Source organism: Variovorax durovernensis, assembly GCF_977011995.1.
Map to the genome: position 1 here is coordinate 956,832 of NZ_CDRNCW010000002.1, position 56,927 is coordinate 1,013,758.

General features: G+C 64.6%; 50 protein-coding genes and 5 pseudogenes (2 of these 55 cut by a window edge). 26 read left to right on the forward strand and 29 right to left on the reverse strand.

The window, feature by feature from the left end:
• The 5 genes from ACWV14_RS36350 to ACWV14_RS36370 all read right to left on the reverse strand — a co-directional run.
• A protein-coding gene (locus tag ACWV14_RS36350) for an ABC transporter substrate-binding protein (RefSeq protein ID WP_454908675.1) crosses the window boundary here: on the reverse strand, positions 1–68 show its 5' portion. It extends 1,135 nt beyond the left edge of the window; 68 of the gene's 1,203 nt are visible here — the first part of the coding sequence; the start codon lies at positions 66–68; its stop codon lies off the left edge, out of view.
• A gap of 17 nt (positions 69–85) precedes the next feature.
• Entirely contained in the window at positions 86–868 is a 783-nt protein-coding gene (locus ACWV14_RS36355; protein WP_454908676.1) for a GntR family transcriptional regulator, read from the reverse strand.
• 91 nt (positions 869–959) lie between these two features.
• On the reverse strand, positions 960–2,321 hold the full coding sequence (locus ACWV14_RS36360) for a sigma-54-dependent transcriptional regulator (RefSeq protein ID WP_454908677.1): 1,362 nt from the start codon (positions 2,319–2,321) through the stop codon (positions 960–962).
• Positions 2,322–2,328: 7 nt separating this feature from the next.
• Positions 2,329–4,191: a sensor histidine kinase gene (locus ACWV14_RS36365; protein ID WP_454908678.1), complete on the reverse strand. Its 1,863-nt coding sequence runs from the start codon at positions 4,189–4,191 to the stop codon at positions 2,329–2,331.
• A 175-nt stretch (positions 4,192–4,366) separates the two neighbouring features.
• On the reverse strand, positions 4,367–5,722 hold the full coding sequence (locus ACWV14_RS36370; protein WP_454908679.1) for a dicarboxylate/amino acid:cation symporter: 1,356 nt from the start codon (positions 5,720–5,722) through the stop codon (positions 4,367–4,369).
• Between the two features lie 780 nt (positions 5,723–6,502).
• On the opposite strand from ACWV14_RS36370, the gene ACWV14_RS36375 reads away from it, so the two are divergent.
• Positions 6,503–7,486, forward strand: a complete 984-nt coding sequence (locus tag ACWV14_RS36375) for a tyrosine-type recombinase/integrase (protein WP_454908680.1) — start codon at positions 6,503–6,505, stop codon at positions 7,484–7,486.
• Between the two features lie 249 nt (positions 7,487–7,735).
• On the opposite strand, the pseudogene ACWV14_RS36380 reads toward ACWV14_RS36375, so the two are convergent.
• A pseudogene (locus ACWV14_RS36380) lies at positions 7,736–8,839 on the reverse strand (IS3 family transposase).
• Between ACWV14_RS36380 and ACWV14_RS36385 the strand changes: the two are divergent.
• Both ACWV14_RS36385 and ACWV14_RS36390 read left to right on the forward strand, forming a co-directional pair.
• Positions 8,801–8,965 (forward strand): annotated as a pseudogene (locus ACWV14_RS36385) (ABC transporter ATP-binding protein); the annotation flags it as partial. The pseudogenes ACWV14_RS36380 and ACWV14_RS36385 sit on opposite strands and share 39 nt — an antisense overlap.
• A gap of 42 nt (positions 8,966–9,007) precedes the next feature.
• Positions 9,008–10,192: a benzoate/H(+) symporter BenE family transporter gene (locus ACWV14_RS36390; RefSeq protein ID WP_454908681.1), complete on the forward strand. Its 1,185-nt coding sequence runs from the start codon at positions 9,008–9,010 to the stop codon at positions 10,190–10,192.
• A gap of 203 nt (positions 10,193–10,395) precedes the next feature.
• Here the strand turns inward: ACWV14_RS36390 and ACWV14_RS36395 are convergent, their stop codons facing one another.
• Both ACWV14_RS36395 and ACWV14_RS36400 read right to left on the reverse strand, forming a co-directional pair.
• Positions 10,396–11,073: a hypothetical protein gene (locus tag ACWV14_RS36395; protein ID WP_454908682.1), complete on the reverse strand. Its 678-nt coding sequence runs from the start codon at positions 11,071–11,073 to the stop codon at positions 10,396–10,398.
• A gap of 69 nt (positions 11,074–11,142) precedes the next feature.
• A pseudogene (locus ACWV14_RS36400) lies at positions 11,143–11,462 on the reverse strand (transposase domain-containing protein); the annotation flags it as partial.
• A gap of 107 nt (positions 11,463–11,569) precedes the next feature.
• Between ACWV14_RS36400 and ACWV14_RS36405 the strand changes: the two are divergent.
• From ACWV14_RS36405 to ACWV14_RS36420, 4 genes are all read left to right on the forward strand, one after another.
• Positions 11,570–11,824, forward strand: coding sequence for a hypothetical protein (locus ACWV14_RS36405; protein WP_454908683.1), 255 nt, complete (start codon positions 11,570–11,572; stop codon positions 11,822–11,824).
• Between the two features lie 215 nt (positions 11,825–12,039).
• A complete protein-coding gene (locus ACWV14_RS36410) occupies positions 12,040–12,306 on the forward strand; it encodes a hypothetical protein (RefSeq protein ID WP_454908684.1) in 267 nt (88 codons plus the stop codon).
• 75 nt (positions 12,307–12,381) lie between these two features.
• On the forward strand, positions 12,382–12,759 hold the full coding sequence (locus ACWV14_RS36415) for a hypothetical protein (protein WP_454908685.1): 378 nt from the start codon (positions 12,382–12,384) through the stop codon (positions 12,757–12,759).
• A gap of 56 nt (positions 12,760–12,815) precedes the next feature.
• Positions 12,816–13,298, forward strand: coding sequence for a hypothetical protein (locus ACWV14_RS36420; protein ID WP_454908686.1), 483 nt, complete (start codon positions 12,816–12,818; stop codon positions 13,296–13,298).
• 128 nt (positions 13,299–13,426) lie between these two features.
• Here the strand turns inward: ACWV14_RS36420 and ACWV14_RS36425 are convergent, their stop codons facing one another.
• On the reverse strand, positions 13,427–15,673 hold the full coding sequence (locus ACWV14_RS36425) for a DUF6351 family protein (protein ID WP_454908687.1): 2,247 nt from the start codon (positions 15,671–15,673) through the stop codon (positions 13,427–13,429).
• Between the two features lie 142 nt (positions 15,674–15,815).
• Here ACWV14_RS36425 and ACWV14_RS36430 point away from each other — a divergent pair, with 142 nt between their 5' ends.
• Both ACWV14_RS36430 and ACWV14_RS36435 read left to right on the forward strand, forming a co-directional pair.
• Positions 15,816–16,499 (forward strand): Crp/Fnr family transcriptional regulator, encoded by a 684-nt coding sequence (locus ACWV14_RS36430; RefSeq protein ID WP_454908688.1) that lies wholly within the window; start codon positions 15,816–15,818, stop codon positions 16,497–16,499.
• 95 nt (positions 16,500–16,594) lie between these two features.
• Positions 16,595–17,008, forward strand: coding sequence for a BLUF domain-containing protein (locus ACWV14_RS36435; RefSeq protein ID WP_454908689.1), 414 nt, complete (start codon positions 16,595–16,597; stop codon positions 17,006–17,008).
• Positions 17,009–17,127: 119 nt separating this feature from the next.
• Here the strand turns inward: ACWV14_RS36435 and ACWV14_RS36440 are convergent.
• A pseudogene (locus ACWV14_RS36440) lies at positions 17,128–17,298 on the reverse strand (LacI family transcriptional regulator); the annotation flags it as partial.
• A 130-nt stretch (positions 17,299–17,428) separates the two neighbouring features.
• On the opposite strand from ACWV14_RS36440, the pseudogene ACWV14_RS36445 reads away from it, so the two are divergent.
• A pseudogene (locus tag ACWV14_RS36445) lies at positions 17,429–17,527 on the forward strand (AraC family transcriptional regulator); the annotation flags it as partial.
• A 65-nt stretch (positions 17,528–17,592) separates the two neighbouring features.
• Here ACWV14_RS36445 and ACWV14_RS36450 read toward each other — a convergent pair.
• The 3 genes from ACWV14_RS36450 to ACWV14_RS36460 all read right to left on the reverse strand — a co-directional run bounded on the left by ACWV14_RS36450 (position 17,593) and on the right by ACWV14_RS36460 (position 19,399).
• The gene (locus ACWV14_RS36450; RefSeq protein ID WP_454908690.1) at positions 17,593–17,961 is read right to left on the reverse strand and encodes a VOC family protein; all 369 of its coding nucleotides are present in this window, start codon (positions 17,959–17,961) and stop codon (positions 17,593–17,595) included.
• 118 nt (positions 17,962–18,079) lie between these two features.
• Positions 18,080–18,505, reverse strand: a complete 426-nt coding sequence (locus tag ACWV14_RS36455) for a molybdopterin dinucleotide binding domain-containing protein (protein WP_454908691.1) — start codon at positions 18,503–18,505, stop codon at positions 18,080–18,082.
• Between the two features lie 303 nt (positions 18,506–18,808).
• The gene (locus ACWV14_RS36460; RefSeq protein WP_454908692.1) at positions 18,809–19,399 is read right to left on the reverse strand and encodes an NADPH-dependent FMN reductase; all 591 of its coding nucleotides are present in this window, start codon (positions 19,397–19,399) and stop codon (positions 18,809–18,811) included.
• 34 nt (positions 19,400–19,433) lie between these two features.
• Between ACWV14_RS36460 and ACWV14_RS36465 the strand changes: the two genes are divergently transcribed.
• From ACWV14_RS36465 to ACWV14_RS36490, 6 genes are all read left to right on the forward strand, one after another.
• A complete protein-coding gene (locus ACWV14_RS36465; RefSeq protein ID WP_454908693.1) occupies positions 19,434–20,159 on the forward strand; it encodes a GntR family transcriptional regulator in 726 nt (241 codons plus the stop codon).
• A 406-nt stretch (positions 20,160–20,565) separates the two neighbouring features.
• A complete protein-coding gene (locus tag ACWV14_RS36470; RefSeq protein ID WP_454908694.1) occupies positions 20,566–21,426 on the forward strand; it encodes a fumarylacetoacetate hydrolase family protein in 861 nt (286 codons plus the stop codon).
• A gap of 75 nt (positions 21,427–21,501) precedes the next feature.
• The gene (locus tag ACWV14_RS36475; RefSeq protein WP_454908695.1) at positions 21,502–22,473 is read left to right on the forward strand and encodes a tripartite tricarboxylate transporter substrate binding protein; all 972 of its coding nucleotides are present in this window, start codon (positions 21,502–21,504) and stop codon (positions 22,471–22,473) included.
• 44 nt (positions 22,474–22,517) lie between these two features.
• Positions 22,518–23,096: an amino acid synthesis family protein gene (locus ACWV14_RS36480; RefSeq protein ID WP_454908696.1), complete on the forward strand. Its 579-nt coding sequence runs from the start codon at positions 22,518–22,520 to the stop codon at positions 23,094–23,096.
• 2 nt (positions 23,097–23,098) lie between these two features.
• On the forward strand, positions 23,099–24,103 hold the full coding sequence (locus ACWV14_RS36485) for a zinc-dependent alcohol dehydrogenase family protein (RefSeq protein WP_454908697.1): 1,005 nt from the start codon (positions 23,099–23,101) through the stop codon (positions 24,101–24,103).
• Between the two features lie 37 nt (positions 24,104–24,140).
• A complete protein-coding gene (locus tag ACWV14_RS36490) occupies positions 24,141–24,701 on the forward strand; it encodes a VOC family protein (RefSeq protein WP_454908698.1) in 561 nt (186 codons plus the stop codon).
• Positions 24,702–24,888: 187 nt separating this feature from the next.
• On the opposite strand, the gene ACWV14_RS36495 is transcribed toward ACWV14_RS36490, so the two are convergent.
• The 7 genes from ACWV14_RS36495 to ACWV14_RS36525 all read right to left on the reverse strand — a co-directional run bounded on the left by ACWV14_RS36495 (position 24,889) and on the right by ACWV14_RS36525 (position 30,871).
• The gene (locus ACWV14_RS36495; RefSeq protein WP_454908699.1) at positions 24,889–25,575 is read right to left on the reverse strand and encodes a GntR family transcriptional regulator; all 687 of its coding nucleotides are present in this window, start codon (positions 25,573–25,575) and stop codon (positions 24,889–24,891) included.
• Positions 25,576–25,617: 42 nt separating this feature from the next.
• Positions 25,618–26,283: an amino acid ABC transporter permease gene (locus ACWV14_RS36500; protein WP_454908700.1), complete on the reverse strand. Its 666-nt coding sequence runs from the start codon at positions 26,281–26,283 to the stop codon at positions 25,618–25,620.
• A gap of 6 nt (positions 26,284–26,289) precedes the next feature.
• A complete protein-coding gene (locus ACWV14_RS36505; RefSeq protein ID WP_454908701.1) occupies positions 26,290–26,970 on the reverse strand; it encodes an amino acid ABC transporter permease in 681 nt (226 codons plus the stop codon).
• 24 nt (positions 26,971–26,994) lie between these two features.
• Positions 26,995–27,846 carry a transporter substrate-binding domain-containing protein gene (locus ACWV14_RS36510; RefSeq protein ID WP_454908702.1) on the reverse strand — a complete coding sequence of 284 codons (852 nt, stop codon included), beginning with the start codon at positions 27,844–27,846 and terminating at the stop codon, positions 26,995–26,997.
• A 49-nt stretch (positions 27,847–27,895) separates the two neighbouring features.
• Positions 27,896–28,828: an aminotransferase class IV gene (locus ACWV14_RS36515; protein WP_454908703.1), complete on the reverse strand. Its 933-nt coding sequence runs from the start codon at positions 28,826–28,828 to the stop codon at positions 27,896–27,898.
• 29 nt (positions 28,829–28,857) lie between these two features.
• The gene (locus ACWV14_RS36520) at positions 28,858–29,646 is read right to left on the reverse strand and encodes an amino acid ABC transporter ATP-binding protein (protein WP_454908704.1); all 789 of its coding nucleotides are present in this window, start codon (positions 29,644–29,646) and stop codon (positions 28,858–28,860) included.
• Between the two features lie 832 nt (positions 29,647–30,478).
• Positions 30,479–30,871: a winged helix-turn-helix transcriptional regulator gene (locus ACWV14_RS36525; RefSeq protein WP_454908705.1), complete on the reverse strand. Its 393-nt coding sequence runs from the start codon at positions 30,869–30,871 to the stop codon at positions 30,479–30,481.
• 93 nt (positions 30,872–30,964) lie between these two features.
• Between ACWV14_RS36525 and ACWV14_RS36530 the strand changes: the two genes are divergently transcribed.
• The 3 genes from ACWV14_RS36530 to ACWV14_RS36540 are packed head-to-tail and all read left to right on the forward strand — an operon-like array spanning position 30,965 to position 33,055.
• Positions 30,965–31,390 (forward strand): DoxX family protein, encoded by a 426-nt coding sequence (locus tag ACWV14_RS36530; RefSeq protein WP_454908706.1) that lies wholly within the window; start codon positions 30,965–30,967, stop codon positions 31,388–31,390.
• Entirely contained in the window at positions 31,387–32,124 is a 738-nt protein-coding gene (locus ACWV14_RS36535; protein ID WP_454908707.1) for an SDR family NAD(P)-dependent oxidoreductase, read from the forward strand. Before ACWV14_RS36530 ends, ACWV14_RS36535 begins: the two co-directional genes overlap by 4 nt.
• Before the next feature lie 40 nt (positions 32,125–32,164).
• Complete coding sequence (locus ACWV14_RS36540) at positions 32,165–33,055, forward strand: haloalkane dehalogenase (protein WP_454908708.1); 891 nt, start codon at positions 32,165–32,167, stop codon at positions 33,053–33,055.
• Between the two features lie 108 nt (positions 33,056–33,163).
• On the opposite strand, the gene ACWV14_RS36545 is transcribed toward ACWV14_RS36540, so the two are convergent.
• Positions 33,164–34,378: an MFS transporter gene (locus tag ACWV14_RS36545; protein ID WP_454908709.1), complete on the reverse strand. Its 1,215-nt coding sequence runs from the start codon at positions 34,376–34,378 to the stop codon at positions 33,164–33,166.
• Positions 34,378–35,484: an alpha/beta hydrolase gene (locus ACWV14_RS36550; protein ID WP_454908710.1), complete on the reverse strand. Its 1,107-nt coding sequence runs from the start codon at positions 35,482–35,484 to the stop codon at positions 34,378–34,380. Before ACWV14_RS36550 ends, ACWV14_RS36545 begins: the two co-directional genes overlap by 1 nt.
• A gap of 136 nt (positions 35,485–35,620) precedes the next feature.
• Here ACWV14_RS36550 and ACWV14_RS36555 point away from each other — a divergent pair, with 136 nt between their 5' ends.
• Positions 35,621–36,517, forward strand: coding sequence for a LysR family transcriptional regulator (locus ACWV14_RS36555; RefSeq protein WP_454908711.1), 897 nt, complete (start codon positions 35,621–35,623; stop codon positions 36,515–36,517).
• A gap of 468 nt (positions 36,518–36,985) precedes the next feature.
• Here ACWV14_RS36555 and ACWV14_RS36560 read toward each other — a convergent pair whose 3' ends face one another.
• Positions 36,986–41,485, reverse strand: coding sequence for a hypothetical protein (locus ACWV14_RS36560; RefSeq protein ID WP_454908712.1), 4,500 nt, complete (start codon positions 41,483–41,485; stop codon positions 36,986–36,988).
• Positions 41,486–41,693: 208 nt separating this feature from the next.
• Positions 41,694–47,747 (reverse strand): ATP-binding protein, encoded by a 6,054-nt coding sequence (locus ACWV14_RS36565; RefSeq protein ID WP_454908713.1) that lies wholly within the window; start codon positions 47,745–47,747, stop codon positions 41,694–41,696.
• A 116-nt stretch (positions 47,748–47,863) separates the two neighbouring features.
• On the opposite strand from ACWV14_RS36565, the gene ACWV14_RS36570 reads away from it, so the two are divergent.
• The gene (locus tag ACWV14_RS36570; protein WP_454908837.1) at positions 47,864–48,103 is read left to right on the forward strand and encodes a hypothetical protein; all 240 of its coding nucleotides are present in this window, start codon (positions 47,864–47,866) and stop codon (positions 48,101–48,103) included.
• A 648-nt stretch (positions 48,104–48,751) separates the two neighbouring features.
• Positions 48,752–48,937: a hypothetical protein gene (locus ACWV14_RS36575; RefSeq protein WP_454908714.1), complete on the forward strand. Its 186-nt coding sequence runs from the start codon at positions 48,752–48,754 to the stop codon at positions 48,935–48,937.
• Here ACWV14_RS36575 and ACWV14_RS36580 read toward each other — a convergent pair.
• Entirely contained in the window at positions 48,910–49,131 is a 222-nt protein-coding gene (locus ACWV14_RS36580) for a hypothetical protein (protein WP_454908715.1), read from the reverse strand. The two genes, ACWV14_RS36575 and ACWV14_RS36580, sit on opposite strands and share 28 nt — an antisense overlap.
• A gap of 316 nt (positions 49,132–49,447) precedes the next feature.
• Here ACWV14_RS36580 and ACWV14_RS36585 point away from each other — a divergent pair, with 316 nt between their 5' ends.
• Complete coding sequence (locus tag ACWV14_RS36585) at positions 49,448–50,146, forward strand: HAD-IA family hydrolase (protein WP_454908716.1); 699 nt, start codon at positions 49,448–49,450, stop codon at positions 50,144–50,146.
• A gap of 36 nt (positions 50,147–50,182) precedes the next feature.
• Here the strand turns inward: ACWV14_RS36585 and ACWV14_RS36590 are convergent, their stop codons facing one another.
• The 4 genes from ACWV14_RS36590 to ACWV14_RS36605 form a co-directional block, all read right to left on the reverse strand.
• Positions 50,183–50,677: an Lrp/AsnC family transcriptional regulator gene (locus ACWV14_RS36590; protein WP_007828485.1), complete on the reverse strand. Its 495-nt coding sequence runs from the start codon at positions 50,675–50,677 to the stop codon at positions 50,183–50,185.
• Positions 50,678–50,752: 75 nt separating this feature from the next.
• Positions 50,753–52,156, reverse strand: a complete 1,404-nt coding sequence (locus ACWV14_RS36595) for an aminotransferase class III-fold pyridoxal phosphate-dependent enzyme (RefSeq protein ID WP_454908717.1) — start codon at positions 52,154–52,156, stop codon at positions 50,753–50,755.
• 157 nt (positions 52,157–52,313) lie between these two features.
• Positions 52,314–53,246, reverse strand: a complete 933-nt coding sequence (locus tag ACWV14_RS36600) for a 2-hydroxyacid dehydrogenase (protein WP_454908718.1) — start codon at positions 53,244–53,246, stop codon at positions 52,314–52,316.
• A 59-nt stretch (positions 53,247–53,305) separates the two neighbouring features.
• On the reverse strand, positions 53,306–54,184 hold the full coding sequence (locus ACWV14_RS36605; RefSeq protein WP_454908719.1) for a GNAT family N-acetyltransferase: 879 nt from the start codon (positions 54,182–54,184) through the stop codon (positions 53,306–53,308).
• Positions 54,185–54,707: 523 nt separating this feature from the next.
• Between ACWV14_RS36605 and ACWV14_RS36610 the strand changes: the two genes are divergently transcribed.
• From ACWV14_RS36610 to ACWV14_RS36620, 3 genes are all read left to right on the forward strand, one after another.
• The gene (locus ACWV14_RS36610; protein ID WP_454908720.1) at positions 54,708–55,373 is read left to right on the forward strand and encodes a haloacid dehalogenase type II; all 666 of its coding nucleotides are present in this window, start codon (positions 54,708–54,710) and stop codon (positions 55,371–55,373) included.
• A 31-nt stretch (positions 55,374–55,404) separates the two neighbouring features.
• Complete coding sequence (locus tag ACWV14_RS36615; protein ID WP_454908721.1) at positions 55,405–56,697, forward strand: NAD(P)/FAD-dependent oxidoreductase; 1,293 nt, start codon at positions 55,405–55,407, stop codon at positions 56,695–56,697.
• Between the two features lie 75 nt (positions 56,698–56,772).
• Positions 56,773–56,927 carry the 5' portion of an ABC transporter substrate-binding protein gene (locus ACWV14_RS36620; RefSeq protein WP_454908722.1) on the forward strand. The gene runs 1,468 nt beyond the window's last position, so the window shows 155 of its 1,623 coding nt (coding positions 1–155); its start codon is at positions 56,773–56,775; the stop codon falls past the right edge of the window.

The window sequence follows — 56,927 nt, forward strand, 5'->3', positions numbered from 1 at the left end:
ACGAGCGGGAAGGCAACGGCAGTGGCCAGGGCGGCGGACTGCGAAACGAAACTGCGGCGGTTCTGCATGGGGCTTTCCTTCTTCTTCAGTTGAACTGGGCTGACACGTCTTTGCTGACCCACACCTTCGCGTCGATGCTGCCCACGCGGGAGAGCTGCATTTCGTAGGTGTAGCGGTCGGGGCGGTAGAGGCCGTGCAGCCACTGCACGGGCCGCTCGTCTTCGTCGTAGATCAGGCGGCGAACCGCGAGCAGGGCGGAGCCGACGGACACATCGAGGTGCTGCGCGAGCACGTTGTCCGCCAGCCGCGCCGAAATGGTCTGGTGCGCGCGCCCCACCTTGACGCCGGACTCTTCCAGCAGCACGAGAATGGGCTTCTTCGACAGCTCGCGGCGGCCGAAGCGGCGCGCGATGGAGTCGGGCACGTAGGTCGTGATATGCGAGAGCGGCCCTTCCTTGGTAGACCGCACGCGCACAGCCTTCTGTACCGGGTCGCCGAGCTGCAACTGCAGCGCCTGGGCCACCTGCGTGGACGCGGTGATGGTGGCCACCTCGATCACCTTGACGGAGGTGTGCAGGCCCATGGTCACCAGGTTCTCGAGCAGGCCTCGCAGATTGGCACGCTCCATGCTCTTGCCAGCAGGCCCCTCGCCGGCGATGGGCGGCGACAGCGCGCGCGTGCGGCGCCCCGGGTTGCGCGCGATCAGTCCTTCGGAGGCCAACTGCTCCAGCGCGCGCCGGACCGTGACACGGGCGACATTGAACTGAGCCATCAGCGCGAGCTCGCCGGGAAGACCTTCCGCGAAACGCCCTTCGTGCAACTGCTCACGCAGGACCAGATAGATCTGGTGGTATTTCGGCAAAGGCATTTGCGACATGCCTTTGATGTTTTTGCAGTTTCAATGTTCTGTCAATGGGACATTTAAAGCCTGCATCGGCCGTGTCCGGCCGCCGACGCTGTTACTTGAAATCGTCCGCCAGGATGTCGAACTTGCGCAGCTTGTCGTGCAGCGTCTGCCGTGCGATGGCAAGCGCGGCCGCCGTGGCGGGCTGGTCACCCTTGTGCTTGCGCAGCGCCTCGACGATCACCGCGCGCTCGAAGGCCTCGACCTGCTGCGGCAGCGCGCGTGGCAACGCCGGCAGGCCGTCGCCGGTGCCGCGCGTCTGCGTGAGGCGCTCGCCGAGCAGGCCCAGCACGAAGCGGTCCGCCACGTTGCGCAGTTCGCGTACGTTGCCGGGCCATGCGTAGGCCATCAGGTCGGCCAACTGCGCGTTGGTCAGAGGCGGCGCCGGGCGCTCGTAGCGGTTCGCGGCCAGCAGCGTGAAGTGCTCGAACAGCAGCGGGATGTCTTCGCGCCTCTCGCGCAACGGCGGCAGTTCGATGAAGGCCACGCCGAGCCGGTAGTACAGGTCAGCCCTGAACTTGTGCCGGTCGCTCATTTCCTTCAGGTCTTCCTTGCTCGCAGCCACCACGCGGCAGTCGAAGGGAATGGCCTTGTTGGAGCCGATGCGCTCGATGTTGCGCTCCTGCAGTGCGCGCAGCAGCTTGATCTGTACCGGCATCGGCATGCTTTCGATCTCGTCGAGGAACAGCGTGCCGCCGTTGGCATACTCGAACTTGCCCACCCGCGCGCGGTTGGCGCTGGTGAAGGCGCCGGCCTCGTGGCCGAAAAGCTCGCTCTCGGCCAGTGCCTCGGGCAGGCCGCCGCAATTGAGGGGCACGAAATGCTGGCGGCGGCGCTCGCTGTGAGCATGCAGGCATTGGGCGACGAGCTCCTTGCCGGTGCCGGTCTCGCCGTAGACCAGCACGTCGGCCGAGGTCTCGGCCAGCGTCATCACGGTGCGGCGCACCTGCTGCATCTGGGCCGATCGGCCGAGCAGCACCGACTGGATGCCGTTCCAGTTCTCCAGCGCGTCGCGCAGCTTGCGCACCTGCAGCGTGAGCTGGCGGCGCTCGATCGCGTGGCGCACGATGGCCACCAGTCGCTCGGAGCTGAAGGGTTTCTCGATGAAGTCGTAGGCACCTTCGCGCATGGCCTGAACGGCCATCGCGATGTGGCCGTGGCCCGTGACCAGGATGACCGGAAGCTCGGCGTCGGCCGTGTGCAGCTCGCCCAGCCACTCGGTGCCGCTCATGCCGGGCAGGCGCACGTCGCTGATCACGATCGCCGGCACGCCGAAACTGATGTGCGCCCGCGCGCGCTCGGCGCTGGCGAAGGCTTCGACCTCGAAGCCGGCCAGGGTCAGCACCTGGGCCGTGCTGAGGCGGACGTCTTCGTCGTCCTCCACCAGCAGCACCCGGATGGCAGGGTTGTCGCTCACTTGGGCATCACTCCTGTGCAATGGAATCAAAGGAATCGGAATTGGAAGGAAAGGAACCGGGCGGGTTGTGGATCACGGCAATGGCGGCAGGCAAGTCGACCACGAAGCAGGCGCCGCCGTGCGCCAGGTTGGCTGCACGCAGCGTGCCGTCCATCGCGCGCACCAATTGTGCCGAGATCACGAGCCCCAGGCCCAGACCGGCACCCGCGGGCTTGCTGGTGACGAAAGGCTCGAACAGACGCGGAAGAATGTCGGGATGGATGCCGGGGCCGGTGTCGCTCACACGGAGGATCACACGGCCCTCCTCCAGCCGCGCCGCAAGCCTGAGTGTGCGCATGGGCGCCTCCTGCATGGCGTCGACGGCATTGCGCATCAGGTTGGCCAGCACGCTGCCCAGCGCCGCCTCCTCGGCCATGACGCTCAGCGTGGCGGGCTGCACATCGACCTCGATGCCGACGCGGTGCTTCCTCGCTGCCTCGGCCACCATCGCCTGCGCATCGGCGATGGCCTGCGACAGCGGCAGCGGCACCAATGGCAGGTCGCTGCGATGCGCGAAAGTCTTCAGTTGCGAGGTCAGGCGCGCGAGCCGGTCGACCATGCCGCAGATGCGCTGCAGGTTGCCGCGCACGTCGTCGAGCCGGTTCCTGTCGAGCAGGATACCGGCGCTCTCGGAGAGAGTGCGCATGGCCGTGAGTGGCTGGTTGAGTTCGTGCGCCACGCCGACCGACATCTGGCCCAGCGCGGCCATCTTTCCCGCATGCACCAGTTCGCCCTGGGCCGCGCGCAGCTGCGCGGTGCGAGCCACCACGGTCGATTCGAGCGTGTCATGCGCCGCCTGCAGCGCCGCCTGGTTGGCCAGCTTCTGGTGCACTGCGCGCCGGCGCTGCCGCAGCGCGACGGCCACCAGCAGCAACACGGCCATCGCCAGGCTCGCGGTGATGGCCGTGTTGCGCGCCGCCACCCGCACCGGCGCCAGATCGTCGAGCACCATCAGTTGCCAGGGGGCATCACGCAGGGGCCTGACCGAGGCGAGCTGGTCGGTGCCGTCCAGCGCGATCACCTGGACGTTGCGGTCCAGCGCCTGCTTCTGCGCCCACTGCAGCGGCTGCAGCGCGGCGTTGCCGTAGGGACGCGAGCGCAACACCTCGGCGCGCTGCAGGGCGTCGAGCGGCAGCAGCGGACGGAACTTCAGGTCTTCGCGCGTGGAGAGGATCACCACGCCGCGCTGGTCGATCAGCGCCACGTCGCCCGGCAGCTTGCGCCAGGCGCGCTCGGCCTCCTCGAGGTTGACCTTGACGGCCACCACGCCGCGCGTGGGCTGGCCGCGCCGAAGTGCGTACGACAGGTAGTAGCCAGGCCGGTTGCTGGTGATGCCCACGCCATAGAAACGCCCACGCCCCTGGCTCAGCGCGTCGATCACGTAGGGCCGGAACGACAGGTCCTGCCCCAGGGTGGTACCGGGCTTGTTCCAGTCGGACGCCGCCTGCGAGATGCCGGAGCGGTCGAGCACGTAGAGCATCTCGGCGCCCGCGGTGGCGTTGACGCCGTCGAGGTAGCGGTTGACCGCATCGCGCACGTGTGTGTCCGACGGCGTGTCGAGCAGCGCGGGGACGATCGGTGTCATCTCCAGCAGCGCGGGCAGGTAGTCGAAGCGTGCGAGGTCGGCGTCCAGGCCGGTCGCGAGCATGTCGAGGCGATGGTCCGCCGCCTCGCGCAGCCGCGCCAGGCCGGCCTGCATGGCGAGCTGGTGGCCCGCGAAGGCGGCCATTGCAACCAGCGCCAGCGCGCCGCACCAGCGCGCGAGGCCGCGCCACCGTCTGGAATTTTCGGAAGGCAAATCGAAGCGCCGAGCCGGCTCCCTTGAAGTCAAGGAAGCGTTATTGCACAAGGCCGTTGGGCGCGCATCGGTGCCTGCCCGGTGATGGGCGGCCAGTACGTGAAAGATAAGGTGGGCCGCGGACCGCATACCACCGAGTATCGGGGCGGACGGCCGCCTGATCTCGCTGTCTCGCGCCTCCTCGCCGCTCGCGAGACAGCGGTGGCGCTCAGCGCACCGAGCCGGCGGGCATGTGCGCCTCGGTTGCGTCGAGCACGCGCTCGGGTTCGTCGGCTTCCAGCGCGCTTTCCTGATTCAGGTGCTGGTGCATGCGCTCGGTGTCGAAGTCGCCGGTCCACTTGGCGACCACGATGGTGGCGACGCCGTTGCCGATCAGGTTGGTGAGCGCGCGGGCTTCCGACATGAAACGGTCAATGCCCAGGATGAGCGCAAGCCCTGCCACCGGCACGTGTCCCACCGCAGACAGCGTGGCCGCCAGCACGATGAAGCCGCTGCCCGTGACGCCGGCGGCGCCCTTCGACGTGAGCAGCAGCACGGCGAGCAGCGTGAGCTGCTGCGTGAGCGTCATGTCGGTATTGGTGGCCTGCGCGATGAACACGGCTGCCATCGTCAGGTAGATCGAAGTGCCGTCCAGGTTGAACGAATAGCCCGTGGGCACCACCAGACCGACCACCGACTTCTTCGCACCCAGGTTCTCGAGCTTGGCCATCATGCGCGGCAGCACCGACTCGCTGGAGGAAGTGCCCAGCACGATCAGCAGCTCTTCCTTGATGTATTTGATGAACTTCCAGATGCTGAACCCGTGGGCCCTGGCGATGCCACCGAGCACCACGAAGATGAACAGCAGGCAGGTGGCGTAGAAGGTGGCCATCAGCTGGCCCAGTTGCAGAAGCGAACTCACGCCGTACTTGCCGATGGTGAAGGCCATCGCGCCGAAGGCGCCGATGGGCGCCAGCTTCATGATGTAGCCGACGATCACGAAGAGCACGTGCGAGCCCTTCTCGATCACGTCGAACACCAGCGTGCCGCGCCCGCCGAAGCGGTGCAGCGCAAAGCCGAACATCACCGCGATCAGCAGCACCTGGAGGATCTCGCCCTTGGCGAAGGCATCGACCAGCGTGTTGGGGATGATGTTCAGGATGAAGTCGGTGGTGCTCTGCATCTTGCCCGGGCCGGTGTAGGCCGCGATGCTCTTGGTGTCGAGCTGGCTCACGTCGACGTTCATGCCCGCACCGGGCCGCACGATGTTGATGATGACCAGGCCCACCACCAGCGCGATGCTGGAGACGATCTCGAAGTACAGAAGCGCCAGGCCGCCGGTCTTGCCGACCTTCTTCATGTCTTCCATGCCGGCGATGCCCACCACCACCGTGCAGAAGATGATCGGCGCGATGATCATCTTGATGAGTTTGATGAAGCCGTCGCCCAGCGGCTTCATCGACGCTCCGGTGTCGGGGTAGAAATGCCCCAGCAGCACGCCGAGCACGATGGCTGTGATGACCTGGAAATAAAGGGACTTGTAGAAGGGTTTGGGTGCGGGTTGGGATTGGGATTGGTGGTCCACGGGGGTCTCCTAGAAATTGTCGGGGGCCGGCGGCACGGGCGAGGCACGGCGCGGAAAGGTCGGCGACGGCACAGTGGCGCCGCGCATCTCGGCCGTGGGGTCGAGGTCGCCCATGGGGCTCATCGGTTTGTCTCCTGGGTCATGGCCGGGACTCGCATCGGACATGCGGCGGGCCTTGATCCTCAGCAATCGACATGCCACGGCCCCGGCACACGCAGAAATGCGCTAAGTCGTTGATTTCCCGAGGGCTCCTGCAGACGAAGGAGCGCTGTCGCGCCGACATTCCGGATGAAGCGGTGACGAGCCGTCCGGCTGTCCGGATCAATGGGTAAGTACAAACCCTAGGACTGCATTGTGTTCGCGGCGACACGCTCGGTGTGGATCAGATCCCAGACGATCTTCGAGCGCGGCTGATGGCCGTGGCGCTGAAGGAGAGCTGCTGGACCTCGAGAAGCTTGGCCGAAGTCGTCGCCCAGGACTGCGGCCTGTCCGAGGAGGCACTGACGCTGCTGTTCCCTGCCGAGGACAAGCTCGGTCCTGGAGTGGCACCTAACCTCCCGCCTTCGCGGCGTGGCCCCCATCTTTCGTCTGCCGCCAAAGCTCTAAATAGACTCAGTTAAAAGAGACTAACGGCATCGATCATCAAAGAAAACCTTTTGTCGAAAGCAAGTTGTTCAGGATCAAGATTGATGGATGCCGTTAGTATGTTTATTATGCCGAGTCATGGCCGCCGCCCCACCTCCTCCTCGCTGTGTCGACGCTCCCAACCCTTCAGGAAACGTGACTGCCTTCGGGCAAGCTTTCGAGGCTTGGCTCTCCGACCAGCGCGACTCAGGCCTGCTGCGTCGGGAAGGCTCGGTTTCCGTCTACCAAGACATGTGGCAGGCCTTTGTGGCCTGGTGCCTGGGACAGTCCCCTGTGGTGAGCCTGTCCAGCCTGGAGCTGGCCGACCTGCAGGCATTCCAAGCAGCACGCTTCGGTCGCAAGACCTCGGATCAGTCGCTCACCCCCCGCTATGCACTGCGGCTGATGCGTCTGATCGACCGGGTGCTGCGCCACCATGCAGCGCAAACCGATACCAAGGCCAACAGGGCCGCGGCAGACTGGCTAGCGGCCAATCCCGAGGTCCGCTATGCAGATGCCTCGCATGCCGATCCGCTGCCGGAGTACCTCTCGACGAGCGAAGCCGGGCAGCTCATCGCCTTTCTTTCGGCCACCCGACCGCGGCCAGGCACTGTGCGAGAAGCTCAGCCAGCCCTGCCCTGGCAGGAAGTCCGCAACCGCGTGTCCGTGGCTTTGCAGCTCGGCGCCGGGCTCACGCCGGGCGACGCGCGGGCGTTGACGCTCGCCTCGCCTCTCACGCAAAGCGGTAGCGCACGCGAACGACCGTGGAAGCTTCATGTGCCTGGAAACGGCAATTCGCCGGCGCGCGAAACGCCGGTGGCGCCCTGGGCTGCGGAGCTGCTGCGGTACTGGCTGACCGTGCGAGCCGAGTCGGGTGTGGCGGGACAGTACCTGTTCCCCTCCACGCGCAGCGGCAAGCAATGGCAAAAGCCCTCTCAGTACGAGCGCGCAAGACAGGTGCTCGAGGACGCCGGCGTGAACTCTCGCGAAGGCGGATCGTTCCGCCTGCGGCACACCTTTGCCCTCAGGCAATTGCGACGAGGAACATCGCCGGAGGAGGTGGCCCGATGGCTGGGCATCGAGCCGGGGAAGATGAAGCGCTACGAACGGGTGCTACCAACCGTGGTCGACGTAGTCTGAGTCCAGGTTTCCGAGGTGCGCCAAGTCGCGATTCCGCCCGCAGATCGAATGGGCCCGTAGTAACCATCCGCTCACTGACTCGCGGAGGGTTGCCTGGGCATTGCTCGCAGGCGGAGGCACGACTGCCCACGGGCCGTGCGCCACGCCTGCTCTGTCAGGCACACCTCGCCACCTACATTGCCCTGCACGAACCGGAGCCGCACCCTGGCCCGCGCCAAGTGGGCTGCTGCCGGTTTCGTGGACACCGGCCTAAATTTTTCGAGCTTTCTCGAACTCTATCGGACTGACGTAGCCGAGCGTCGAGTGACGACGCGTCGGGTTGTAGAACCGCTCGATGTAGTCGAACACATCGGCGCGGGCCTGTTCCCGGGTCCGGTACACCTTTCTGGCCGTGCGCTCAGTCTTCAGTGAACTGAGGAAGCTCTCCATGGACGAGTTGTCCCAGACCTCGCCCGCGCGGCTCATGCTGCAGGTGATGCCTTGCTCCTTGAGCAGCTCCTGGAAGTGCTCGCTGGTGTATTGGCTTCCTTGGTCGGAGTGATGCAGCAACGCGACCGGCTTGCCCCGGCGCCACACGGCCATCATCAACGCATCGGCCACGAGTTGCGAGGTCATGCTGTCCTGCATCGACCAGCCGACGATGCGACGCGAGTACAGGTCGAGCACCGCAGCGGCATACAGCCAGCCCTCGGCCGTCCAGATGTACGTGAAGTCGGCCACCCACTTCTGGTTGGGCGCATCAGCCTCGAACTGACGGTCCAACACGTTGTCAGCGACTAGCGCTGCGCTGACCTCGGTCTTGCGGCAAGCCTCGGCGTCGTGGCCTCGCACGCAGGGCCTGTTCACGCATGAGCCGTTCAACGCGATGCAATCCGCATCTTTGACCCAATGCCAGCACGTCATGCCACACGCGCCGGGCGCCACAGGTACGGTCGCTGCCCAGGAAGCTCTGACGCACCTGGCTGCCGAGCACCTCGTCTTCCACACTGCGTTGGCTTCGGGGCCTGCTGAGCCACGCATAGAAGCCGCTTCGCGAGACACCGAGCGCCTCGCACATCATTGCCGACGGCCACGTCCCTCGGTGTTTCGCGACGAAGCCGAACTTCACATCGACTCCTTGGCGAAGTAGGCCGCCGCTTTTTTCAGCAGGTCACGCTCCATGCGCAGCTTGGCGTTCTCCTTTTTCAACCGCTCCAGCTCAGCCTGTTCGGGCTTCATCACGCCCTGATCAGGGAACGCCTGCTGCGGGTCCGTAGTCGCTTCACGTACCCATTTGCGAAGCACGTTCTCGTGTACATCGAGGTCGCGTGCACCCTGCGCGCCGAGGGACTCACCGTGCTGCTGGTCGACCAGATGGCCGCGCTGGCGCTGTGCGACCGCGCCTATGTGATGGAGGGCGGGCGCATCGTGGCGCAGGGCAGCGCGGCGCAGATCGCGGCCGACGGCGCGCTGGCCAGGGCCTACCTGGGCGCGGCTTGAGTTGCTGAAGCGACGGTGCCGGACTCCCGGCACAATCGCGCGATGCAGTTTTTCAAGGACCTGAGCCTTTCGACTTTCACCGCGGGCTTCGTCGCCGTGCTCGTGGGCTTCACGAGTTCGGTGGCCATCGTGTTCCAGGCGGCGCAGGCGTTCGGCGCCACGCCGGAGATGGCGGCTTCGTGGATGTGGGCGCTGGGCATCGGCATGGGGCTGGCCTCGGCGCTGCCGTCGCTGTGGTGGCGCAAGCCGGTGATGATTGCCTGGAGCACGCCCGGCGCGGCCGTGCTGGCGGCGGCCGGCATGGGCTACAGCATGAACGAGGCGGTCGGCGCCTTCATCGTCTGCGCGGTGCTCATGGTGCTGGCCGGGGCCACCGGCTGGTTCGAGCGCGTCATGAACAAGATCCCGATGGCCATCGCCTCGGCGCTGCTGGCCGGCGTGCTGGCGCGCTTCGGGCTGGGCGCCTTCATCGCGGCGCAAACGGCGCTGCCGCTGGTGCTGCTGATGCTCGGCACCTACCTCGTCACCAAGCGGGCGCTGCCGCGCTACGCGGTGCCGCTCACGCTGCTGGTGGCCATCGTGTTCGTCGCCGCGCGCGGCGAGCTGGCCTGGTCGGCGGTGCATTTCTCGCTCACCTGGCCGGTGTTCACGATGCCGGCCTTCAGCTGGCAGGCCATCGTGAGCCTGGCGCTGCCGCTGTTCGTGGTGACGATGGCCTCGCAGAACCTGCCGGGCGTGGCGGCCATCCGCGCGGCCGGCTACGGCGAACTGCCGGCCAGCAAGCTCATCACCATCAGCGGGCTGGCCACGCTGGTGCTGGCGCCGTTCGGCGCCTTCGCGCTCAACCTGAGCGCCATCACCGGCGCCATCTGCATGGGCCGCGAGGCGCACGAAGACCCGGCGCGCCGCTACACGGCGGCCGTGAGCTGCGGCGCCATTTACGTGGTGATCGGCCTGTTCGGCGCGGCCGTCACGGGGCTGCTTACCGCATTCCCGAAGGAGCTGGTCGCTGCCATCGCCGGGCTGGCGCTGCTGGGCACCATCGGCGGCGGGCTGGCCGCCGCCGTGCGCGACGAGTCGCACCGCGAGGCCGCATTGATCACCTTCCTGGTGACGCTCTCGGGCGTCACGCTGGCGGGCATCGGCTCGGCGTTCTGGGGTGTGGTGGCCGGCGCGGTGGCGCTGGCCGTGCAGCAGGCCGGCCGCCGCGCACGGAATGCGCCATGAGGTAGCTGTTGCTCTTTTCACGAAGGATTCGGGCGGCTACCTTTGCTACATGACCACCCGCAAGATACCTTCATCACGCTTCACGGCGCTGCTTCACTTCGTGGTTGAGACTACCGTTGCTGCGGCCCAAGATCATCCATCATGGCCAGACTGCACGTTCTCATGGACTTTGTTCACCGCCTCTAACGCAAAGATCACCTCCACTAGATGCAGTACGAGGGATGAAGGCAATCAAAGGGCGCAATGGTTGGGCGCGTCCCATAGAACTTCTGGCATGCCGTCGCATACGCTTCATGGCCCTTCCACAGATTCGCAAGTTCCTCTTCACCCGAGCGCACCAACTGGCTAAGGACATGTCGCCGTTCCGCGTCGTCTCTCCAGGCGTAGATTTGTTCGCGTACCCCGATTGTCACGAGAGCGTCGTCAAGTGCGAGGGAACTAACCTTCAATGAATTCAGATCCTCAACGCGAATGCCAATTTCGACTTCGGGTCGGGCCAGTTTGACAAGCAACGAGATGTACTTGCTGCTGGCGTCCTTTGACTTTGCGAACTCACGTTCCCCGACGTACTTCACTGACAACGTTTCGCACAACATGCGTGCCGTGTAGCGAACTAGATTCTGGACGTGGAACGCGAGAAGTGTGAAGTCGTCATTGGTGAACTTCGCCCATTTCTCAGACGGTGTACCAAGGGACGAATTCTGGAGGAAGGGTGCCGTAAGCTCGACGGTCAGGTAGTGTTCCAACGCGTACCTGTACTGATTGATCAGGTCTCGCTGCATCAAGTAGACGGTCGCCGCGAGCGGAGCCGCTTCGAGATGGTTCCCGCCATCCTCGATGGAGGTTAAAGCGTCACTGAAGACAGGCTCGATATTCAACATGGGCAGTTCTCAATAGCCTAGGCGGCCGACCTCACCGATGAGCTCGCCGACGTGTGGATAGAGACAGTGCTATGCAGTGTGCCACCGGTGCGGCAGCAGTTCCTCGATGCGACTGGCCGGCTGCGTCGGCAGCCTGGTCAGAACATCTTTCAAGTAGGCCCAGGGCTCCTGCCCGTTGAGCTTGGCAGATTGGATCAAGCTCATGACGGCTGCAGCATGCTTGCCCGCCCGCAAGCTGCCCGCGAAGAGCCAGTTCGAGCGTCCCAATGCGACCGGCCGGATGCGGTTCTCGACCCACTTGTTGTCGATGGCAGCATGGGGTCATCGATATAGCGCGTCAGCGCTGCCCAGCGTTTGAGGCTGTAGTCGATGGCCTTGGCCGTGGCGGCTCAACGTCGCCTCCATCGCAGGGTTACCCATGGCCATGGGGGCATTCCTGTGGGGCAACCGACTGCTTCCGCCGGGCATTGCAGAACGCAAAGAATGGGAGGTCCACGTGTTCTTCATCGCTTGGGGACTGGCCCTGCTTCACGCATCTACCTGGCGCGTTCGGCGCGCATGGGTCGAGCAGTTCGCGGCCGCTGCCGTGCTCTTGGCGACATTGCCGCTGACAGGCGCACTGGTCGGCGACCGCAACCTGATTGCCGGCCTTCGCACGGGGGACGGCGTGTTCGTGTGGTTCGAACTTGCGCTTCTGGTGCTGGCGGTTGTCTTCGCAGCGGTTGCCGTGAAGCTCGCGCACGGGCGATGACGATGGCACCGGTTGACACGCAGAAGCGGGCCGAACACAGGCAAGCGAAGAACACGAACCTTCTATTTAACCGTTCGTGCCGGGTCCATTTTCATTCGCAAAATGAGACATCCGCCGATTCGCCAGGCCTCATGAAAGACGCATGGCGCTGATATGGTGCACGCAGCAGCCTTTACTCGAATCCCTGTTGCTTTTGCATGGGGCCAACAATGTCCATGAGCCATGCCAAAGTCTTTCCTCGCCATTCCTTCCTTTGCGTGCTCGCCGGCCTTGCCGCCCTCTACATCTTCTGCGCCATGATGCTGGTGCCGGCCAAGGTCTACATCCTGCCGTACCTCATCACGCCGGACTTCATTCACCACCGGGGCGCGGTCGTCGTTCTGTTCCTGGCCGTTCCCGCTGCGATCTACCTGATCTGCTGGCAGGGCAGCGACTTCTTCGCGTGGCTGCGCGCGCCGGCGCAACTGATCGTGAGCGGGTGAGGGCTTCAATTCGGCGAACACGCCCTCGCCTTTGCGGACGTCACGCGCTTTCGCCACCGCCATGGCCGCAACCATGTGCTGCTCGAGCGTCGCGACGGCAGGACACTGCGCCTGCGCCTGAACCTGTGGGAGGCATCGGATGCTTTGCTCGCCGACGTGGAAGCGGCCGTCGGCGCCACGATGGCGGACGATGTCGAGCGCCGCCTGCACGCCGGCGAGGCGGTGATGTTCGGCGCGCTTGGCCTGCAGGCCGCGGGCCTGTTGCACAAGGGCCAGCTGATTACGTGGTCGAGCATCGACACCATTCGCACGCAGTCCGACGAGGAGGGCATGGAGGTTGACGAACACCTGGTCATCGTCGCGCATGGAAAGCCCCGAAAGATCGACCGCTCGAAGATCGACAACGAACCGGTGCTGATGGCCTGCCTGCTGCAGCGCCTGCCTGGGCATTGAGTTTCTTCCTCTACGCCTTTTCAACCACTCCAACACCCTCACAGCGCATCAGACACATGGAAATCTACAGCTCCGCCGCACAGCAAGAGAAAACCCGCGAGGACCGCCCCGTGTTCTATTCCCGCACGCGCCTCATCGCCGGCACGGCGCTGTGGGCCGTGGTGACCGTGGTGACCGTGGTGCTGGCGGTGCTGTGCATCCGCGCGCAGGACAAGAACATCGGCATCCTCATCGCTGCCTGCTTTGGGTTGCTCACGGCATGGCTCACGTTCAAGTGCCTGAACACGCTGCGCAACATCGACCAGCCTGCGTTCGTGGTCGGGCGCCAGGGCCTGACCTTCGAGAATGGCATGCTGCTGCCATGGGACAACATCGTCGAGAACACATGGGTCAACCAGAACTACATGGGCATTCCCATCGGCAGGCAGATCCAGATCAAGACCGACCTGCCCAAGCCGCGGGCGCGCGTGCTTCGCCGTGCCACGGGGCTGGAGATTTCGGGCGACGAGTATCTGGCACTGTGCGACGCTTATCGGTGAGCCGACACCCGCGGCGCACCGCTTCAATGCCGCTGGACGGCCGGCATCGAGAGGACGAGCGATGCCTTGACTTGCCGCATGGCGATGTGCGCGCGAAGCCGAGGCATCCTCAGGCATGGAGAAAGCCGTCAGTTCAGCGGCAGCCGCAGGTAGGTGCCGCGCAGCGCCTCCTGGCTCACGCCGGGCTTGCTCCAGTCGCACACGCCGCTCGGGAAGATTGTCTGCAGCCGCGCGAGATCGGCGCCGGCAATCATCACTGAGTAGTCAGCGGGGTTGACCGGCTTGAGCTGGCACTTGAGCACGTCGTTCACCAGCGGCGAGCCAGCCTGGATGCGCGGCGTGGTGAAGCGCGGGTACACGACGTTGCAACTGGCTGCCGGATCGAGCGACGCGGGCTCGTCGATGCGCGTGCCGGTCTTGTCCCAGCAAGCGTCGTTGGCGCCGGCAGGCTTGTTGCGCACCACCTTGTCGATCGAGGCGGGCGACGGGTCGGCCGCCATGTTGTCCAGCCATTTGTTCAGGAGATCAATCGAGCCGCTCATGTAGTCGTAACCCGAGGTGGAGCCGAGCGTCCAGATGATCTGGTTGTCGCTGCGGCCGTTGGCGCGCTGCAGCCGGGCTCTGATGATCAGGTCCTGCGTCGTGTCGTGGATGTCGCCCACGGCATCGGCGTTGCCGCGCTGCGTGATGATCGGGATGTTCGCAAGGCCCGCTCCCCTGAAGCCGTTCTTGAAGCCGCCTGCATAGGTGAGCCTGAGCGCATCCGGATCGGCTTCGGAGCGCGCGGGCTGCGGGTTGCCGTCGCCGTCGTAGCCGCCCACCTTCTCGTTCAGGTCGAGGAACTCCTTCACCGAGATCGTGCCGCCATTGAGCGCCCCCAGGCCGTACTGCACGCCGATGTTGTCCAGTGGCCGGCGCGCTTCCTGCGTGCCGGGCCGCTTGCCCAGCAGATTCACGTTGGTCTGGAACAGGTCGCAGCGGATGCCGCCCGGGTTGGTCGCGCGGTTGAAGATGTTCGCCACGTTGGCCGGCTCGATGAACCCGCAGCCCGCAGCGTTGTCCGACTTGATGATGCTCGCGAACGACAGGTCCCAGGCGGTGCAGGTGTTGGTGTTGAAGCCGTTCACCGCGTTCTGCTTGGCCGTCGTCCAGGTGGCGGTGTCGAGTTTGTAGACGTTGTTCAGGAGGCGGCACTCCATCACCTCGGGCATCAGCGTCTCGGGGAAGGAGACGATCGGTTGGATGCCGTCCAGGAGCCCCGGATAGAGCTGCGCGATCAGGTACTGCTGGATCGCGCCGCCGGAGCCGCCGAAGCCGGCCGTCCACTTCGGCACTTCGCCGAATTCCTCGATCACGTGCTCCTTGAGCATCATCAGCGTCTCGCCCTGCAGGTGCGGATTGGCGTGCTGGTTGTTCCAGAGTTCGGTCGAGTTCATGAAGGCGAAGCCGCGCGAGAGCTGGATGTGGCCGACGTCGCCGAGGATCGACTCGATCGGGTGCACACCCTGGTTGTACTGCGCCGAGCCGCAGCAGTCGAAGTACGCCACGAGCTTCCTGTTCCAGCCGGGGCCGGGCTTCCACGCGGCGGGCGAATCCTTCGTCGGGTTGTCGAGAACCGCGAGCCGGTACACGCCGCGGTTGATGGTGCCCGACTCCACGCGCACGATGTAGGGCACCGTAGTGCCGTCGTTCGTGGTGGTCGTTGCAAGATCGGCCGGGCGCGTTCCCTTGGGGTCCGCCAGCGGCTTGAAGACGTTGGTGTTGGTGCGGTAGTACCAGACCACCTGCGTCGCGGCCGAGCAGTCGGCATCGAGCGCGGCACCCAGGCCGTTCTGCACCGTGCGGCATTCGTAGGGCGAAATGTGCGGGCCCGAGAGGATCGGGCCGGTGATCGGATAGTTGACCAGCCTGGCCTCGGTGCGCTGCGCCGCAACATCGGCATTGCTCACCACCAGCGTATTGACGCTGCCGGTGCTGCTGGCCGGATCGGTCGTGAGGCCGGTGACAAGTCCGCGCAGCACGCGCGTGGTGGTGTTGACTGCGGGCACCTGGGAGGTCACGTCCTTGCCGTTGAGGCTCACGCGCACCTTGTCGAGCGCGACGCCCACGGGCGCGGTGATTTCGATTAGCGTGTCGCCTCCGCTGATCATGTCGGGCGCGGAAGAGAGCGTCTTGATCTGGAACGCGGCCGGTGTCTGCGCGACGGGCGGGGGACTGGCGCCCGGGATGAATGAGAACCCTGATCCGTCCGACCCTCCGCCGCAACCTGCGGCGAGCAGTACACCGGCCATCGCGAGACCGGCTGCGGCGGCCCGCGTCCGGATCCGGGGCCACGGAAAAACCCGCTTGTGCGGACGGCCAGGTGTAGCGAGCATGGAAGTCTCCTTCTGTTATGTGTTCTGGAAGATTAAGGATGGACGTTCCACGCTACGGTCGTCGCGACGACACATGAGGCGCCAATCGCTAGAGGTAATCCCTGATTCCGTCCGAGCCCCGGCCGCGCCTCAGCTGGAAGACATGGTGCGGCGCTCGCGGTGGGCGGCAGGTCTCGCGCCCGCGGATGTGGAGCACGTGCTCGGCAGCATGCAGGAGAGGCAGTTCGCGCGAGGCGCCTGCATCGCGCGGGCGGGGCAACTGGTCGAACACTGGATGGGGATCGTCGATGGCTTCGCCAAGATGTCGGTGGCCTCGGAAGAGGGGCGGATATCGACGCTCACCGGCGTCTCGGCCGGTGTGTGGTTCGGCGAAGGATCGCTCTTCAAGCACGAGGCGCGCCGCTATGACGTGTTCGCGCTGCGGCCCACGCGGGTAGCGCTGATGCCGCGCCGCACCTTCGAATGGCTGCGCGGCACCAGCGTGCCGTTCAACCACTACCTGCAGGAGCTGTTGAACGCGCGGCTGAGCCTGTTCATAGGCGCGCTCGCACACGAGCGGTTGCTCGACACCGACGCGCGCGTCGCCAACTGCCTGGCGAGCCTTTTCAATCCCGATCTGTATCCGGACGCGCCACGCTTCCTGGAGGTCGGGCAGGTCGAGATCGGGCTGCTGGCAAACGTATCAAGGCAGCGCGTGAACGTGGCGCTGCGGCGCTTTCAGGCGCTTGGACTCATTCGTCTCGAAAAGCGCGGACTTACCGTACTCGACCTGGGCGGCTTGCGTGGTTACCAGCAAGGCGCCCTGCCGCTGAGCCTTGGTGGGTGAAGGCGTCGATCTTCGTTGGGATGGAAATTTCAAGCTGTTCCAAATGAAAGGCGAATCTCTTACCATGCGCCTTTCAACGCCATGGAGACATCGTCTTGCTGGCCCGACTGATCTATCGCAGCATGTCCAGGGGACCATCGGCGGGTGACGTCGAAAGCATCCTAAGCACTTCGCGCCGCAACAACAGGGAAGTCGGCATCACCGGCGCACTGTGCCACTTCCAGGGCAACTACATGCAGTACCTGGAAGGCGAGGAGGCCGCCATCGAATGCGTGATGGCCAAGATTTCAGCGGACCCCCGGCATGCGAACCTGACTGTGCTGGAGTACCGGTTCATCGCGGCGCGTGCATTCCCGCAGTGGTCAATGGCGCTCCTGGTATGGGACGAGCAACTTCGAGAAGTCCTCGGTCCTTTGGCGGACATGGGCCTGAACGGTATCCAACCCGCAGAAGCAGCGCCAGTCTTTCGTGCGCTCACGAGAACGTCTCAATGGGTGAGCCTCCATTAGGGCAACAGTCCTGTAGAACGACCTGCCATGGCCCTGGTTTCGCTTATTGCTCATCCAGAGCATCCAGACTAGCGCTTCCAGTGGGCTTGGTGGTCGGTGCCTCATCCACGGACGCAATTGCCGCCCATGTCCGGATGCTGCTCCGGCAGCGCGCGCGTCTGCCGATAGTTCTTGCCCGCATCGTCCTGTCCTTCGCGCAAACCCACCACCTCGAGCCGCGGGAACATCTCGTCGATGACATGCAGGAAACCCGCCTCTCGTTCCTCATGCGCCTTGTAGCTCAGAACCCCGACTCGCTCCCTTGATGGCCACCGCTGTGGCATCGAGCTGCATCCTCGGTCCCCTTCATCGCCTCAGTACAGCTCGTGCCTGACCGAATGCTCGTAGTGCGCATCGATCTGCTGCACCTGTGCGTCGCCAATCCCATTTGACCTGGGCTATTCGACGCCGAGCGCCTTCATCGGACTTTTCCGGCCCACCTTCGGGCAGACGCCCGCCGCCTATCGCGCGCGTCTGTGACGCTTGAACACACACAGAAAGGGCAAACGCGCGCCTGTTGGTGAAGCACCGAGGCCCTCGGACGCTCAGTTCTCAGGCAGATGGCACACCGCCTCGACGTTGTGCCCATCGGGCGCGATGACGAAGGCCGCGTAGTAGTGAGGGTGGTAGTGCGCACGCAGCCCCGGCGTCCCGTTGTCCTTGCCGCCTGCCTCGATCGCCGCACGATGAAACGCATCGACCTGGCCGCGGTCCTGCGCCGTGAACGCAAGATGCAGCACCATCGGGCGCTCTTCGCTCTCGTAGATCCAAAGCGAGGGTTTGCCGTTCTTTCCCAGGCCCACCCCGTGGGGCCCCTTCATCGCAACGCTCACGCCCAGCGGGGCCAGCGCGCGCAGGAAGAAGGCTTCGCTGGCCTCGCGGTTGCTCGCGCGGATACCGATGTGATCGAACATGAAAACGCCTTTGTCGAGGATATGAAGGTCTGCCGATGACGTTCTAGCCGCTGCCGGCCGAATCCGCTTTGCGATGGATCAAGCCGCACTGTGGCGATGCCGCTGCCCGCCTGCGGCGTCAACGCGCGCGCCGCACGCGAACCGGCACCGACTTGTACGACGGTGTGCCGCTGCGCGGATCACAGTGCGACAGCGCGATCAGCACGTTGGCCTCGGGAGAGTAGGCTCCGGCCGATCCCCTGGGAATGTCGCAGGCCACCGCGGTGAGGTTCCTGAGCACGGCGCCGGGCGAGGCCGCCTCGCCTTCGAAAGGCACGGCCTCCAGGTCCACGCGGTCGCCCGCCGCCAGGCCTTGCGAGGCCAGGTCGTCGGGGTTCAGGAACACCACGTCCCGGCGCCCGACGATGCCGCGGTAGCGGTCGTCGAAGCCGTAGATGGTGGTGTTGTACTGGTCATGGCTCCTGAGCGTGGCGAGGCTCAGCACCGCGGCGCCCATGGCGCGCGGGTCCTCCTGGATGCCCGGAAAAGCAGGGGCGCCAGTCATTTCACGCGGCGCCAGCCAGTTGTCCTCAGCCTTCAGGCGCCGCCGCTTTTGCAAAGCGCACGAGCGTTTTGAGCGCACACCTCCCGGACCAAGTGCGCGCGCGCCACCACCGAGCGGTAGCGGCCCAGCCGATCCTTGCGCTTGGTGCCCTTGCGGCCATGAACGCAAATGCGCGGGGTCAGCCCACGATGGAAATGAGGGCCGAGCGGGCGCGGAAATCCACATCCTGCACTTCACTGGCGATTCGCCCCAGGCTCGGCCGTGGCGGCGACTTCGGTGAGCGCAGCGCGTCGTGTCCGGACCTCAGGCCGCCCGCCGCTGGCGGGTGCCGGCCAGCATGGCGATCTCCGCCAGCAGTTCCTCGATGGCCGAGCGAATGAAGTCGAGCGTCGGCGCATCGACCAGCCGGCCGTCCTGGATGCGCGAGGCCACGTTCGCGATGGCCACGTGCTGGCGGGCCAGCGGACGCGCGAGCGTGGCGGCCAGCGCGTCGCGGATCTGCGCCTGTGCCCGCACGCCGCCGGCAGTGCCGGGCGAGGCGGTCATGATGAGCGCGGGCTTGCCCTTGAGCGGCGAGGCGAAGCCCGGCCTCGAGGCCCAGTCGATGGCGTTCTTCAGCACGCCAGGCATGCCGTAGTTGTATTCGGGCGAGCACAGCACGAGGCCGTCGGCGCCGGCTATGGCGCTTTTCAGCTGCGCCACCGGTTCGGGCGGCGCATCGCCATCGAGATCGGCGTTGTAGGGAGGCATGTCGTCCAGCGGGACGATCCGCAGTGTCACGCCGGGCGGCAGCAGGGGCTGGAGGCTGCGCAGCACGGCTGTGCAGTTCGAGGCCCGGCGAATGCTGCCGGAGATGGCCACGAGCTGCGTGGTGGGATGGTCATCGTTCTTCAATGCGTCCGACTCCTGTCTTTGGGCGGGAGAGTTTATGCATAAAATCGAAAACATGTACAAAAAAGAACCGTCCGCAGAGCGGCCCCTTCCGCTCGTCGAGCAGGCCTTCATGCGGCTGCGGCAGGACGTGCTGTCGGGCACCTATGGCGCGGGCATGAAGCTCAAGCTCGACGAGCTCCAGACGGCCTATGGTTTTTCCAGCAGCCCGCTGAGGGAGGCGCTGAGCCGGCTGGCGCAGGAGGGGCTGATCCGTTCCGACGAGCGGCGCGGCTTCCGCGTGGCGGACATCTCGCCGGAGGACCTCGCGGACATCAGCCGCATGCGCATCATGCTCGACCTGCCGGCGCTTCGCGAGTCCATCGCAAACGGCGACGATGCATGGGAGGCGATGGTGGTCGGCGCCTACCACCGCCTGGAGAAGATCGAGAGCCGCATCGGTGAAGGCCCCGTCGTGCTCGACGACGACTGGACTCAAGTCCACTCGGCGTTCCATGCATCGCTGCTGGCCGCCTGCCCGTCGGAGCGCATGCGCAATTGGAGCGCGAGCCTGTTCGACCAGGCTGAGCGCTACCGCCGTTACTCCGCGCGCTTTCGCAAGACGGCGCGGCGCAAGTCGAGCGAACATCGCAAGATCATGGATGCCACGCTGCGCCGCGACGCGGACACGGCCTGCGCGCTGCTGGAGGAACACATCCTCAGCACGCAGCGCAACGTGATGGCGGTGCTCGGCACGGCCGCCGAGCGAGCCGGCAAAAGCTAGCCACCTGCCGCGGTCATCCGGCGGTCCGTCGATCGCCGGTACTTCAGCGCGAAGTTGCCACCCAGGCTGTGCGCAACGCTGACACAGGGGCAGACCTTGTCCACGCACACGTCCTGACCCCGGGGCGCGGGAAGAAGTTCTCTCAGTCAGTCCATCCCCGCGCTGCTGCTGCAGCAGCGGAAAACTTCGCTTTTCGCAGTGTCGCAGGCCGTGCCCGAACGACGCATCGCGAGCAGCGATGGCAGCGTTCCTCCCACCATGGCACCGGATGCGCCCTGCCCTTCGTGGAAACCACTATGCATTTATCTTGTTTTATGCACAAAAATACCTTCATGCATTAAGTTGTGCATCGAGACGGGGGCCCTGCCTGGCCGCCGTGCAACGTTCAACCCGAAAGAAGCAACGCATGAAACTGATGTCCTACTCACTCCCGGGCCGCGAAACCTGGGGCGCCGTCGTCGAAGGCGGCGTGGCCGAGTTGGCCGGGCGCACCGGCCACGCCACGCTGGCCGACTTCATCGCCAGCGCGGACTTCGAGCGCCGAAGCACGCTCGTCGCCGGGCTCTCCGCCGATGTGCCGCTGTCTGACGTGCGCTACCTGCCCGTGATCACGAAGCCCGAGAAGATCGTCTGCGCCGTGCGCAACTACATGGACCATCACCAGGAGGTGCTGGCCGCCGGCATGCAGCGGGAGCTCTCCGAGCAGCCGCCGATCTTCCTGCGCGTATGGCGCTCGCAGACGCCGCATGAAGGGCCGATCGTGCGCCCGCGCGTGTCGGAGTCGCTCGACTGGGAAGGCGAACTGGCGGTGATCATCGGCAAGCCCGGGCGCGATATCCAGGAAGCCGACGCCTGGAAGCATGTGGCTGGCTACAGCTGCTACAACGACGCCAGCGTGCGCGAGTGGCAGTTCCACGCCAAGCAGATCGCCTCGGGCAAGAACTTCGAATCGACCGGCGGCTTCGGTCCCTGGATGGTCACGGCCGACGAAATCGCGCCAGGGCGCGAGCTCAAGCTCGAGACGCGCCTCAACGGCGAGGTCGTGCAGTCGAGCCACACGGGCCACATGATCTTCTCGGTGCCGCGCCTCATCGCGTATGCCTCCACCATCTTCACGCTGGTGCCGGGCGACGTGATCGTCACGGGCACGCCGGCCGGCGTGGGCTGGAGCAAGAAGCCGCCGCGCTTCATGAAACCCGGCGACGTGGTCGAAGTCGAGATCGAGGCCGTCGGCCTGCTGCGCAATCCGGTGGTCGCGCAGGACTGACCCCGCCGCCCGCCCCTTCCAGCGACCAAGTATCGCGCGAGACGCCCGCAAAGGGCGCCGCCCAGGAGACAAGACATGAAACGCAGAACCCTTCTCGCCGCGTGCGCGGCGTCTGCCGCCGCATGGCCGGCCTTCGAGGCCATCGCGCAGGGCTACCCGGAACGCGCGGTGAAGCTCTACCAGGGCTTCGCGCCGGGCGGCAATGCCGATGCGATCGCCAGGGCCGTGGGCATCGAGATGAGCAAGACGCTCGGACAACCGGTGATCGTGGAGGCGCAGGCGGGCGCGGGTGGCACGATCGCCGCGGCCGCCGTGGCACGTGCCAGGCCCGATGGCTACACGCTGCTGCTGGCCACCGGCGGGCACGCCGTGGCGGGCGCGCTGTACAACACGCTGCCCTACAAGACCGTGGCCGACTTCGAAGCCGTGTCCACCGTCACCTATTTCCCGTTCCTGATCGTCGTCAACGCCGGTTCGAAGGCACAGGGGCTCGCCGAGATCCTGGCCTCGGCAAAGGCTGCGCCGGGAACGGTCGCATACGGCACCGCGGGCATCGGATCGACGCACCATCTCGCGGGAGAACTGCTCACCAAGATGGCCGGCGTGTCGATGATGCATGTGCCGTACAGGGGCGATGCCGCGTCCGTCACCGCGCTGCTCGGCGGCGAGGTGCCCTTCATCATCGCGCCGCCGACCGCCGTGCTGTCGAACATCCAGGCCGGCAAGCTGCGCGCCGTGGCGACGACGGGGCCGCAGCGTTGGCCGGGCCTGCCGAAGGTGCCCACGGTTGCGGAGCAGGGCGTGGCGGGGTATGACGTGCGCTCGTGGGCGGGCATCCTGGCACCTGCAGGAACGCCGCGGGCGATCATCGACCGGCTCAATGCCGAAACCCTGCACGCGCTGCAGGCCCCGTCGGTGCGGCAGCGTCTGGAAGACATGGGCGGCGAGGCGCGCGGCAGCACGCCCGAAGAAATGAAGGTCCTGGTCGCCCGGGAACTCGAGAAGTGGACGCAGGTGGTGGCCGACGCGAAGATTCCCAGGCAATGAGTGAATGAATGAATGGACGGACGAATGAACGAAGGAACCAAGACATGTCACTGATCGCTCTGCGCAAGAGAAGCCTTACCGTGGAGACCGTCTTCCACGAGGGCGGCCCGCCGCCGTCGACGCCGCTGCGCATTGCCGCCGCCTGCGCGGTGATCCGCAACCCCTATGCCGGGCGCTACGAACCCGACCTGCTGCCCTTCATGGCGGAACTGCGAAGCCTCGGCACCTCGCTGGCCGAGGAGCTCGTTGCCGCGCTGGGCAAGGACAAGGTCGAGGCGTACAGCAAGGCGGCCATCGTCGGTGTCAACGGCGAGCTCGAGCATGGGGCGGTCTGGCACGAAGCGGGTGGCTGGGCCATGCGCCAGGTGCTCGGTGACCCGAAGGCCATCGTGCCGGCGGCCAAGGTTGTCGCGGCGACCGGCTATCGACTCATGGTGCCGCTGCATTACATCCATGCGGCCTACGTGCGCAGCCACTTCAATACCTTCGAGGTGGGCATCCAGGACGCGCCCAGGCCCGACGAAATTCTCTTTGCGCTGGTGATGGCCGACGGCGGGCGCATCCACTCGCGCCTCGGCGGCCTGACCAAGGACAAGGTCTCGGCGCACGACGGGCAGCGTTGAGCATGACGAAGCAAACCATGCGCGCCGTGCAGCTGTCCGAAACGGGCGGGCCCGAGGTCCTTCGGCTGGTCGAGTTGCCGTTGCCCGAGCCGGGCCCGGGCCAGGTGCGCGTCAAGGCCGCCGCGATCGGTGCGGGCGGGCCGGACGTGCTCATCCGCAACGGCACCTATAAGTGGATGCCACCGCTGCCGGCCATTCCAGGCAACGAGATGGCGGGGACTGTCGATGCCGTCGGGGCTGGCGTCACCAGACTCTCGGTGGGTGATCGCGTGCTCGTGAGCGCGCGCGAGCTCGCGCAGCGCGGAGGCTGCTACGCCGAGCACATCTGCGTGAGCGAACAGGCGCCCTTCGTGCTGCCGCAGGCGCTGGGCTTCGAGGATGCGGTGAGCCTCGGCAACTTCCAGCTTGCGATCGCGCTGCTCGCGAGCAACGGCAGTCTGCCGGCGCAAACCATCCTCTTGCCGGGTGCCGCGGGCGGCGTCGCGACTGCGCTGGCGCAGGTGGCGCGTGCACGCGGGCTGCGCGTGATAGGCACCGCCTCGTCCGAAGAGAAGCGCGCCTTCGCGCTGGACAACGGCGTCACCGAGGTCATCGACGGCGACCCCGCGACGCTGCCCGCGCGCGTGATGGCGCTGACCGACGGGCGCGGCGCGGACCTCGCATTCGACCACGTCGGCGGGGCGCTCTTCATCGCCTGCCTGCGCTCGCTCGCGCCCTTCGGCATGGCGGTGTCCTACAACATTCTTGCGGGGCCGCCCGCGAACGATGTCTTCGACGAACTGCGCAAGCTGCTCGGCAGGAGCCTGGCGGTCCGCACCTTCTCGATCCACACCGTCGACAGCGACGTCGCGCATCGCCGCGGACTGATGGAGCAGGCCATCGCCCTGATGGCCGCAGGGAAGATGCGTGCCCCGCGTGCCGCCCGCATGCCGCTGGCCGAGGCGCGGCGCGCGCACGAGCTGCTGGACAGCGGCGCCTCGCTCGGCAAGCTGGTCCTGATTCCCTGAACTCCCTGCATCCCATCGAATCTGGTTCGAGGCCATCGTGAACGCACCCTACATTCCCAACCTTTCGCACTGCGGTATCTTCTGCCGCGACCTCGTCGTGATGAAGCGCTTCTATACCGGCGTATTCGACATGCAGGAAACCGACCGCGGCGTCGGTGGCACCTTTCGCTACGAGCTCGTGTTCCTGAGCGGGCGCGACGACCAGCATCACCAGCTGGTGCTGGCCGGCGGTCGCGCACCGGATGCGCCCAGCACCGTGATGCAGCTGTCGTTCAAGGTGAAGACCATCGACCACCTGCGCGAGGCGCGCCGGCGCGCGCTGTCGCTGGGCGCGACGAAGATGCGCGGCCTGAACCACGGCAATGCGCTGTCCATCTACTGCATGGACCCCGAGGACAACACCGTGGAGGTCTACCTCGACACCCCGTGGTACGTGAGCCAACCGCACGGCGATCCGCTGGACCTGGAAGACGCCGACGAGGCGATCTGGGTGCAGACCGAGCGTGTGGTCCGCTCGGATCCCAGTTTCATGCCGGCGGAAGAATGGGCTGCGCGCTTCGCGCGGCGCAGTGCGCAGTTGCGTGCCGCGGGCTCCTGAGTGGGTCGAGCGCTCGTTCCTGCGCCTGAAGGGCTATCACCGAGAAGCTCCGCTTGTGTCGACTGGCCTTGGCACTGCGATGCCCCATGGAAACTGAAATGATCTGACTGACGCTCCCGCTGGCACAGGTGGCCGAAGGCTTTCGGGCCATGGACGAGCGTCGCGCGATCAAGACGTTGCTTCTTCCCTAGAGAAGCTGCCCGCTGTTTGAGCCAGACACGAATTCGATGGTTGCGAGGCCGCGACCGAGATGAATGTCGAGCTCTTCCAGCAGCCTGTCGAGATCGTCACCCAGCGCCAGGTCGAGGAAGCGCCGGTGGTTTTCCTCGAAATCGATTTTGGGTGCATGCGAGATCTGGCAGATCGCGAAGCCGAGCTGGATCTTCTGCGTCATCTGCTGCCACAGCGCCGGCATCAGATGATTGCCGCATCGCTCGTAGACCAGACCGTGGAAGTGCGCCTCGGCCCTGATTTCCTCGGTGAGGTCACCACTCGCGACAGCTTCCATCATGGATTCGAAGCGTGATTGCAGCTCGTCGCGAAACGCGCGGTCGCGGTGCTTCCAGAGACTGGTATATGCCTGCCGCTCGAGGACGCGGCGCACCTCGTAGACGTCGCGCAGTACCCGTTCGTTGATGTCCGTCACAAAAGTCCCGGCATACGGCCGGTTGACCACGAGGCCCGACTCGATCAGTTCGCGGATCGCTTCGCGCAGCAACCCACGGCTGACGCCGAACTGCGTTGCCAGGCCACTTTCGACCAGTTGCGTGCCGGGTGCGATCTGCCCTGCAAGGATGGACTTCCTCAGCGCCGCCGCCACGTGGTCTCGCCTGGTGACCGTGGGAACTGGAGTGAAGGTTGGAAGGGTGGACATGTCTTCAGTGAGGCTGGTAGGTCGCGTGGGGCGGGCGCGGCATCAGGCGCGAAGAGCGAAGCGCTTCTCGAACCGCGAGGCCCAGAACGCACCCGGATAGATCAGCACGAAGTAGATCACAGCGACCGTTGTCAGCGTCTCCAGTGGGCGGTAGTAGGCCGAACTGAGGGCGCGGCCCTGGTACATCAACTCCTGGACGGCGATGACCGAAGCAATGGAGGTGTTCTTCGCCAGCTCGATGCCCCTGTTGGTGAAGGCGGGCAGCATCCGCGCGAGCACCTGCGGGACGATGATGCGTCGCAGCGCCTGTGCATGGCTCATGCCTACCGCGCGGGCGCCCTCCCACTGGCCGTTCGGAATGGAAGCCATCCCGCCACGGAAGATTTCCGAGCAGTAAGCCGAGGCATTGAGGATCAGGCCGCACAGAGCCGCCGTGACGGGGCTGAGCTGGTAGCCCGTCAGGATCGGAAATGCGTAGAAGAACCAGATCAGCTGGATGATCACGGGTGTGTTGCGAAACACCTCCACGTACACCCGCGTCAGTGCGCGCAATGCACCGAATCGCAATCGAGCGCCCAGCGAGATGGCGAAGCCGATCAGCATCGATGCCGGAAAGGCGATGCCCCAGAGCAATGCCGTCATCCCCAGCCCCTTCAGAAGCGCCGGATAGTTCTGCACGACCGAAGAAAAATCCCAGGTGAAGTCCATGATCGATCAGCTCGCGGGAAGAAGGGTGAAGCGGGACAGGCGTCGCTCGAGCAGGTGCGCGAGAAAGCTGAGAAACAGCAGCGACGCGAAGAAGATACCCGCCACGAAGGTGTAGACCTCCAGTGGCCTGAAGGTGATCGAGTTGACCTGCATTGCCTGGTACATCAGGTCAGAATACGCCAGCGTCGAAGCCAGCGCCGTGGTCTTGATCAGCTCGAAGGAGCGCTCCAGGAACGGTGGAAGCATTCGTTGCGCCGCCTGCGGGAGGATCACGCGGCGCACCACTTGCGCCGGCTTCATGCCGATCGCTCGGGCGCCCTCCCATTGGCCGCGCTCGACCGAGACCACGCCGCCGCGAATCACCTCGGCGTAGAAGGCGCCGGACTGCGTCGACAGCGCAATGATGGCTGCCACATACGGGTCGAGGCTCACGCCGATCAGCACAGGCAGGCCATAGAAGGCCCAGAAGAAGTGGATCAGCGGCGGCGTGTTGCGATAGAACTCCGTGAACCAGATGGCGGGCAGCGCCAGCCAGCGGCGCTTGGACAACCGCATGATCGCCAGCACCGCACCGATCACGACACCGATCAGGATCGCCACCGCCGCGATCTTCAGGGTGCCCAAGGCGCCGGCCAGAAGCATGTCGCGGTGCGCCCAGACCGCACCGAAATCCCACTCGTAGTTCATCTCGAAGCTCCTGCAGGGAGGGGGTTACTTTTCCAGCGCCTCTTTGGTCACGCCGGGAAGGGTTGCCGCATCCAGCCCCTTGGTCTTGAGGTACTGGGCATACAGCGCCTGGGTCTGGCCCGAGGTGTAGAGCTTCGAGAACTCGCCGTCGAGGAAGTCGCGAAAGGCCGTGTCCGTCTCGCGGCGGATACCGGCGCTGGTGGGCAGTGCGACGACGGGCTGGGGAATCTGCACCTTGCCCTTGTGGATCTTCGAATACGCGATCACGAGTGCGGGGTGGTAGAACGCGATGCCGTCGACACGGCCGGACATGAATGCGGCGATCGTCTCGTCGGTGTTCGTGAAGCGCTCCAGCTTGGCTTGCGGGATGCGCTTGGTCAGATCGCGGTCGGTGGCGGTTCCGAGAGCGACGCCGAGCTTGACCTCCGGCTTGTCCAGGTCGCTCCAGTTCTTGGCGACCAGGCTGTCCTTGGTCAGCACGCCCTGCGCGTACCAGAGCAGCGGCTTGGTCGGAAAGTCGATCGCCTTCTTGCGTTCATCGGTGGCATCGAGCACGAACATCACGTCGATCTGGCCGGCCTGCAGTGCGGCCACGCTGTTGCCGTAGGTTGTTTCGACTGGAACGAGCTTCACGCCAAGATCCTTGGCGATGGTCTGGCCGATCATGAAGCCGAGGCCGGTCCAGGTGCCGGTGGCGGGGTCACGGTAGTACCAGGGGTCGCCCTGCGCCACACCGATCTTGAGTTCGCCGGACTGCTTGATCTTCTGCAGCGTGTTGGCCTGTGCCCAGCTTGTCATGGCCGCGAGCGAAAGAAGAACTGCCGTTGCGATGGCGAAGAGCGTTCGCATGCCCGGGCGTTGAAGGGAGAGATTCATTTCGGGTCCTTGAAGGGTAGGTGCAAAGCGGAAACTGAGGGGGCGCCAATCACTCGATCTGGCCGATGTACTGGCGGTAGAGCGCGTCCAGGCGCGCGGTGACCACACCGCTGCCGCCACCACCACCGATCGCCCGCCCATCGATCTGCGCGACCGGCGTGATGCCGCCGAGCGTGCCCGTGACGAAGGCTTCTTCGGCGTTGTACATGTCGGCCAGCGTGAAGTCGTCCTCGAAGACGGGCATGCCCGCCTCGCGCGCAAGACGCAGGACCGTGGCACGGGTGATGCCGTTGAAGCAGTACTTGCCGGAAGATGTCCACAACGCACCATTGCGCACGATGAAGAAGTTCGTCGAGTTGCAGCTCGAGACGAAGCCCATGGGGTCGAGCATGATGGCTTCGTCCGCGCCGGCATTGATGGCTTGTATCAACGCCTGGATGAAGTTGAGCCGGCTGTGCGAGTTCAGCCTCAGGTCGAACACGTCCGGCGTGCTGCAGCGCACGGTCGAGGTGAAGAGATTGAGTCCGCGCTTCTTGGCGTCGGCTGCGACGACCTTGTGTTCGGCTACGCAGACGATGGTGGGGCCGCCGATGACGAAGCGCGGGTCCTGGTTGGGTGTCTTCTTGACGCCGCGCGTGACCATCAGTCTTGCGTGAGCACCGTCGGTCATGCCGTTCTTCTCGAAGGTCGAGGTGATGACCGCCTTGATCTGCTCGCTGGAAAGACCGATGTCCATCTGGATGGTGCGCGCACCTTCCTGCAGGCGCGCCACGTGCGCGTCGAACGAAACGACATTGCCGCGGACCAGGCGCACGCCTTCCCAGACGCCGTCTCCGCACACATAGCCGGCATCGAACACCGAGATGCGCGCTTCGGAGCGGGGAACGAATTCGCCGTTGACATACACGAGCACTCGCTCGTTGCGAGCGTCCGGCAGATAAGACTGCGAACTGGTTTTCGAGGCTTGAGGAGATGTTTGCATGAAGAGGCCCGATGGAGAGGGGTGGATGCTCAGAAGTTGAAGGCAGTGAAACGCTCCAGGAAGCGTTGCGTGCGTTCCCGCTGCGGATGCTTCAGCACCTCGTCGGGCGTGCCGGTTTCGTAGAACTGGCCGTCGGCCAGGAAGAGGACCCGGTTGGCGTAGTGATAGGCAAACCCGACCTCATGGGTGACGAGCAGCATGGTCCGGCCCTCCTGCGCCAGGTCGCGAATCACGTTCAGCACCTCGCCAACGAGTTCCGGGTCCAGCGAAGAGGTGGGTTCGTCGAAGAGCAGGACTTCGGGCTCCATGGCAAGGGCGCGGGCAATGGCCACGCGTTGCTGCTGGCCGCCGGAGAGCCGGCCCGGATAGGCGTCGGCCTTGTGCGCCATGCCGACCTTTTCGAGCTGCGCCATGGAGCGAGCCCTGGCTTCGTCCGAGGGCATCCGAAGGACCGTGACCAGGCCTTCCATGACATTCGCCAGGACGCTCATGTGCGGAAACAGGTTGAACTGCTGGAACACCATGCCAACCCGCTTGCGGACCTCGGAGAGCTCGCCGGCGGCATAGCTCATCTGCAGATCGGTGGCGCTCGACGACCGGGCGGGCTTTCCGATGGTCCGGCCGTCCAGCTCGATGCGGCCGGCGCTGGGCATCTCCATGAAGTTCAGGCAGCGCAGCAGGGTGCTCTTGCCGGAACCGCTGGCACCGAGGATCGCGATCTTGTCGCCCTTCTGGACATCGAGGTTGATGCCGCGCAGGACATGGTTGTCACCGAAGCGCTTGTTCAAGCCGGTGATGCGGATGATCGGATCGCTCATGCTGGGACCTCAAGAGAAGGAACTGGATTCTCAAACGATTGTCCGACAATCGACAGTCGGGTTTTCGATCATCAAGCAAGCTCCGCGCCAAGCAGAGATCGCAGGCTGGACGTCAGATTCGTGACGAAGGCCGTTCCGGCTTGACGGAGAAGCACCATTCCGGCGCTCCGAGCGCCCACTCTTGGGGGCAGATGCCTCCACGCAGCCCCATAGTGCTCAATTCGGTATGCACATCATCTTTTGGTGATTTATTTCAGCAAGGCCCGCCGATGAACAAGGATTGACATGAAAAGGCCTCGACTGGACACCCCCATCATCTTCATCGGTGGCAGACACATGGCGACCGAGATGGTCCGAGGGCTCCTGGAAGGCCGATTGCGGAACAACGCTGAACATGCGCAGCCACTTCACCGTACTCGTTGAGTTTGAAGGGCGGCATTTTTGATGCGCCACGGAAAGTTCGAGCCGCGCGCCGCTGGACATTCGGGTGTGCCGATCTCGCGCCATTGAAAATGCGCCGGCGCGCCGATGATTCCTTCGGCGCATACGGCGCCTTCTTGGCCCTGGTGCAGAACCCTGCTCCTTGCCACGGATGCCGAACACACGCTTCCCTGAAATGCGCACATAACGCGGCAGGTGGCATGAGGCGGCGAGTGTGAGCTTGGCGGCGCTTCAGCGGGCGCTAGACGGTACGTAGCGAGAACCGACTTCCCGCGTCCTGGGCGCGCTGACCGCAGATCGCGAGTTTGCGGACATCTGGAGTTCAGAGTCGAACGCGGCTTTCGACACCGGTGGGCGTCCTGCTGTATTGGCTTGATTCAACCAGGTCGCTTCATCGAACCTTCTTGACGCTGGTCTTGCGGCCTCGGGAAGCTGCCTTTTGATTAGGCAGTGTGTCACCGTACTTCTCCCACCAAGCTGCGAGCGCAATCATGGTGGGACCAAGTCCTCTCGCCTTCTCCGTAATTTCGTATTCCACGCGCGGCGGCACTTCGGCGAACACCGTTCGCTCGACCAGACCATCTGCTTCGAGCTCTCGAAGCTGCGCCGTCAGCATGTGCTGAGTAATGCCTGGAATGGCTTTTCGAAGCTCTCCGAAGCGATAGATCCGCTGGTTCAACAGCCACATGATTTCGAGCTTCCACTTGCCTGAAAGCAGGGCAAAAGCGCGGCGCATTTCCTCGTGCATGTTGATTTCAGTAGTCTCAATAGTCTTCTTTTCCATACTAAGCGCCATTTTTTCATCCTACTTGTACGTTTTCATGTTAGCCCACATCCTTGCTGCATGTTGAACTTCTATGCTGCCTAGCAAGCCACCATGGCTACCACCTATCTCTACTGGATCAGCACCGCGCTGCTGTCTCTGCTCTATTTCGCCTCTGCATCCATGTACGTCGCCAAAGGCGACTTTGTGCGAAGGGCGCAGGCCGATCTGGGCTACTCGGCCCCGCTACTTGTGCCATTCATGATCGTCGTGAAGTTCCTCGGACCTCTCGCGATCCTGTGGCATTTCAATGTGGCGCTCAGCGACCTGGCCTATGCCGGCATCTTCTTTCACCTGATCTTGTCCGGCATGGCGCATCTTGGTGTTCGCAAGCCCAAGGGCGCAATTCCCGCGGCGCTGGGGCTCATCTTTCTGGTGATCTCCTTCACGACACAAAACGCTGCTCGCGAACTTCAGTCACCTTACGCGCCCGCAACGGTGGTGATCCACGCCCCCCTCAACGAATGGAGACTCATGTGACTCGACTCAATGGAAAAGTAGCAATCATCATTGGTGCTGGCCGTGGCGTTGGCCGCGCGACCGCCAAACGGTTTGCAGCCGAGGGCGCGGAAGTAGCGGTCGTCTCGTTGACCCAGGCGAACATCGATGCTGTCGTTGCCGACATCGAAGCCGACGGCGGTACGGCCATCGGTGTCCGCTGCGACGTCCGAGATCCTGATCAGATTAAGAAGGCTGTCGGGAGAGTGGCCAGTACCTGGGGTCGGATCGACATCCTGGTGAACAACGCCTTTGATCCGTCTGCGGTGTTTTCCCCTGTACTCGATCTTTCCGCCGAGCAACTGCAGCGCAATTTCGACATGGGTCCGGTCGCATACCTGCGGACCATGCAGGCTTGCTACCCGTACCTGAAAGCCAGCGGCGAGGGTCGCGTCATCAATCTAGGCTCAGCGGGCGGCCTTCTGGGCATGGTGGGGTATGCGCCCTACGGCATGGCCAAGGAGGCGGTCCGCGCCTTGACGCGCGTCGCGGCACGTGAGTGGGGCGTCGACAAGATCACCGTCAACAACGTCATGCCGATCGCCGACACGTTTGGCAGCGACAGGCCGCCGCTGCCCAACGTGCTGGATCGCAATGGATCGCCTGAAGAAGACATCGCGCCGGTCATCTTGTTTCTCGCCACCAAGGATGCTCAGTTCATCACCGGCTACAGCCTCGCGCCAGACGGCGGAATGGTCATCGATGCTGCGCGCTGAACCTTCCATCAGCCACCCACCAATCCAAACGAATAGCCGCATGGCAACACGTCAAAACAGATCCTCTGAGCAGCCTTTTGCTGAAAAGAAATACCTCGACATTCACGGGCACAAGATGGCCTACATCGATGAGGGCGAAGGCGCGCCCATCATCTTTCAGCACGGCAACCCGACGTCCTCCTACCTCTGGCGCAATGTCGTGCCGCACTTGCGGGGGAAGGGACGGCTGATCGCCGCCGACCTCATGGGGATGGGCGACTCCGCGAAGCTCGACCCGGCACTCGGCGCGTCCAGGTACAGCTTCAACGAACAACGCAAGTACCTGCATGACCTGTGGGATGCCCTGGATCTCGGCGACGAGGTGATCCTTGTTCTACACGACACCGGTTCGATGTTCGGGTTCGACTGGGCGAACCAGCACCGTGAGAGCGTCCAGGGCATCGCTTACATGGAGTCGATCGTCGCTCCGCTGCTGGTGACTGACTTCCCCGAGTATGCACAGGCGCAGCTCAAGCACATGACACCCGAAGGACTGGAAGCCAGTCTGCATGGCCTGGATTTCCTCGAAGGCTTCCTGCTGGGTGCCCGCGACTTCACCGAAGCGGAGAAGGCCAGTTACCGCGCCCCATTTCTCAACCCCGGCGAAGACCGCCGGCCCCTGATCTCATTCGATTTGCCGCTCGAAGGGCAGCCCGCGCACACCGTGAAGATCGCAGAGGACTATTCGCGCTGGCTCGGCCAAAGCGATGTTCCCAAGCTGCTCATCCGATCCGAACCCGGGTATCTCCTGACCAACCGCCTGTACGGCATCGCGAAGGTCTGGCCCAACCAGGCGGAAGTCAGAGTCAAGGGCGGTCACTACATCCAAGAGACCACGCCGGATGAAGTTGGAATGGCGATCTCTGATTTCGTTCGGCGTCTGCGCAGCTGACACCCGTATGCCGCATCCCGCATCCAGTGATGCATGCGCGAGCGCTCCGTGAGGTCCTTGAAGCTGCACAGCAGCTGACCACCAACCTGCTCAGGAACAGAATGCAGATCAAACATGGTCAGCCCGCGCTGTAAAGAAAACCAGGACCGCGCCGACCAGCAACAGACCGGCGCTGAAAGCGAAGGTGCTCTGATAGCCGCTGGCGTCGAACAGCAAACCACCCACCGTGGAGCCCAGTGCGATGGAAAGCTGCACCACCGCCACCATGAGCCCGCCGCCGGCCTCGGCGTCTTGCGGGAGGGTTCGCGCAATCCACAGCCACCAGCCCACCGGTGCGGCAGTGGCGACCAGGCCCCAGAGGCCCAGCAACACGGTCGTGGCGGTCACCGAAGTGCCAACGGCCATCAGCGCGACGGCGATCGCCGCCATCAGCACCGGAATGATCGTCAGCGTGCCGTAGAAGCCGATCTTCAGGAACTGGCCGATGACTGTGGTGCCAACGAAGCCGGCGGCACCCAGCGTCAGTAGCACGAGCGGCAACGTCGACACGTCGACGTGCGTCACCGTCTCCAGGAACGGCCGGAGGTAGGTGAACAGCGCGAACTGGCCCATGAAGAAGACGCCCACCGCCAGCATGCCGAGCACCACCAGCCGGTTTTTGAAGAGCCTGAAGACATTGGTCGAGCGCTTTGCACGTGGCTGTGCCCGCATCGCCGGCAGACTGAAACATTGCCAGACGAACGCGATCACCGCGACCGGCACCAGACAGAAGAAGGCGCCGCGCCAACCGAAAACCGAGGCCAGGTAGCTGCCCATCGGTGCCGCCACGACTGTGGCCAGCGCATTACCGCCATTGAAGATCGCCAGCGCTTTCGGCACCTTGGACGGCGGCACGAGCTGCATGGCCGTGGCTGCCGACAGGGACCAGAAACCGCCCACCACAATACCGATCAGCGCCCGGCCAACCATGTACGTCACATAGTTGGGCGCCATCGCGACGATGGCCCCGGAAAGGCACATCGTCGCCGTCAACGACAGCAGCAACGTCTTGCGATTGATCCTGCCGGCGACAGCCGAGATCGACAGGCTCGTGAGCACCGCGAAGACACCGGAGATCGCGATGCCCTGACCCGCCATGCCTTCTGTGACATTGAGGTCGGACGCCAACGGCGTCAGCAAGCTCACGGGCATGAACTCCGAAGCGATCAGCGCGAAGACACACAGCGTCATCGCGAGGACGCCGCCCCAATGCGCAGGCTGCGCTTCGCCCCGCTGTTCGAAGGCGGCACTGTCTGACGCCATGTTGATGGTCTGCGCTGTCATCAGGCGCTCGCCGCGGTGAGGTGCTTGTTGAAGAACGACGTGAGCTTGTCGAACGGAATCAGCGTCACGCGGTCGTACAGGTCGACGTGGCCGGCGCCCGGCACGATGAACAGCTCTTTGGGGTCCGCAGCCCGCTTGTAGGCGTCTTCGCTGAACTCCCTGGAATGCGCCTGGTCACCCGTGATGAAAAGCATGGGGCGTGGCGAGATCGTCTCGATGTCGTTGAACGGATAGAAGTTCATGAACTTGACGTTGCTGCTCAGGGTCGGCGTGGTGGTGTTGCGCGCCGATGCGCCCTTGGGGGTGAACTCGCCGCGCGGCGTGCGATAGAAATCGAAGAACTCGCGCTGGATGGGATGCGTGTCCGCAGCCAGCGTGAGCACCGTACCACCGGTGTACTGCACCGCGCCGCCGCTGAACTCCGCCTGCCGTTGCTCGGCGGCCGCGGCGATGATCTGCTTGCGCTGCTCGAGGGTCTGCGAGTGGTTGAGCGCATCGCGGTTGGCCGCACCCATGTCGTACATGCTCACCGTGGCGATGGCCTTCATGCGCGGGTCGATCTTCGCTGCACTGATGACGAAGCTACCGCTGCCGCACACGCCGATGGCGCCGATCCGTTGCTTGTCCACGAATGCCTGGCTGCCGAGAAAATCGACCGCAGCGCTGAAGCTCTCTGCGTACATGTCGGGCGAGACCGCGTTGCGCGGCTGGCCGCTGCTGCCACCCCAGAAAGCAAGGTCCAGCGACAGGGTCACGAAGCCCTGCTCCGCCATCTTGGTCGCGTACAGGTTCGCGCTCTGCTCCTTCACCGCCCCCATCGGATGACCGACGACGATGGCCGGGGTGCGCTTCTTGCGGTCCAGTGCCTTGGGGACGAAGAGGTTTCCAGCGACGGTCATCTGGTACTGGTTCTTGAAGCTGACGGTCTGCACGGCGACCTTGTCGCTCGTGTAGAAGTTGTCGGCGCCGTTGGACAAGGGCGCGCTCTTGCTGGGCGCTGCCAATGTCGTGCCAGCCGTCGACAACAGGCCGGCGGCCGCCACGCCGGTGCCCGCCACCTTCAGGAATTCGCGACGATCGGAAATGGTGTTTGCTTGGGGTTTCATGGTCGATGTTCCTTTGAATGTGGGGGGCCTTGCACTGTGAAAGAAGTTTGCCGAGCGGGAGCAAGATTGACTAGGTAATGAATGCTTAATACATTTATTACCTCAGCTAATCAGTCCGCATAAGGCGGAGGTGCAAATGCCAAGACGAAATCTCAACGACCTGCTGGCATTCGTGACGGTGGCCCGCGAGGGCAGTTTCACCAAGGCGGCGGGCACGCTCGGCGTGACCCAGTCGGCGCTCAGTCAAGCGATCCGCGGGCTTGAAGAAGGGCTGCAGATCCGCTTGTTGACGCGTACCACGCGCAGCGTCGCGCCCACGTCGGCCGGCGAGCGACTCATGAAAGCGATCGGCCATCGCTTCGACGAGATCGAGGCCGAACTCGAGGCGCTGACCGAATTGCGCGACAAGCCCGCAGGCACTGTACGCATCACCTGCGGCGACAACGTGCTGCACACGGTGCTGCTCCCCAAGCTCACGCCGCTGCTGCGCGAGTACCCGGACATCAAGCTGGAGTTCGACATGAACTACAGTTTTCGGGACATCGTGGCCGACCGCTTCGATGCCGGTGTCCGGATGGGCAACACGATCGACAACGACATGATTGCCGTGCCCATCGGCCCCCCGTTGCAAATGGCGGTGGTGGCCTCACCCGAATACTTCGCGGTCCATTCCATTCCCAAGACGCCGGCCGACCTGACGAAGCATCAGTGCATCAACCAACGCATGCCGACTTCCGGTGGGCTGTATGTCTGGGACTTCGAGAAGCGCGGTCGGAAGGTCAACGTGCGCGTGGATGGGCCGCTGATCTTCAATACCGCACCGCCCCAAGTGGACGCGGCATTGGCGGGACTTGGCATCTCGCTGCTGCCGGAAGATGAACTGATCTCGCACATCGAATCGGGGCGGCTCGTGCGCGTGTTGCAGGACTGGTGCCCCAAGTTCGCCGGCTACCACCTGTACTACCCCAGCAAGCGCCAGCCCTCGCCGGCTTTTTCGTTGGTAGTGAAGGCGCTGCGGTTCAGCGCGTTATGACAACAATGAATCCTGCCGGTGTTTGCGTAAAACTGTTTGTCTCGCAAACCGCTCGCGACTACGCAGTCTGACCGCCGTCGACGACGATACGGCGGAGCTACGCTACGGAGCGAGACACGGGTGTCGGCGCCTCTTCGGCTGCTGCGTCGAGGCGCCGCGAAAGCACGCTTTCACCTTTGACCGGGGTACAAGCCAGGGCAGGACGGCGGGACGGTCGGCCGTTGCCACCAAGACGGGTGGTGACTGCTTTGCAGCGTGAGCCGCCCTTCGTCCTCGCGTCCCGGACGACTGCTCTAAGACAGATCGCCGCCACTGGCACGTTGATCAAGCTCGTCAGGTCCTCAGGTCGAAACGCAGCGTCTGTTCATGTCAATCAAGGCCGGTGCACTACGGGCACCAAGCAGTCGCAGGATGTGTGCGGATCAGCGCCGAATCAACCGGTGGCCGCCCAGTACGGGTAGCGTGGCTTCAGCCCAAAGGCGCCTCTGAGGCCAGCAGCTCCTTCATTTGCTCAACACTCGCCTGCAGCTTGAAGTCCCGCCGAAGGCTCGCCTCCAGTACTCCATTCACGAATCGGTAGGCCATCACGTGCATCACTCTGCCTCCAAAGCCATGCCGTATCGAGTCGGAGCTGTAGACGTTCTTCTCTCCGGCGACAAGCCACACAGCTTCCAAGCCTGCCGTTTCCACTGTCCTCAAAAAAAGCTGCCGGTCGACGACTCCAGCACTGGCACCACGCTCCTTGAGCGACGGATCCATGAATCGAACGATGTCACTCGCATCCACGTACACCGGCCCGCGACCATCCCGAAGCCGGAGACCCATCGCCGCGAGCAACCAGGACGAGGGCAGATCGAGGCTGAAGCTGTCCAGGATCGAATTGTCCTTTCCGGTCTCTTCCCGCAGCTCTACTCTCACGGTCATGCAAGGCACGTTGATCCTTGACCACGGTTCCCCTCGGAGCCTCGGCGGCCCGGCCTCTGCCTCTCGCCACCCATGCTCTCCGAGGAAGCTGTTGCATGACTTGTCTTCGCGCAAAGTGCTCTCGTCACCCCTATCCCTAGCGATGAGCTCCTCGACCAGTCGTTGACCGCTTCCTTTCTTTGTCAGAAGGCATGTGATACGCGACCACGCATCAGGGTGGGCTCGGCGATCTCGCCGCGGGATGCTCCAGTGCCTGAACGCGCTGACCACCAGCCAATCCCGCTGATCCAATGGATCCACGACCGCGATGTTCTCAGGGCCGTTGACGAAGCCCGCGGTCGGCGAATCCAACCACGCAAGCAGGGCCGCGACAGGAGCGGCCTTCAGGTTCGGCGTCGTGGGCGTCCACCAGGTTGCGGGCGTGTAGGCCCAGTTCGTCTCGTGGGTCTCCTTCACAAGCAGCGACGGATCGATGTCTCTCAGATTCGAGAGCTCGGCCAAGGTGCCCGAGTACGCTCCGATCAAGCCCTCGCCCTCATCCCGAGCCAAGTGATCGGAGATACGCGCGACCGCTTCTCCAAGCGCGATCCGCTGGTACTTCTTGCCGATCCGCTCGACGCGATGGTCCCCCATCCGATCGCGCGTGATTCGTCCACTGCGCTCGAAGGCCGAGAACAGCTCGCTGCTCCATCCGAGGTCATGGGCGCGCCAGCAGACCCAGCGCCGAACGATCGCGGGATCGAGGTCACGCGGTGAGATATCCGTGCTCCCCATCCGCACAGACTCATGCAAGTAGTGTTGCGCCTCGAGCTCGTACACAGATCTCTGCCGCTCGTCCAGCACGGCGGCGAACCCAGCCAACGCCTGCTCGAACGCAGAAAATGCTTGGTCGCGTTGAGTCCGCCGGCGGTCGTCGAACCAGTCCGTGCTCAACCCGATCTCGCCGTGCCTTGCGGCGGCCTCGTGGACGCTGACGTAGGCCCTTAGCTGATCAGCCGTCGCCTCGTCCTCGAAGCGCAGTTCCCAAGACTTGAAGAGCTGCTCAGTCGTCTGCCCCGCCAGCTTCCGTGGTAGGTCGGTCCAGTCATGGATCGCCCGCGGCACGGAATAGCAGCCAAAATCTCCTTGGCGATGAGTCGACGAAACGATGTCGTCATCATACGAGTGCGGCTCGCCTTCCTTGTAGTGCGACAGCGCCTCGTCCAACACCGCCTCCAGCGGCCACGGTGTGTCGAACGGACCGCGGCACAGGGCGAGATCCACCCCATCAGGCAAGGTCGCAAAGCGGGCTGTGTACTCGAGAATGCCGCGCGCATAGTCTCGGGAAAGCAGGTTCAGTGGTGGTCGTCCCCCCTCGAAGTACTGACTCCAGACCTGCGTGGACAGCACCGCAAGGCCGGATCGGTCCGAGCCCTGAAGCGCGGCGCCATAGCACGCAGCAAGCAGACGCTCGACGACATACGGATCGTCCACTTCCTTGAACCGGGCGAGCAGTTCCGCGGCCACTGCAAGTCGACGAGACAGGATGTGCGCCAGCCCTTTGGTACCCAGATCTCGGACTGCCCGGTTGGATGTGCTCAGGAACCATGCAAGAGTTATCGATGCCAGCAGTAGTCGGTCTCCCTCGATTTCCTCAGGGCGAACCTGCCAGGACCAATCGATAAGCGACTCGATCGCCCCTCCCTCCGAGAGATCGTCCATCGCCAGGAAGACCGACCAGCCGGCATCCCTCTGAGGCATCGGCAGGGCTAGGAGCCGCTCGTGCAGTGCAAGCGCATTGAACTTGTTCTCAGGTTCCGTGGCGATGCCGATCAAGATCTCATAGATCGAGATCACGTCGTCTTCTTCGAGCTTGCGTATCCAGGACATCGTGTGTTCAGAGAATCGGCCCTGCTGACGCCACAGCAGACTGTCGAGGAAGAACCGATCGAACCCGCGTTCATCCTCATCAACCTCTTCGACGACGTCCAGTATCTCTAGTCCGCAGCGCTCGGGCAGCTGGATCGCGATGGCCTCCACGACCCCGGAATGCCGCCACCAGTCATCGGCCGAGACGAACTTGCTGAGCGGTTCCTTCTTGAAGGAGGCCAGTGGATGCTCGGGATCAAGGTAGTCGTCAAGCAGGCTCTTGGCCAACAGGTGATCGTTCAAGCGCTCAAACGTGAACCTGACCGTCTCCTCAGGGGCATCGCCACGTGAATCGACAACGTCCAAAGTAAGCACACCTTCAGCCAGCAGGGCGCTGAAGAGGCTACGACTCTCCAGCCCTTGCGAGGGGAGATACCGGTCAAAGAGTTCCATCGCCTCGACCTTCGATACGGCCCCTGCACGCGGCCATTGTGCAGCCATCTGCGTGAACGCCTTGAGCGCAGACAGTGGGATGCTTCGAAGCCGTTCCAGCCCCAGCTTCATCTCGATCTTCGAGGCGATTGCAGAGAGGTAGAAGCCAAAGAGTGCGGAGATGCCCTGCACGCCCTTGGGGATGGCTTTCAGCCTCTCCCGATCCAGGTAGTCGCAGCAAGTTCTCAGGAACAAGGGGTTCTCGAACTCCCTTAGGAGGTTCGGGCTGCTGGTGCGCGAGATGCCGCGCACATCCAGATAAGCCTTTGCCGCGGCACCGGCGTGGCCCGCGAAGCCGTGATGAACGAGCCTGGGCAGTTGCGGTACGGGCAGATGCGCCTCGTAGGTTGAGCGCAGGGTTAAGATCAGCGATACCCGTGGGAAGGCTTCAAAGACCTTCAAGAATCCCGCGAGCCGGTCCCGCCAGAGCTGCAGGCCGTGCCGTTCATTCAATGCATCGATTGCCACTACTGCGCGGCTGTCGGCTGCTTCTGCCGCTGCGTCCAGGGCCCCCAGGAACTCGGCGACGCGACAGTCGCCCAAGTCCAGCTGCTGGAGGATCTGTGGCCAGGGTTCAGAGTCTCCCAGCGTCTGAGTCAGTACGAGCACGAACGGGCAGCCCGATGCAAGTTGCCGGATGCCGAAGTCAGCCAGCAAGTGGGACTTCCCTGCCCCAGCTTCTCCGACGATGAGCAGGCGGCGTTCATTGACAAGAGTCCACGGCATGCGCTCTACCGCGGCTTTGATCGTCTGAAGCGCGTCGTAGAGATCGTAGAGAACTCGCTCGACATGCCGCCGCTCCTGCTCGGGGAGCGACTCCGACGCCGTGAACGCTTGGGTCAGTCCATCGATTGCCTCACCTGCATACCGGCCCCACAGCCCGATCGGAACGTCCTCAATCTGGTCGCGGCGCTGCTCCAAGCCCGCAATGAGCGCGTCCGTTGGAACGCTCACCTTTGCCAGTGCATCCTTCATCGCGGCGTCTGCAGGCGCGCGTTGAACATCTCCGAGATGCTTGCTTAGCCGCTCGCCCCACGCACCGGCTTGGTCAATAAACCCCTTGTCCCGGGCTAGCGCCAGCAACGCCTGCAGGATCGGCAGATCAACGTGACTCTGCGCGGTGTAGCGCTCGCCTAGATTGACCTTTGACACCTCGAATCGATTGGAGAACCAGCCCGCGCCCAATCGCTCCTGGTCGAACCAGTAGCGCAGGCGTCCTGAGTACAACGGCGTATCCCGCATCAGGCGCTCACGGATCTGGCTGGCACCCCATAGATGGATCTGTAGATTCCTGCCAGTCCTGGCCGCCTCCTTGATGCGCTTGTCCCTCCATCGCTCGTAGCGCTGCAAAGGGCTGAGCTTCTTGCCGGTCCGGAGGTCATTCAAGTCAATGGGCAAGCAGACCGTATAGGTATGCAGCCCGAGGTGGGCCGCCAGCGCTCTGCTCAGTGAGTCGTCGAGTTGCTGAAGCTGCCCATCACCGAACGCCGAAAGAAAGTACTTTGCCTGCCACGCAAGCTCTCCGCCGTCAGCCAGCTTGACATAGCACTCGACGCCTTGATCCGCTCCTGCGCCCTTGCGAAGAAAGGTCGCCCTGGATGGTCGCGGCTCCAGGCCGGCGAGCTGACAGCAGAGCTCCTCGAAACCCAGGTTCTGGGATCCGGCGTGCGCGCGGATTCGGGAGAAGTCGATCGATGGCGGCATAGGTCCGTATTTAATCTCTGAAGCCAGGGGCGGCTGCGGTTCCCACTGTGCTTCACCAACACGCTATGCACAGGCGCGAAGCACACTATGCAGCCGCTGCAAGTTTGGTGGGGTCACTGACTGCCGGCTGCCGCGCAGACAAATGACTGATGAGGCCAACAAATAAAGTCCGTCGAAACCGCGAGCGTCTGCCGGCGAGGTGGCTCGACTAGATGGTGTAGCTGTGCCTGGCCGTCTTGCGGCTACTTGCCTCGCCATACCCGCTGTGAGCCACTACCTCTCTGCTCGCGAAGCTGTTGATGGTCGGTTGTCCTCCCGCCGCTTTGTATTGGCTGAGGCCATGCGGTGCAAGGGCCAGATAGCAACCCTCGCCCCAAATGGACTCGTCATCAATGTCCACAGGACCGGCATCGCGCCACCAAACGAGCTTGGCCACAGCAGTACCGCCGGAGTCCATGTAGACGCGGGGATTCGAATCGTGCTGCCGCCAGCGCAGCTGGCGTAGCCAATTTGGGCAGACGGTCAGCAGATACCTTGGCCCATACAAGTCGGTCCCGGAGGAACTTGCGACACGCCTGACCAGCGTAGTCGCTGGAGTCGCGTCGTGCGTCACGTAGGCGCCTCGCCAGACGACGGCGGGCAGCTTTTCGTAGCAGTCATCGAAATCGTCGCTGTCGATCTGCGCCTGGGGAGCGCGGAAGCGGTGTTGGAAAAACTCGGCTTGTCTGGGCTTGAAGACCGTGAATCGACATGCCTCCGCGATCACGACGTCTTCTGGCTGTAGTGACCACGGTGCGACATCCTCGTTGACCTGAGGGGTCCAGGCGCGGCCGGCCTCGCCCCAACTGGCGTCGCGGGCGACTAGCGGTCTAGGAATTGCTTGCGGACGAACCTGTGCCCGCAGCAGCGGGTGCGACGGAAGCGGCGCGTTCAGGATCTCCAGGAATAGCGGCAGGTCGTGGTCTGACAGCAGTCCGGCGCGGCGAACCTCTCCCGCGACGTGACGAAGGGCGACCACCCCAACCGCCATGTGCGGCTTGAGATAGGTGATCTGCATATCCAATGATCGGAGCTCAGCCTCAAGTCGTCTAAGCGCAAGCGCGCCGAAGGCCTCCAGGCCGCCCCACTGCTGGATGAACTCTGCGGCGCGCCGCCTGATGGTCAATTCGTCGACGCCTGCTGTTTGTGCAAGCGCTCTGGCGATTGGCCGCAGCATCTGGGTCCAGCCTGGCGCCGACTCGATCCGCATCGCGCCGGTGCGTGCATCCACCAACGAGTTGTCCAGCACCAGCGAACCATCCAGTTCAAGCTGGTAGAACAGCGGGAGTGCTTCTCGCGTCGCTGAAACAGCTATGCCCCAGCGGTTTGCCAGAAGCAGGGCCGCCTCAGCGATTGCGATATCTCGATGGCCCGCGAGGTGCGCCACGGCATCACCTAGTGGGGATGCCAGTCGATTGTGCGACATGGCCAGCAGAACGAAGAGGCCTTGCAGCGGTGCGTCGGACTCGCCGGTCAGGAGCCGTCGTACGGTCAGTGTGGCCACTGCCTTGCCGACTGCGACATCCTCGGACAAACGAAGCAAGCAGTCGCGCGCATGACGCTGGGCTTCGACAATCGGCAGACGCAGGCCAAAGTGGACGAGCTCGAAGAGCAGCTCCTCGTCGCTCAAATGCCCTTCCTCAACCTTGAATGGCTTGCCAAGCTGGTGTTCGCGGGTGAACATCATCTGCTCAGCGAGCAACGACCAGACTGCCGGCCAGTCCGGCGACGCACTGACAACGGGAAGAACTTCATCAATCTCCATCAGCAGCGAAACGGTGTTTTCTTCGCCCGCCGTGATGGAATCGAGCAAGCTCTCAAAAGCGGCGCGATGCGCTGCAGCACCGTCCAGGAGCTTGCGCGCCCTGTGATAGCGGAACTTGCCACCGCCCATGAACTGGCTCCAGGCGCTCCAGCGGTCATCCGTGCTTGGGTATTCGTCGACAAGCTTTCGAGCGTGTTCCAGCTCACCGGCATCGATCAGGCGCGCGACCAATGTGAAGCGGCACTTCGTGTCAGTCCGGAGGACCTCCCATTGCTCATACATGGCTCGGACCATGTCCAGGGGCGCAGCTTTCGCCAAATCAACGAAGCGAGAAGGCGCGTTGTGGTCCGGCGCTGGGCCCGCTTCAAACATGGCCTGCAGTTGGGTCAGCGTTTCGGCCGAGTCGTACGTAGAAGGCGTGTACGAACGCCTTGGCGCAGGTGCCTCTGCCTTCCAGCGAACCAGAGCCGCTTCGAGTCTGCCGTCGCCGTACCCGTGCTTGAGCGCGGCGGTGCGCAGCCGCTCGAGGAGTGCCGCACGTTCGTGGGCACGGCTGGTGATCTCGATGGGCTCCAAGAGCTCTCCGACAAGCTGAGCAATGGCGCCCGGCCCCGCTGCGTCTGCGACGGCGTCGATGAAGTCACCGACGTGGTACGGATCCCGATAGTGAGGCTCCATGTAGAACGGCAAGCACAGGCCGCACCACACGTCGACGCACGTCCAAAGCAGGTCTGGCCGGCGCCGCACCAACCCTGTCATCAGCAGGTCGACGCGGTTTGGCCAGGAAATCAGCTTCCAGGTCGCCAGCGTCTGCTCGGTGTCGTATCCGAGCCTGGCATCGACCTGCATGGCCTCATCAATCAGCACCATCGTCAGGCGATGAGCTGCGTTGGCGCCCTCGGTCTCCTTCATCCCGTCGACCTGCCGCATCAGATGCGAAATGCGCTCCGCTCTGCCGGTCGAGTCGGCCTTGTTGGCGAGAACCAAGACGTCGCGCCAGACTCCGTACTGCGGGTCCTTGCGGGCCGCCAGCGCGTAACCGAGGCAGTGTTCAGGCACTGTGGCCAGCAGTTGGCGCGCGCGGTCGGTCTCTCCTATGGCTGCAAAGGCGATGGCCAGCTCTGCCAGCGCATCCACATGCTCGCTGGGCGTATCGCGATGCAACTCGGCAGCCAGCGCCTCGAGCCTCGCTGCTGCGCGCGCTTGGTCACCGTCAAGGCGATAGGTCTCTACGGCAACCTCCCGGCGCAGGTCTTCGGTGCTCTTCTGTGTGGACGATGCGATCGCTTCATCGACTTCTCGCAGCACGGCCCGGTATTCGCTCTCGCCGCAGGAAGCCGCGATCTGCAGCAGCGCGCGCGCCAGCAAGGGCACGGCCGTCAGGACTTGACTGGTTCGGTAGTAGTCGCTGCCGCCACGAGGCGTCAGTCGCAGGGCGTAGCCCAGAGCGTTGCGCGTGACCGCCTGAACGCCGCCCGCCGAGATTGACAGGTTCGCGGCGACCCGGCCCCGCAGAATGCCGGTCTTGGTCGCATGCTTCTGCAGCGGCCGCAACATTTCATGCTTTGAGTCGATCGCAGGAGGCAATTCCCTGCCGAGCATGGTGCACAGCTGCGCATGCTCCATCACTGCAGTCGCCAGGGCGCCGGGGCCTGTGTAGCTCACCTCGTCATCGCCCATTGAGATCATCGGCGCGGCAAGCTTGTCGAACAGGGTGGCGGCGAGGTCTGTGCGTCCGGCCTTAGCCGCAGTGAGCGCGATGGCACGCCGCCAGCCGTTTGGCAATGCCTCGAAATCCGGCTGCTGCGCTGCCTCATCGAACAGCTGCATGGCGCGCTCTGTGTCGCCAGCGTTCCGGAATGCCAGCCCGGCGTGCACAAGCAGCGCGGCAAGCTCCTTGCGATCGATGCCGAGCTGGTTGCACACGTCCTCGGCCTCGGTGCCGGGGCGTCCTTCAAGCACGGCGCGCGCTACTTCCAGGCGCAGGTGGACGTCCGGGGGCGCTTCGGATTCGTCTGGCGGATGCCCGGGGATCTTCTCCAGTCCATCGGTAACAAGGCGCTCAATTGCTTGCTGGATTTGCTCGAAATCCCGGAAGTTGTAGATGCGCTTTGCCCACTCTTGGAACTCGTGAAGGTTGTGGTCTCTCCCGTGGTGCTGGAACCGGCTGGTGTGCAGCTGCGACAGCGGCTCGAGATGTTCGAACAGTTCCTTCGACCGGTCGAAATCGCCCCGTAGCAGTAAGGCGTCAACGACTTCGTAGCCGCGCTTGGGGAACTCCTGCACGAAGGAGACTGCGGCGTCGATGTCTCCGATCGCGAGCATCGCAGAGGGCAGTCGATCGGCATATTCCAGCGCGTTGGTGCGCCGAGACACTTCGTCGCGGCACAGGAGCAGACGCGTCAGCATGGTCCCGTCCAGGGTAGGACGCGCAGCGAGCAACGACAGTCGAATGTCGTCCTGAATATCCGTGCCAGAGCGTCCTCGGGCCAACTGTTCGCGGAATCGCGCAGGCGTCGCCAGCGCCAGCACGTCATCGGCATCACCAGCACGTGCCCGGTAGCGCAGTTCCAGCCAGCGCTGGGGCGAGCTGTCCGGCGCGTTCTGCGCCAGCTTGGCCAGCTCGCGGTAGACGCGCTGGGAGTAGTCAGTCTCTACGCTGCCAAGCCGCACCCTTGGCTTGGCGATGACGAAGAGCCGGAAGCTGTTGTGAAAAACGCGCCAGCCTTGCGTTGAGTCCAGCAACAGGTGACGGGCGACGGCTAGCGCCCGCTCAATCGCACGTTCGTCCAGGATGGTGGCAAGCAGTGGGAGCGCGATTGGCGCTTCAGCGCGCGCGATGTAGCCGAGAACGTCGGTTGCGTCGCGGTCGTTGGCAATCTCTCGCCAAGCGGCCTCATAGACGCTCTCGATGTCGTCGTCGAACTCCATGCCGCCGGCGAGGACATGAGCGCGCCTAACGCCATCGGCCCTTAGAAGCGCCTGAATCAGGTATCGGCTCGCCAGCGGGTGCCCGTGGCTCAACTCATGCAGTCGTACGCGCGGGATGTCCGGATCGAGTCCGAGCACGTCAGCCATCCGGGCGACGGCATCTTGGTCAAGCGGCTTCATCGTCACTTGCCGGCCGGGTTTCGCGGCCTGATCCTGCACGGCAGGCTTCAGGTGCGCGAGATCCAGACGCTGCGTGCCCAGCACAAACATGACGCCCGCGGGGAGCGCTTCTGGGAGGGGGAGTTCCGACAGCAGTGACTGCGCAGGCCGCTCTTCTCGCGGGATGTGGTCCAGGCCATCAACCACAATGAGCGTACGAATCTTTTCTTTGGCATAGCGCTCGCCCGCTTGGGAAATCAGCGCACCGAACTGTTCGCGGCGCTCATGCAGCGAGTTATCTCGAAGGCGGATGCCATGCAGCCCGCTGCTGCGCAGCTGGGCGCTGATGTCATCCAGGAAGGTTTCGGCTTCTCCCCGACCAACGCCTTGGGCAACCCCTGGCACGAACGCCAGGTAGCGCACTAGGCAGAGGGCTGGCTCCGCAGCGAGCGCCATCTGCAGCAGCGTCGACTTTCCTGAGCCTGGCGGGCCAATCAGCGCGACATAGCCCATTTCAATGCCGCGAACGGTCTTCAGCAGTTCAGTCTCGGTATCTCGGTTGCGCTGGACATAAGTGCCGAGCGGAAACCTGTGCACGTAGCGCGTCTTGGCCGGATCCGGCCAGCCCAGCTCCGCAAGCAGCTCATCACGCGTCCATCGGTCCTTGTCTCGACCGTCGGCAACGAGATTAGGCAGCAGGCTGGCAATCTCGGACGCCAGGCGCGACTGCTCGGCGCTGAGTTTGTGTAGCTGCACAAAGTCAGCGGCAGCGCCATGCAGTATGCGCAGGGCATGCAGAAACCTCTCAAACTCGACCTCGTTTAGACCAGATGCAGCCAGCAGTCGATCGATCAGGTTGCACCAGCCGGCCGCGCGCCACTCTGCCAACGTGCGGTTGGGAAAGCGCCCGAACTGGTCAATGAACTCGGCGCTGTAGGCAGGCGTGGAGTCACCAGGCTTGTCGGTGGTCGACGGGTAGTCCGTCGTCACAAAGCGAATTTCGACTCGCGCGTCAGGATTGTCCTTGGAGAGAATCTGCCAGGCATTGATGAGCGGCTTCAGCAGGCCGTCCGCTCCCGTGAGGAGCGTCGTCACGGTGAAGGGCGCCGGGAACTTCGAAGTCTTGAATTGGTGGCCGACTACCAGCCCATCGAAGCCCAGAACTAGATCGTCGGCGATGCCAGCCTTGCGGTCGGCCAATCCCACCCACTGCATTTCCCCGCGCTCGAGTTCGCTGTAAATGGCCGCTCCGGCTTTTCCGTACTGAGCGACATAGCCACGAACGGCACGGCGCTCACCCTCGGCTGGTGGTGGAGCAACGGTTTTCTTGGCAGGCTCGTTAGTCGTTGCGGCGCTTCTGCTAGACATGCGGGCGACGTGTGTTCGTATGTTTATTGGTGCCGTAAAGTACCGAGGGTAATCGAGGAACCGACCATTCAATGACCGGAGTTCGTGAAAGCTGCCCTTAGGACGCCGGCGCGGGAATGACTCAGATCAGTCTGAAGCCGCCGCCCAGCACGCGCGACATTCCGTATGTCGGCTTGTGGCGCCATACCCTGCCCAACACCGCGGCCATCGTCAAGCCGCAAAGCCCACGGGCCAAGACGGGTCGTCCGCCTTTTGCCATCGAGACGATGCTGCGCATTCATTACCTGCAGCAACAAGCGCCCTCTCCCGATCTCCAAGCAGGAGCCCTGCAAATCGCACCAGCAAGCGCGCGGTGAAGCGAGAGCCTCCAGCGTCCGTCAACCGTGCTGGCTCGATAGAGGAAGCGCGACCGCGGGATCGCCATTCGGAAACCGGTGAGCGCCAATCCATCAACCGACCTGTGCTTGGCGCGTATTGCAGATGCCGTCATCAGGCATTCACGTGCCAGCTCAGCTTCGCGCGACGTCACTACCGCGTACCAGGCAAACGCGAAACCGCCGAAGCCCAACACCGCGGCGCCGAGGAGCGACCATCTGACTTGCCTGCTCATCTGCGCCCACCCGGACGTTTGCCTACCAATCCTCGCCGGGTCCCACTACGCATATTCCAGTCATCGGTGCGTTTGAACGACTCACCTGACCAGCCTCCTGGATCTCGTGCGGTCCCCAGAAGGCCAGTGCTTCCTGCGCAGCTCGTGCGCGCCCGGGTCGCCCCCTGAGCCGCCCGCAATGCGACGTTCGGTGGTCACCGCCAGTCCCTCGTTCAACCAAAGCGGGAGCGGCAGATGCGCCAGACAGCTGTGCGTCAATTCATAGGCGATCACCGGTTCGATCGCGTGGAGGTCCGCCTTGATCGTCCTCCCATGCGTTTGCCTGGACGGCCGGTGACTCGGTGCCAGAGACCCATGACTCGGCCTCTGTCCACTTCATCACCGGAAAGCCTTCGTGAAGATTCAGGTGTTGGGCCAGATGGAAATCTGGCAACCCGCCGGCGGAAATTACGGCGGGAGGCAACGAGCCCTGCTGGGCGGCTTGCTCAGCGCCGCCGGAAATCGGCCGATGAGGCTTCCCGCCGAACAGGGTGTGCAGGAACGCAGCATCTCCTATCTGGATTTTCTGGAGTGCTTGTAAAGCGCGTGCCCGATGACGCCCACGCCGACCAGGAGCACCGGCAATCCGCCTGCCCATGATTCATACGCGGCGGGCAGGAGCATCTTGAACACGTTGTCGATCCAGCAGGTCGTGCGGCACATGCGCTGCCCAGCCCCCATCAGGACCAATCCGATGAGAACCCCCGCAACACCGATCCCGAGTTCGACCTTCAACACTCACTCCTTCATGGACGTATGGCATCCAGCATCCGACGGATTTGACCATCGCTGTTCCTGCCTTGCAGGGCGAGCCTCTTCATCAGGCGATGGCTGGAACTGCCATGCCCGTCGGTTGCGTCGGAATGCATGTGTGACTCTCGTTCGTTCTTCTGAATTCGGCTGCAGAGCCATTCACCGTCGCGCAAGAAGATGCTGGAGGGGCGCCGACAACGACATCCTGTGCCGCGGCGCGACCCCAGTTCGGGACGGTGCTGCCGGCGGCGGACCTATGCTCGACGAAGCCATCCCACTTCATTCCTGGAGCTGTTCCATGTCCCTGCAAGATTTCAAGGTCCTCACCTTCGACGTCGTCGGCACGCTGATCGATTTCGAGGGCGGCATGCTCGCCTATCTGCGCAGCGTGGCGCCCGATGCCCGGGTGAGCGACGACGACTTCCTCGCCGCCTACCGGCGCGCACGTGCCGACGGCAATGCCGGCTGGTACCCCGACGATCTGGAGCGCTGCTGGCACGCCGTTGCCCCCGCGCTGGGCCTGCCCGATACCGACGCCATTGCCCAGGGACTGCGCGAGTCGGTCTCGCAATGGCCGGCCTTCCCTGATTCGGTGGAAGCGCTGAAGCGGCTCGGCAAGCGCTTCAAGCTGGTGACGATGACCAACGCGCAGGCCTGGGCACTGGCGCATTTCGACAAGACGCTGGGCTCGCCCTTCGACATGCTGCTGAGCTGCGACGACGCGCTGTGCGAGAAGCCCGATGCGCGCTATTTCGCCTATGCACGCGGCCGCTTCGAAGGCGCCTGGGGCTTCAGGCAGGCCGACAACCTGCACGTGGCACAGAGCCAGTACCACGACATTGGCATTTCGAAGCAGTTGGGCATCACGACCTGCTGGATCGAACGCCGTCATGCGCAGAAAGGTTCGGGCGGCACCATCGAGTCGAAGCACACCGTGCCCGACTATCACTTCCACACGCTGGCCGAACTGGCCGATGCAGTCGAAGCCGGGCATTGAGCACCACGGCCGTCGCCTGCATTGCGCAGGCGCCGGTCAGCGCTCGTGAGGAAAGAGCCGCTCGATCGGACAGTGCGTCTTGATGAACGGCGACTTGATGACGATGTAGCTGAAGTACTTCGCGATACCGATGTTGCGTTCGAGCAGCCCCTCGATCACTTCCTGGTAGTGGTTCACGCCACGCGTGAGAAAGCGCAGCAGGTAGTCGTAGCCGCCGCTGACCAGATGGCATTCGAGCACCTCGTCGACCTCGCGGATCGCGGCCTCGAAGCGCACGAAGTCCTCGCGGTGGTGGTCCGACAGGGTGACCTCGGTGAACACGGTTAGCGTGTCGCCGAGTTTTTCGAGCCGCAGGTGCGCGCCGTAGCCGGCGATGTAGCCGGCCTGCTCCAGTCGCTTCACCCGGATCAGGCAGGGGCTGGGCGACAACCCGACCGCGTCGGCCAGGTCGACGTTGGTCATGCGCCCGTTCTTCTGCAACTGGGCCAGGATACGAAGGTCGAGTCGGTCAATCTTGAAGGCTTCTGACATGGCTGTGCCTGACAACGAGAAAAGTCCGATTCTGCGTCCGCTGCCGGGTCTTGCGGGCGTTGCTCGCGCGTTCTTTCAGGCGGCCAGCGCAGCGCGGACGTCGGGCGCGTCGAGCACTTCGTCCAGCGTCTTCTTCAGGCGCGCGAACAACTGCGCGAACTCGTCCTCTGTGAAGGTGAGCGCGGGCGCGAAGCCGAGGATGTGGTCGCCGAAGGAGCGGAACACCAGGCCGTTGCGATAGCCGGCCGCGAAGATGCGGTCGGACAGCCCCAGCGCCGCGTCGAAGCCGCGCTTGCTGGCCTTGTCGCTCACCAGCTCCAGCGCGCCCAGCAGGCCGCGGTGGCGCGCGTCGCCCACCAGCGGATGCGCGCGCAGCGCATCGAGCCCGGCCGCGAAGTGCGCCGCGCCGCGCTGGCCGTTGGCGAGGATGCCGCCTTCCTCGTAGAGCCGCAGTACCTCGAGCGCGACGGCGGCGCCGACCGGGTGCGCCGAATAGGTCGCGCCGTGGCCGATGGATGCGCCCGCGGGCGCGCCGTCGGCGATGCCGGCGTAGACCTTCTCGGACATCATGGTCGCGCCCATCGGCACGTAGCCGGCCGTCAGGCCCTTGGCCATGGTCATGAGGTCGGGCTCCACGCCTTCGGCCTCGCAGGCGAACATGGGGCCGGTGCGGCCGAAGCCGGTGATGACCTCGTCGACCACGAAGAGGATGTCCAGCTCGCGCGCGGCCTCGCGCATGGCCTTGAGCCAGCCCTTGGGCGGCACGATGACGCCGCCCGAGCCCTGGATCGGCTCGCAGAAGAAGGCCGCCACGTTGTCCGCGCCCAGCTCGGCCACCTTGGCGCGCAGTGCCGCGACCGACGAGGCGATCAGTGCCTGCGGATCGGCGCCGTCGGCATGGCGGTAGGCATAGGGCGACGCGATGTAGTGCTGCGTGGGCAGCGGCAGGTCGAAGCCGCGATGGAAGGCCGGCAGCGCGGTGAGGCCCGCGCCGGTGGACGACGAGCCGTGGTAGCCGCGCTCCAGCGAAATGAACTGCTTCTTCGACGGCCGGCCGGTCGCGTTGTAGTACTGCACGATGAAGCGCACCGCGGCATCGACCGCCTCGGAGCCGCCCAGCGTGAGGTACACGCGGGTCAGCGACGCGGGCGTGATCTGCACCAGCTTCTGCGCAAGGCGGATGGCCGGCTCGCTGCTGAAGTGGAAGTAGCCGGTCGCGTACGGCAGCTTGCGCATCTGCTCGGTGGCGGCCTGCACCACGCTCTCCTGCCCGTAGCCCACGTTCACGCACCACAGGCCCGCAAAGGCGTCGAGCAGCTGGTGGCCGTTGCCGTCGGTAAGCCAGGCGCCCTTGCCCGAGGCCAGCACGGTGGGCCCGCGCTGCTCGTGCACGCGCCAGGGCGAGACGGGGTGGATGAGGTGAGCGCGGTCGACGGCGTCGAGCGCGGCTTGTGGAGGCAATGCGGTGGGGTGCGTCATGGGCTGTGAAAGAGCGAGAGCGGAGGAAGCTTTCGATGCCCTCAGCTTAGGCGGCGCACCCTGAGAGGTGGTGCTGCTTTGGGGGTGCCGCACGCAGCAGGCTGCGGTTGTGCGTACGGCATGCAGCAGATCGTGCGGTGGCCTGCGCTTCCTCCGATCAGTACCCGCGCGCGCGGTCGACCAGCCCGACCATCGGCTTGCCTGCCTCGAAGCGCGCGAGGTTGTCGAGCACCACTTCCGCCGCGCTCAACGGCTGCGTCATGCTCGCGATGTGCGGCGTGAGCTGGATGCGCGGATGGCGCCAGAAGTCATGCTCCGGCGGCAGCGGCTCGGGATCGGTCACGTCGAGCACCGCGTCGCCGATCTGTCCGCTTGCGAGTGCGCCCAGGAGGTCGGCATCCACGAGTTGCGGCCCGCGTCCCACGTGCACCAGCCCGGCGCCTGATGGCAGCAACGAGAACAGCCGCGCATCGAGAAAACCGCGCGTCGAATCGGTCAGCGGCAGCAGGCACACGAGGATGTCGGTGCGCGCAAGGAATGCCGGCAGTTCGTCCGCGCCGGCATGGCATTGCACGCCGTCGACGGCATGCCGTGAACGGCTCCAGCCCGCGCAGTCGAAGCCCAGCGCAACGAGCTGTGCCAGCACGGCCTGCCCGAGCGAGCCCAGCCCGAGCACGCCGATGCGGCGTTCGCTCGCAGGGCGCACCGTCAGCGGCTTCCAAAGGCCCTCCTGCTGCTGGCGCCGGTATTGCGGCATGTCGCGGTGCAGGCCGAGCACCGCATGCGTCACGTACTCGACCATGCCGCGCACGATGCCGGGCTCGACCATGCGCACCACGGGCAGCGCAGGCGGCAGCGACGCGAAGTCGAACTGGTCGACGCCCGCGCCGGAAGAGAACAGCACCTGGAGATCGGGGAAGCGCGTCGCCAGGTCGTCCGGCGGCTCCCACGCCGCGAGGAAGCGCACCTGTGCCGGATCGCCGATGTCGGGCCAGATGCGGAAGTCGATGTCGGGGGCGCGTCGGCGGAACACTTCGGCCCACAGGCGGCCTCTTGCCGGGTCGGATTTGTAGAGGAAGGTGGTTTTCATGATGAGATCAGCTCAGGCGGGTACCCCGTCGGCGCGATTGCGCCCTGAACGGCAAGCGCTCATCCCACAGCCTGGGTCACGACGGCAAAGAGCGACGGCCCACCAGGCGGCGTGACAAGGGGCGCACCACGCACCATCGTCGTGGGCGCATCCACGCGCAGCAGCCCGATGCTCTCCAGGCATTCGGCCAGCCCGCTGTCGAAGTCGATGTCGATGCGCGTGAAGTGACCGGCATTCACGCTGGCGAGGTGCGCGATCAGCGCCTTGGCGCCGTCGAGGTCGGGCGCAACCACCGGCCCTATCGAATGACCGCGCCCGAAGCGGCGCAGCATCGCGAAGCCGCGCGGTTCGTTGTCGTGGTCGAGCACCACGCAGGCGTCGGCGCTGGCCAGCAGATCCTTGATCAGTGCATCGCGCGGCATGCCGCGCGCCGCGGCGTCGAGGGCCTGCAATGCGGCGGCCTCGTGGACACCGGCGGGCCGCAGTCGCCAGCCGGGCTGCAGGGCCACCAGCGGCGCCGGCTGCGCGATGCCCTGGTGCTGGCGCAACTCGCCCGTGCGCACGAAGCCCAGGCGCTCGTAGAGGCCGCGCCCCTCGGCGGTGGCGTGCAGCAGCACCGTGCGGTCTTCCAGGCCGTCGAGCACCGCGCTCATCAGGCGATGCCCGATGCGGCGGCCCTGGCAGGCCGGCGTCACGACCACGAGGCCCAGGCTTGCATGGCGCTCGCCCCAGAGCCAGCGCAGCGCGCAACCGACGATCTCGCCGTCACGCTCGGCCACCACACCCTCTGCATGCGCGAACACCTGCTCCCAGTCCGCCAGCCGGTGCGGCCAGCGCAACAGGTTGGTCAGCGCCTGCGCGAACGGCAGGTCGGAGGGGGTCATCGGTCTGAGCACCACGCCGTCGCCGGCGGGTGCATTCGGGGTCTGGTCGGGCATTGAAAGGTCTCGCAGCGAAGGAATGTCCCTTCCATCTTGGACGACATCGGCGCGCGTTGCCATACCGGAATCGGCCCGCAACGCAACTTGCAAGCTTCGGCTGCCGCGCGCCCGGGTTTTGCAATTCGCTGCGGTAGGGCGCCCGTGTACGCATACAAATGCTGTGCCAACCTGCCTAGCATGGATCGCCGCTCTTGCGCAGCCTCACCGATCACCAGCCCATGCCAGCTTTCGACCCGCCACAGATCCTCAATCGCGCGCTTCAAAAGCGTGCTCATCGATTTTGCTGCGGCGCACTCAGGTGCGCGCCGCACCCGCGCAGGGCAGACCGCATGGCATGCCGTCGCCGGGCCTCCAAACCGCAGCTTCATCGCGGCTGGCAACGCATTTCCCTACAACTGCTGCCTGGCTGCGTGCTGCAATCAATCCGTAATTTGCTTGTCGCAATTGCCGTCTGAAGAAGTGGCCGGCGACTGGTTCCAACAGACCGATGAACTACTAACGACACACAGGCTTAGAGACCATGACCTTCAAACCCAAGTACGTGACTTTCGACTGCTACGGAACGCTGACCCGCTTCCGCATGGCGGAGATGTCCCACGAGCTCTTCTCCGACCGCATTCCGGCCGACCGCATGGAGCAGTTCATCGCCGACTTCACGGCCTACCGCTTCGACGAGGTGCTGGGCGCCTGGCAGCCCTACGAGGTGGTGCTGAAGAACGCCGTGCGGCGCCTGTGCCGCAAATGGAAGATCCAGTACTTCGACATCGACGCACAGAAAATCTACGATGCGGTGCCCACCTGGGGCCCGCACGACGACGTGCCCGCCGGCCTGTCCAAGGTGGCAAAGGAAATTCCGCTGGTGATCCTGTCGAACGCATCGGACGACCAGATCCAGAAGAACGTCGCGATGCTCGGCGCGCCCTTCCACCGCGTCTACACCGCACAGCAGGCCCAGGCCTACAAGCCGCGCCTGACGGCCTTCGAGTACATGCTCGACTCGCTGGGCTGCAACCCTGAAGACGTGCTGCACGTGTCGTCAAGCCTGCGCTACGACCTGATGTCGGCGGACGACCTGGGCATCGTCAACAAGGTGTTCGTCAATCGCGGCCATGGGCCCGGCAATCCGGCGTACCGCTATACGGAAATCAAGGACATCGGCGGCCTCCCCGGCGTCGTGGGCCTCTGATCTTTCTTCTTTGCAGCACCAGTCCCAAGCCATGAAGCTCGACTCTTACTGGACCGATTCGGCACCGGCCTTCGTCCCCGAAGCTCGCGAGCTTCCGGCGCAGGTCGACGTCGCCATCGTCGGCGGCGGCTTCACCGGCCTGTCGGCGGCGCTGGCGCTGGCCAGGCGGGGCGCGCGCGTCGCGGTGCTCGAGGCCGGCGCGCGGGTGGCGGCCGAAGCGTCGGGGCGCAACGGCGGGCACGTCAACAACGGGCTGGCGGTCGACTACGCCGATGTGGCCGCCAAGGTGGGCGTCGACTGCGCACGCGGCTGGTATCACGCGTACGACGCCGCGGTCGACACCGTGGCGCGGCTGGTGCGCGAGGAAGCCATCGACTGCGACTTCATGCGCCACGGCAAGCTCAAGCTCGCCACGCGGCAAAACCAGATGAGCGCGCTCGAGCACAGCGCCCGGCGCCTGGTCGACGATGGCGTGGACAGCGACGTCGAGATCCTCGACGCGGCACGCGTGCGCGCCGAAGTGCAGAGCGATCGCTTCCACGGCGGCCTGCTCTACAAGCGCAGCGGCCAGATGCACATGGGCCGCTTCGCGCACGGGCTGGCCACGGCAGCGCAGCGCAACGGCGCGCAGATCCACACCGGCACCGAGGTGAGCCGCATCGAACGGGTGGGCCAGGGCCACGCCCACCGGCTGCACACAGCGCGCGGCACGGTCGCCGCCCAGCAGGTGCTGCTGGCCACGGGCGCGACACGCCATGGCGGCTATGGCAGCTTCGGCTGGCTGCGCCGGCGCATCGTGCCGATCGGCAGCTTCATCGTCGTCACCGAGCCGCTGGGCGCGGAGCGCGCGCAGGCGCTGCTCGCGGGCCGGCGCACCTACACGACCATCGCGAACATCCACCACTACTTCCGCCTCACGGCGGACCACCGGCTGGTGTTCGGCGGGCGCGCGCGCTTCGCGGTCTCCAGCCCGCAGTCGGACGCCGCCAGCGGAGAGATCCTGCGCGCAGGACTGGCCCAGACCTTTCCGCAGCTCGGCGAGGTGCGGCTGGACTATTGCTGGGGCGGACTGGTCGACATGACGCAGGACCGCCTGCCGCACGCCGGCGAGCGCGACGGCCTCTACTACGCCATGGGCTACAGCGGCCACGGCACGCAGATGTCTGTGCACATGGGCGATCGCATGGCCGCCGTGATGAACGGCGATGCGGGCGCCAACCCGTGGCAGGGCCGCGACTGGCCCGCCATTCCCGGCCACTTCGGCCCGCCGTGGTTCCTTCCGGCGGTGGGCCTCTACTACCGGCTCAAGGACAGGCTGGCCTGAGGGCTTGCAGTCACCTCATTCATTCGTTCGTTTCCGTTTTCTTCTTCCACCCACGGCCTCCCAGGAGCACCCACCATGAGCGACAGCAGCAACAAGAGCTTCGAAAACCTCGTCGGCCCCGATGAAAGCCTTCGTGTGATGGCATCGCTCAAGCGCGGTGCCTCCCGGCGCGACATCCTGACGATGCTGATGGCCGGCGGCATGCAGGCCACGCTGGCCGGCAGCCTCGC

Excerpts from the sequence above, each read along its gene's own strand:
- ACWV14_RS36355 (WP_454908676.1), bottom strand. The coding sequence starts at position 868 with ATGCCTTTGCCGAAATACCACCAGATCTATCTGGTCCTGCGTGAGCAG.
- ACWV14_RS36390 (WP_454908681.1), top strand. The coding sequence starts at position 9,008 with ATGCAGTTTTTCAAGGACCTGAGCCTTTCGACTTTCACCGCGGGCTTC.
- ACWV14_RS36395 (WP_454908682.1), bottom strand. The coding sequence starts at position 11,073 with ATGTTGAATATCGAGCCTGTCTTCAGTGACGCTTTAACCTCCATCGAG.
- ACWV14_RS36410 (WP_454908684.1), top strand. The coding sequence starts at position 12,040 with ATGAGCCATGCCAAAGTCTTTCCTCGCCATTCCTTCCTTTGCGTGCTC.
- ACWV14_RS36420 (WP_454908686.1), top strand. The coding sequence starts at position 12,816 with ATGGAAATCTACAGCTCCGCCGCACAGCAAGAGAAAACCCGCGAGGAC.
- ACWV14_RS36425 (WP_454908687.1), bottom strand. The coding sequence starts at position 15,673 with ATGCTCGCTACACCTGGCCGTCCGCACAAGCGGGTTTTTCCGTGGCCC.
- ACWV14_RS36430 (WP_454908688.1), top strand. The coding sequence starts at position 15,816 with ATGGTGCGGCGCTCGCGGTGGGCGGCAGGTCTCGCGCCCGCGGATGTG.
- ACWV14_RS36450 (WP_454908690.1), bottom strand. The coding sequence starts at position 17,961 with ATGTTCGATCACATCGGTATCCGCGCGAGCAACCGCGAGGCCAGCGAA.
- ACWV14_RS36455 (WP_454908691.1), bottom strand. The coding sequence starts at position 18,505 with ATGACTGGCGCCCCTGCTTTTCCGGGCATCCAGGAGGACCCGCGCGCC.
- ACWV14_RS36465 (WP_454908693.1), top strand. The coding sequence starts at position 19,434 with ATGCATAAAATCGAAAACATGTACAAAAAAGAACCGTCCGCAGAGCGG.
- ACWV14_RS36470 (WP_454908694.1), top strand. The coding sequence starts at position 20,566 with ATGAAACTGATGTCCTACTCACTCCCGGGCCGCGAAACCTGGGGCGCC.
- ACWV14_RS36475 (WP_454908695.1), top strand. The coding sequence starts at position 21,502 with ATGAAACGCAGAACCCTTCTCGCCGCGTGCGCGGCGTCTGCCGCCGCA.
- ACWV14_RS36480 (WP_454908696.1), top strand. The coding sequence starts at position 22,518 with ATGTCACTGATCGCTCTGCGCAAGAGAAGCCTTACCGTGGAGACCGTC.
- ACWV14_RS36485 (WP_454908697.1), top strand. The coding sequence starts at position 23,099 with ATGACGAAGCAAACCATGCGCGCCGTGCAGCTGTCCGAAACGGGCGGG.
- ACWV14_RS36495 (WP_454908699.1), bottom strand. The coding sequence starts at position 25,575 with ATGTCCACCCTTCCAACCTTCACTCCAGTTCCCACGGTCACCAGGCGA.
- ACWV14_RS36500 (WP_454908700.1), bottom strand. The coding sequence starts at position 26,283 with ATGGACTTCACCTGGGATTTTTCTTCGGTCGTGCAGAACTATCCGGCG.
- ACWV14_RS36505 (WP_454908701.1), bottom strand. The coding sequence starts at position 26,970 with ATGAACTACGAGTGGGATTTCGGTGCGGTCTGGGCGCACCGCGACATG.
- ACWV14_RS36510 (WP_454908702.1), bottom strand. The coding sequence starts at position 27,846 with ATGAATCTCTCCCTTCAACGCCCGGGCATGCGAACGCTCTTCGCCATC.
- ACWV14_RS36515 (WP_454908703.1), bottom strand. The coding sequence starts at position 28,828 with ATGCAAACATCTCCTCAAGCCTCGAAAACCAGTTCGCAGTCTTATCTG.
- ACWV14_RS36520 (WP_454908704.1), bottom strand. The coding sequence starts at position 29,646 with ATGAGCGATCCGATCATCCGCATCACCGGCTTGAACAAGCGCTTCGGT.
- ACWV14_RS36525 (WP_454908705.1), bottom strand. The coding sequence starts at position 30,871 with ATGGAAAAGAAGACTATTGAGACTACTGAAATCAACATGCACGAGGAA.
- ACWV14_RS36530 (WP_454908706.1), top strand. The coding sequence starts at position 30,965 with ATGGCTACCACCTATCTCTACTGGATCAGCACCGCGCTGCTGTCTCTG.
- ACWV14_RS36540 (WP_454908708.1), top strand. The coding sequence starts at position 32,165 with ATGGCAACACGTCAAAACAGATCCTCTGAGCAGCCTTTTGCTGAAAAG.
- ACWV14_RS36545 (WP_454908709.1), bottom strand. The coding sequence starts at position 34,378 with ATGACAGCGCAGACCATCAACATGGCGTCAGACAGTGCCGCCTTCGAA.
- ACWV14_RS36550 (WP_454908710.1), bottom strand. The coding sequence starts at position 35,484 with ATGAAACCCCAAGCAAACACCATTTCCGATCGTCGCGAATTCCTGAAG.
- ACWV14_RS36555 (WP_454908711.1), top strand. The coding sequence starts at position 35,621 with ATGCCAAGACGAAATCTCAACGACCTGCTGGCATTCGTGACGGTGGCC.
- ACWV14_RS36560 (WP_454908712.1), bottom strand. The coding sequence starts at position 41,485 with ATGCCGCCATCGATCGACTTCTCCCGAATCCGCGCGCACGCCGGATCC.
- ACWV14_RS36565 (WP_454908713.1), bottom strand. The coding sequence starts at position 47,747 with ATGTCTAGCAGAAGCGCCGCAACGACTAACGAGCCTGCCAAGAAAACC.
- ACWV14_RS36570 (WP_454908837.1), top strand. The coding sequence starts at position 47,864 with ATGACTCAGATCAGTCTGAAGCCGCCGCCCAGCACGCGCGACATTCCG.
- ACWV14_RS36585 (WP_454908716.1), top strand. The coding sequence starts at position 49,448 with ATGTCCCTGCAAGATTTCAAGGTCCTCACCTTCGACGTCGTCGGCACG.
- ACWV14_RS36590 (WP_007828485.1), bottom strand. The coding sequence starts at position 50,677 with ATGTCAGAAGCCTTCAAGATTGACCGACTCGACCTTCGTATCCTGGCC.
- ACWV14_RS36595 (WP_454908717.1), bottom strand. The coding sequence starts at position 52,156 with ATGACGCACCCCACCGCATTGCCTCCACAAGCCGCGCTCGACGCCGTC.
- ACWV14_RS36600 (WP_454908718.1), bottom strand. The coding sequence starts at position 53,246 with ATGAAAACCACCTTCCTCTACAAATCCGACCCGGCAAGAGGCCGCCTG.
- ACWV14_RS36605 (WP_454908719.1), bottom strand. The coding sequence starts at position 54,184 with ATGCCCGACCAGACCCCGAATGCACCCGCCGGCGACGGCGTGGTGCTC.
- ACWV14_RS36610 (WP_454908720.1), top strand. The coding sequence starts at position 54,708 with ATGACCTTCAAACCCAAGTACGTGACTTTCGACTGCTACGGAACGCTG.
- ACWV14_RS36615 (WP_454908721.1), top strand. The coding sequence starts at position 55,405 with ATGAAGCTCGACTCTTACTGGACCGATTCGGCACCGGCCTTCGTCCCC.